Source organism: Vicinamibacterales bacterium (assembly GCA_035699745.1).
Lineage (GTDB): Bacteria > Acidobacteriota > Vicinamibacteria > Vicinamibacterales > 2-12-FULL-66-21 > JAICSD01.
On record DASSPH010000069.1, the window covers coordinates 287,409 to 340,340 of the forward strand.

The window sequence follows — 52,932 nt, forward strand, 5'->3', positions numbered from 1 at the left end:
GGAAGCGCGTCCCTTCGGCGGTCGCGACGTTGCCGGCGATCAGCTCGACGCCGCCGAACCGCTTGCGCACCGCGGTCATCGCCCGGTCCATCACGCGCGAGTGGCCGTGGGCGATGTCGATGACCAGCACGTCGACGCCCGCCTTGATCAACTCGGCGGCGCGCTCCAGATAGTCGCCGGTGGCGCCAATCGCCGCGCCGACCCGCAGCCGCCCCTGGCTGTCGCGCGTGGCGAACGGAAGCCGGCGCTGCTTGGTCAGATCGCGCGCCGTGACGAGGCCGAGCAGCGTGCCATCGGCTGCGACGAGCGGCAGCTTCTTGACCTTGCGCTCGACCATCACGCGCTCGGCGTCGTGCGGCGCGATCGGCCCCTGGTGCACCACCAGGCGCTCGATCGGCGTCATCCGATCGGCGACGCGCAGGTCGGCGCCATGGACGAACCGCAGATCGCGTTCCGTCAGCAGCCCCTTCAGCTTGCGCTCGCCGTCGACGACGACGAGCGTTCCGACGCGCGAGCGGGACATGACCCGCGCCGCCTCCGTGACGGAGGCGGACGGCGAGATGCTGTACGGATCGCCGATGACGCCGTGCTGGGTCCGCTTGACGATCTCCACCTCGCGCACCTGCGGCTGGATGTCGCCGGGCCGGAAGCCGCGATCGATGATGCCGATGCCCCCCTCTTCGGCCTGGACGATCGCCATCGGCGCGCGCGTCACCGTGTCCATGTTGGCGGAGACGATCGGCCGCCGCAGCGTGAGGTGCTGCGACACCCGGCACGACAGATCGATCGCCGCCGGATCGCGCCGCGCAATCACGCTCAACTGCGGTGTCAGCAGGAAGTCGTCGAACGTGCAGCCGTGCACGAGCGCGGCGACGGCGCGCGCCCGGCCGGCGTCAATCGACGGAAACGCCTCGTTCGACATACCGGACGATCCTACTCCGGCGCCGGGGCGGCATAATAGACGGCGTGCAAGCGTATGTCGGCGCGGTCGGTCTGATCCTCCTGCTGTACCAGCTTCCGCCGGTTCCGCCGCTGCCTCAGCCGCCGTTCGCGGAATGGCTGGCCGGCGTCCGCGCCGAGGCGATCGCCCGCGGCATCCGCGAGGCGACCGTCGACGCGGCGTTGACCGGGCTCGAGCCGGTCGCCACTGTCATTCAGCGCGATCGCACGCAGGCGGAGATCGTGCAGACGCTCGACCAGTATCTGAAGCAGCGGGTCACCCCCAAAGTGGTGCGGACCGCGCAAGCGATGCATCGCACGCATGGCGCCGTCCTGCAGAAGGCATCGGAGAAGTACGGCGTCCCGCCCGGCATTCTGGTCGCGGTCTGGGGGCTCGAGTCGAACTTCGGCCGCTTCAGCGGCGTGCGTCCGACCATCGCGACGCTGGCCACGCTCGCCTACGACCCGCGGCGCTCGGCGCTCTTCCGCAAGGAGCTGTTCGACGCGCTCACCATTCTCGACAGCGGCGACGTCGAGCCGGAAGCGCTCAAAGGCTCGTGGGCGGGGGCGCTCGGCCAGCCGCAGTTCATGCCGTCGAGCTTCCTGCTCTATGCCGTCGACTTCGACGGCGACGGCCGCCGCGACATCTGGAAATCGACGCCGGACGTGTTCGGGTCGATCGCCAACTACCTCGGCGCGCACGGATGGGAGAAGGGTCAGACGTGGGGCCGCGAAGTCACCATCCCCGATTCGCTGATCACGCGTCTGCCGGAAGTGGCGCCGATGCAGACGTCCGGCTGCCTCGCGCGCCGGCAGATGACCACGCCGCTGCCGCTGGCAGAGTGGAGCAAGCTGGGCGTGCGTACGGCGGCGGGACGCGCGCTGCCGTCCGCCGGCGTCGACGCCTCGCTGGTGATGGGCGACAAGCGCCACTTCCTCGTGTATCCGAATTACCAGGCGCTGCTCGAATACAACTGCGTCAACGCCTACGGCCTCAGCGTCGGGCTGCTGGGCGATCGCGCCGCCGCGCCGGGCCGCGCAACCGCGCCCGGGCCCGCCAGATCGGTAAAAGCGGCCCCGAAGCGCGTCCCGCGCCGGTGAAGGACGCGAGACGATGACCGTGACGCCGCTGATCGAGCTCGAGACGCGGCTGCGCGAGCGGCTCGCCGGCACCCTCCCCGGGCTCGAGGCCCAGCGCCGCTTCATGCCGACGCCGCCGCGCACCGGCTGGAAGCCGGGGGAGTTTCCCTCCGACGCGCGGATTGCCGCAGGTCTGCTGCTGCTCTACCCCGGCGAGCGGGGCGCGTCCATCGCGCTGACCGTTCGCGCGAGCGGGCTGCGCCGCCACGCCGGACAGGTCAGCCTTCCGGGCGGCGCGACCGATCCGGGCGAAACCCTCACGCAGGCCGCGCTGCGCGAAGCGCACGAAGAGATCGGCATCGACCCGGCGGCGGTCCGCATTCTCGGCGAACTGACGCCGGTGCACGTGCTCGTCAGCGGCTTCACCCTGCACCCCGTCGTCGGCCTCTCGCACGCGCGCCCGTCGTTCCGGCCCGCGGCGCACGAGGTGCAAGCGATCGTCGAAGTCTCGGTGGACGATCTCAAGGACGCGTCGCGCATCCGCCAGGGAACCCGCACGCGCGAAGGGGTCGCGATCGAGTATCCCTACTTCGATCTGATGGGGCATCAGGTGTGGGGCGCGACGGCGATGATCCTCGGCGAATTCATCTGCCTGCTCTGAACTCAATAGACGAACGGGATCAGCTTCTTCACCCGCTTCTTGTAGGCGCGGTACTCGGGATAGGCCTGGAGCAGCAGGCGGTCTTCGATGTGCATCCGGGTGAAGGCCCCGGCCGTCACCGTCTCCGCCCATCCCAGCACCGGCCACGAGAAGTGATCCATTGCGCCGAGCCAGATGAAATGGATCAGCGCGGCGTAGATGGGATGACGCAGATAGGCGTACGGCCCCGTGGTGACGGGACCTGCGGGATCGGACCCGGCGCGGCGGCGAAACCAGAAGAAGGCCGCGATCATCACCGCCATCAGCGCCGCCTGCAGCAGGCGCAGCGGCCAGCGCGACGCAATCAGTGCGTCGTAGACGGCGAGCCCGATCACGCCGGCCACCATCGCGGCGAGGCTCAGCGCCGACAACGCACGCAGCACACCGGAGAGCCTATCGCAGCAGGCCGACGGGATCCACGCGCAGCGCGCGCCGCGCCGGAACGTAGCACGCGGCCAGCGCGACGGCGGCCACGGCCGCGGCCGTCAGCATGAACGCGGACGGATCGGTCGGCTGAATGCCGTAGAGCATTCCGCCGATGACGGCGGCAGCGGCCCGTGCCGCAACCAGACCGACGGCAATGCCGATGGCGGCGAGCACGAGCGCTTGCCGGAGCACCAGCGCCATCACCGCGGTTCCACGCGCGCCCAGGGCCAGGCGAATCGCGAACTCCTGGCGCCGCTCGCTCACCGACCACGCCATCATCGCGTAGATCCCGATCAGCGCCAGGGCGACCGCCAGCGCGCCGAAGCCGGTGACCAGCGTCGACAGGAACCGCGGCTTCGAAAGCGAGCGCTGCAGGTGCTGATCCATCGTGCGCAATCCGCCGAGCGGCAGCGCCGGATCGAGCTCGGCGACGGCGCGCCGGATCGACGGCGCGATCGCCATCGGATCCGTCTCCGTCCGCACCACGAACGCCATGAACGGGAAAGAACGCTGCGAGCCGGGCTGATAGACCTCGGGACGCGGTTCCGTGGACGGACCCAGGTGCCGGATGTCTCCCACCACGCCGACGACCCGCGCCCACTCGGTGTCGGACGAGAACCGCAGGCGCCGGCCGACCGGATCCTGTCCGGGCCAGGCGGCGCGCGCGAGCTGCTCGTTGATGACCACGACGGGCTCGGCCTGCCGGGTATCGGTGGCGCGCACATCCCGTCCGGCCTTCAGCGGGATCCCCATCGCCGCGAAGTAGCCCGGCGTCACGACCTGGTACCCGGCGCGCGGCTCGCTGCCCGCAGCCGGCGCCGGCACTCCCTCAGGCAGATAGGAGGTGCCGAAGTCGTCGCCGCCGATCGGCAGCGTCACCGCGGCGCCGACCGCGCGCACGCCGGGCACGCGTGTCAGCCGCGCCTGCAGTGCCTCGTAGAACTGCACCTGCCTGGCCTGGTACTCAGCGCGGTCGCCGGTGAGGGTGACGTCGAATGTGAGCAGGTTGCGGGTGTCGAGCCCGACGTCCACCCGGGTCAAATGCAGGAAGCTGCGCACGAACAGGACGGAGCCGACGAGCAGGACGACGGCGAGCGCGATCTCGGCGGCGACGAGCACGTCGCGCGCGCGTCCGGCGCGGCGCGTGCCGGATGCCCGCGCGCTGCCTTCGCTGAGCGCGCCCGACAGCGCGTCGCGCGACAATTGCAGTGCCGGAACGGCCCCGAACGCCAGGCCGCAGACGATCGAAGTGCCGAGCGCGAACACCAGCACGCGCGCGTCGAGCGGCAGCGGCTGATCGCCGATGAAGTCCGCGGGAGCGGCCGCGGCGAGCGCCGCGGATGCCCACCACGCGAGCACCAGACCGGCGGCGGCGCCGGCGAACGAGAGCACCGTCGCCTCGGTGAGCAGCTGCCTGGCCAGGCGTCCGCGAGTCGCGCCCAGCGCGCGGCGCAGCGCGAGATCGCGGCGGCGTGCCGCGCCGCGCCCGAGCAGCAGGCCGGCGACGTTGGCGCACGCGATCGCCAGCACCAGGGTGACCACGCCCGCGAGCACGAAGAGCGGGCGCTCGACCGGACCGAAGAACTGTTCGCGGATGGTGCGCAGCTTCGCGGTGCGGCCGCCGTCCTCGGGATGCTCGCTCGAGATCCGCGCCCCGACCGCCGCCAGTTCAGCGTTCGCCTGCGCCGGCGTCACCCCCGGCTTCAGCCGCGCCACGGCGCGGAGATAGCCTGCGTTGCGGCTCGCCGTCATGTCGCGATCTTCGTCGACGGCATTGCGCGGAATGTCCCCCGCGCCGGCCGGCACCCACAGCTCCGGACCGGGCGACGCTCCCGCGCGCGCGGTGATCGACGGCCAGAAGAAATCGGGGCGCATCACCGCGACGACCACGCGAGGGCGGCCGTTCAGCACGATCGTCCGCCCCACGATCGCCCGGTCCCCGCCGAACCGCCGCTTCCAGAGCGCGTGCGACAGCACGGCCGCCGCCGGATCGGCGGCGCCGGCGTGAAACGGCTCCCCGAGCAGCGGCCGCGCCCCGAGGACGTCGAAGAAACTGGACGATACGCTCGACGCCGCGATCCGCTCCGGATCTCCCCAGCCGGTGAGCGTGTAACTGAGGTGGCTGATGCCGGCGAAGCCGCTGAAGCTCGTCGTCTGGCGCCGCAGGTCGAGCATGCGGCCCGGTCCGAGGTTGTCCGTGTTCCCCTGATGCTGGTTCCAGACGAACACGAGGCGATCGCCGTCGGCGTAGGGCAGCGGCCGAAGCAGCGCGATGTTCAGCACGCTGAAGATCGCCGTGTTGGCACCGATGCCGAGCGCGAGCGTCAGCACGGCGACCGCGGTGAAGCCTGGCGCGCGCCGCAACCCGCGCAGCGCGTAGGCCGCGTCCTGCCGGAAATCCGTCCACATGCCGGTCCGCCTCTGTTGCCGCGCCGCCTGGTCGTCGATCGACCGGACCTGCCGCGTAATGGACTCGACGCTGCCGAAGCGGCGCCGCGCTTCCGCGCGGGCGGCATCCGGCGGAAGTCCGCGGGCGATCAGATCGCGCTCGTGCATCTCGAGGTGACACGCGATCTCGTCGTCTGCGTCGGCGCCGGTGTCGCGCCAGATGCCGCGCTCGGGGCGCCCGGAGGTGCTCATACCGCCTTGGACGGACGCCGCGCCTGCAGCGCCCGCGTCACCGCGACGGAAAAGCGATCCCAGCGCGACAGCTCGGCGCGGAGCTGCTGCCGTCCGCGCTCGGTCAGGGTGTACAACCGGACACGCCGGTTGGTATCCGACGTCGTCCACTGGGACGACACCAGCTCGCGCGCCTGCAGCCGGTGCAGCGCCGGGTACAGCGAGCCCTCTTCGACGAGAAGCTCATCCTCGGTCACCTGCTCGATCCAGCGGGCGATGCCGTAGCCGTGCAAAGGCCCCCAGCTCAGTGATTTGAGGATCAGCGTGGCGAGCGTCCCCTGCAGGAGATCGACGGTCGTGCTGCGGTCGGACATGCCTGCCATCATATACCTATGATGATATGTGTCGAGGCGCGGGCCACGTGGCAACCGGCTTGCTGTTTCGGCGCTCGTGATACACGACCTCTGGTACAAGAACGCGATCGTCTATTGCCTGAACGTCGAGACGTTCATCGACTCGAACGGCGACGGCATCGGCGACTTCGTCGGCCTCACCGACAAGCTGGCCTATCTCGCCGGGCTGGGCGTGACGTGCATCTGGCTGATGCCGTTCTACGGCTCGCCGAATCGCGACGACGGCTACGATGTGTCGGACTACTACGGCGTCCATCCGCGTACCGGCACGTTCGGCGACGTCGTCGAGTTCATGAACCGGGCGCGGCAGCTCGGGCTGCGGGTGATCGTCGATCTCGTCGTCAATCACACCTCCGTCGAGCATCCCTGGTTCAAGGCGGCGCGCCGCGACCCGGCGTCCCCCTACCGGCAGTACTACGTCTGGTCGAAGCGGCGGCCGCCCAACTGGAACAAGGGCATGGTGTTCCCCGGCGTCCAGAAGGCGACGTGGACGCGCGATCGGGTGGCGCGCGAGTACTACTTCCACCGGTTCTACGAATTCCAGGCCGACCTGAACACGCATCATCCGCCGGTCAAGGACGAGATCATGCGGATCATGGGATTCTGGCTGCAGCTCGGCGTGTCGGGGTTCCGCATGGATGCGGTGCCGTTCCTCATCGAGCGCAAGGGGGCGCACGTGCGTCCGTCGCGCGACTACGAGCTGCTGCACGAGATGCGCGACTTCCTGCAGTGGCGGCGGCGCGACGCGATCATGCTCGCCGAAGCGAACGTGCCGCCGAACCAGAGCATGCAGTACTTCGGCGACGCCGGCGATCGGCTGCAGATGATGCTGAACTTCTGGGTCAACCAGCGCATCTTCTATACGCTGGCCTGCGGCGATGCGCGGCCGCTGCGCAAGGCGCTCCTCGACACCTACCGGCGTCCGCACGCGTCGCAGTGGGGGGTGTTCCTGCGCGCCCACGACGAGCTCGATCTCGGCCGGCTCACGGCGCGCCAGCGCGAGGCGTGCTTCGCCGCGTTCGCGCCCGAGCCGCACATGTTGTTGTACGACCGCGGCATCCGCCGGCGGCTGGCGCCGATGCTGAACAACGATCGGCGGCGCATCGAGCTGGCGAACAGCCTGCTCTTCACGCTGCCCGGGACGCCGGTGATCCGCTACGGGGACGAGATCGGCATGGGGGACGATCTGAGCCTGCCGGAGCGCTACTCGGTGCGCACGCCGATGCAGTGGTCGGCGCAGCGGCACGGCGGCTTCACCACCGGGCGACGGCCGATCCGTCCGGTCATCGACGATCCGGTCTTCGGCTACACGCAGGTCAACGTCGCCGACCAGCGCCGCGATCCGAACTCGCTGCTGAACTGGACCGAGCGCGTCATCCGCACGCGCAAGGAATGCGCGGAGATCGGCTGGGGCAACTGGAAGCTGATCCCGCGGCTGCCCGATCACGTCCTCGGCATGCAGTACGAGTGGGACCACCGCTGCACGCTGGTGCTGCACAACTTCAGCGACACGCCGACGACGGTGCGGGTGCGGCCCGACGGCCTGCCGGCCTGCCCGCTGATCAACATGCTGTCGCAGGAGCGCAGCGAACCGGACGGGCGCGGCCGCCACACGATCGATCTGGAGCCGTACGGCTACCGCTGGCTGCGCATGGGCGACAGCGAGCGTCCGCTCACAGCCGGGCAACCTCGCCGGACGTGACCTCGCGCCAGCGTCCCGGCTGCAGGGTCCCCAGCTCGATCGGCCCGTACGCCACGCGCAGCAGCCGGCTGACGGAAAAAGGGGACTGTCCCCGTTTTTCGCACTGAAATTCTGAGTACATATGCTCGATTAGCCGTCGTATTTCACGGTTCTTGCCCTCGGTGAGTTCGACGATCAGGTGGGTCTCGCGCCGCGAGCGCTTGATGACCCGGGCGGACGCCGCCTTCAAGCCGCCGCGGCCGCGGACCATCGCGGCACAGTGCTCGTCCCCCAGCTCCCCCCGGACGGTGACCACGTAGCGCCGCACCAGCCCGCTCGCCGGATTCGTGAGCCGCTCGGCGAGCTGCGTATCGGTCGTGAGCAGCAGCAGACCGCTGGACGCGAGATCGAGGCGGCCGACGGCCGCGAGACCCGCCGCGTCGGCCCCGAGCAGGTCGAACACCGTGGGACGCCCCTCCGGATCGCGCCGCGTCGTGACGTACCCCCGCGGCTTGTGCAGCGCAATCGTCCGCCAGGCCGGTGCGACGACGCGACGCCGATCGACCTCGATCGCGTCCCGCTCCGGGGACACCGCGGCGAGCGGATCCGTCACGGTGCGTCCGTTCACCTGCACCCGGCCGCCGCGGACCAGCAGCCGCGCGTCCCGCCGCGACGCCAGGCGGAGCTTCGACAGCGCGCGCTCCAGCGCGACGCGCCCGGGTTTGTAGCGCGAGGCTGCCATACAATCAGGCGATGTCCATTCTCTCCCGCGTCACGCTGACCGTCGTGCTCTCCTCGGTGTTCGCGGCGGGATGCAGCCGCGAGCCCGCACCGGCCGCCCCGCAGGCGGGCGCCCCACCGGCCGCCCCGCAGACCCAGTCCGCCGCCGCGCCGAATACGCTTCCGCCGCCATCCGTGCCGCTGTCGTCGCTGCCCCGGATCGATCCGGCCGCCGTGCTGGAAACCACCACGCGCCTCTCGGCGGACAAGTTCCAGGGACGCGCGCCCGGCACCGTCGGCGAAGAGCTCACCGTCGCCTACCTGCAGATGCGGTTCCAGCAGCTCGGTCTCGCGCCGGGCAACCCGGACGGCACGTACATCCAGAAAGTGCCCCTCGTCGGCATCACCGGCAGCGAAACGAAGCCGCTCACCCTGGTCAAGGGCGCCAAGACGACAACGCTCAGATGGAAGGACGATGTGGTCGCGTGGTCGAGACATGTCGCGCCTGCCGCCTCGGTCGCCGACTCCGACGTGATCTTCGTCGGTTATGGAGTGGAGGCGCCGGAATACAACTGGAACGACTTCAAGGACGTCGACGTCAAGGGCAAGACCATCGTCGTGCTGGTGAACGACCCGGCGGTGCCGGATCCGGCGAACGCCTCGGCGCTCGACCCGAAGACCTTCGGCGGCAAGGCGATGACCTACTACGGACGCTGGACCTACAAGTTCGAGCAGGGGGCGCGCAGGGGCGCGGCGGCAATCCTCATCGTGCACGAGACCGAACCCGCCGGGTATCCATTCAGCGTCGTGCAGGGAAATCTGAACGAGCGGTTCGACCTCATCGCTCCCGACAAGAACATGAGCCGGGCGAGCATCGAGGGCTGGATCACGCTGGATGCGGCGAAGAAGCTCTTCGCGCTGGGCGGACAGGATTTCGACGCGCTGAAGCAGCAGGCGATCACCCGCGGGTTCAAGCCCGTGCCGCTCGGCGTGAAGGCGTCGATGGCGGTCGCGAACAAGCTGCGCACGATCGACTCGCGCAACGTGGTCGCCAGGCTGGAGGGCAGCGATCCCGCTCTGAAGGACGAGTACGTGGTCTACACCTCGCACTGGGATCATCTCGGCGTCGGCGCGCCGGTGGACGGCGACAACATCTATAACGGCGCGCTGGACAACGCCACCGGCGTAGCGACCGTGCTCGAGATCGCCAGGGCGCTGAAGAGCGCGCAGCCGCAGCCGAAGCGATCGATCCTCTTCCTGATGGTGACCGCGGAGGAGAAGGGGCTGCTCGGATCGGAGTACTACTCGCTCAACCCGCTGTATCCGCTGGCCAGAACCGCCGCGGCAATCAACATCGACGGCATCAATCAGTGGGGCCGGACCAGGGACATCTCGGTGATCGGCCTCGGCAACTCGGATCTGGACGACTATCTCCGGCAGGCGGCACAGGAACAGGGGCGGACGATCACGCCGGATCCGGAGCCGGAGAAAGGCTTCTACTACCGCTCCGACCACTTCAACTTCGCCAAGCAGGGCGTGCCGGCGCTCGACCCCGACTCGGGCGTCGAGTACATCGGCAAGTCGGCGGAGTGGGGGCGAAAGAAGCGCGACGAGTACACCGAAAAGGACTATCACGCGCCATCGGATGAAGTGAAGCCGGACTGGGATCTCAGCGGCGCCGCCGAAGACGCGCAGCTCCTGATGGCGGTGGGCTACCGCGTCGCCAACGCCGATCGGCTGCCGGAGTGGAAGCCGGGCAACGAGTTCAAGGCGAAGCGGGACGCGATGCTGAAGAAATAGACGGCGCGTAAACCCGGGGGCGAAGTATACCGTCTAACGGTATACTTCGCCATGGCAGGCCTTCCCTCTCCCCTCACCACTCCGGTTTTCCAGATTCTGCTGTCGCTCGCCGACGCGGACCGTCACGGCTACGCCGTCATCCAGGACGTCGCCGCACGGACGCAGGGAGAAGTGCGCCTGACCGCCAGCACGTTGTACGCGGCAATCAAGCGGCTGCTCGAGGCGCGGCTGATTCAGGAGGTCGAAGCGCCCGCCGGGACCGGCGGCGCGCCGCGGCGATGCTACCGGCTCACGCGGGAGGGGCGCCGCGCCGCGCGCGAAGAGGCCGAACGGATGGCGCGCGCCGTGGCGATGGCGCGCGACAAGCGCCTGCTGCCGAGAAAGGCATGATCCGCGTCTATCGGCTCCTCGTCCGTCTCCTGCTGCCCGGCGTCGCCGCGCGGCACGCGGACGACATGGCCGAGACCGCGGCGCGGCTCGCGGCGGATGCGCGCGCCGCCGGCAGCGTCGCGCTCGCGCGGTACTGGCTCAGCGAGTGGCGCGCGCTGGCGCGCCTGGCCTGGTCGGAGCGCTCCCCACGAACGGCCGGATTCATGCCGTCCCATCTCGCGCGCGACGTCCGCTACAGCCTGCGCCTGTTGGTCCGCACGCCGGGCGTCAGCGGCGTGGCGCTGCTCACGATCGCGCTCGGCATCGGCGCCAACACGGCGATCTTCAGCATCATCAACGGCGTCCTGCTCCGTCCGCTGCCGCTAGCGGATCCGGACCGGCTGTTGGTCGTGCAGCACGCGTCGATGTCGGACCGCACGCAACTGGGGTCCCTGTCGCCAGGCAACTTCTTCGACGTGCAGCGCGCGTCACGGCTGCTGCAGCCGATGGCCGGCTGCTCTGGCGCGACCGTCACGCTGACGGGCCGCGGCGATCCGGAACGGCTGCAGGGTATCGTCAGCAGCGGCAGCGTCCTCGAGGTCACCGGCGTGCAACCGGCGATCGGACGCATCTTCACCGGCGCCGATCAGACCGCCGGATCGCCTCGCGTGGCGGTGATCAGCCATCGTCTCTGGCAGCGGCTGTTCGCCGGCAGCAAGGACGCGCTCGGGCAGGCGCTGACGCTGGGGGGAGTTCCCGTGACGGTGATCGGCGTGATGCCGGCGGCCTTTGCGTTCCCGGACCCGACCGTGGACTTCTGGGCCCCGGAACTGCTGACGCCGCCGCAGCGCGCGTCGCGCACCGAGTACTACCTCACCATTCTCGGGCGGCTCGCGCCGGGCGCGACGGCGGGCGCGGCGCGCGCGGAGCTCGACACCATCATGGCGGGGCTGCGGTCCGCCTTTCCGCAGGCCAACGGCGGCGTCGTGCTCGAGGCCACGCCGCTCTCCGAGGCGCTGGTCAGCGACGTGACGCAGCTGCTCTGGGTGCTGATGGCGAGCGTGGGCTGCGTGCTGCTCATCGCCTGCGCGAACCTGGCGAACCTGCTGCTCGCCAAGGCGGCCGGCCGCGGACGCGAGATCGCGATCCGTCAGGCGATCGGCGCCGATCGCGGGCGCGTGATCCGGCAGCTGCTCGTGGAGAGCCTGGTGCTCGGCCTCGCCGGCGGCGCCGCGGGCATCGCGATCGGCTCGGTATTCCTCGACGCGCTCGTCGCCTGGCTGCCCGCCGGCATCCCGCGCATCGCCGAAGCATCAATCGACCTGCGCGTGCTCCTCTTCACGGTCGTCGTCTCCGTCGCCACCGGGCTCGTCTTCGGCATCACGCCGGCCGTGCAGCTCGCGCGCAAGGCTCCGGCGTCGGCGCTGCGGGAGGATCCGCGCACGGCGACCGGACGCGGACCGCTGCGCGCGGTCCTCGTCGCCGCCGAACTCGCGCTCGCGCTGGTCCTCCTCGCGGGCGCCGGACTTCTCATCCGCAGCTTCGCGCTGATGCAGCGCGTCGATCCCGGTTTCTCGACCGACCGGCTGCTGACGTTCCAGGTGCGCATGGAAGGTCCGTCGTACGCGCAGGCGCCGGCGCGCATCGCGTTCGTCAACGCCGTGGTCGAACGGCTGAAGACGCTGCCCGGCGTGATCGACGCGGCCGCCGGCAGCAACGCGCCGATCGCGGGCCGCGGCACGGGGGCGTGGCTCAACATCCTCGCGCGCCCGTGGCCCGCCGGCACGACCCCGCCCGGCGTTCCTTATCGCGTGATCACGCCCGGCTACTTCAAGGCGATGCAGATTCCGCTGCTGCGCGGCCGCCTGCTCACCGAGTCGGACGGGCTGACGGGAACGCCGTCGGTCGTCATCAGCGAGTCGGTCGCCAGACGCTTCTGGGGGCCGGACGCGGGAGATCCAATCGGCGCCGAGATCTACATGGGCGCGCCGGACAACAAGCTGTTCGAACGGGCAACGATCGTCGGGATCGTGAAGGACGTGAAGCTGGCCGGGCTCGGCAGTCCGCTGACCGACGCGGTGTACGGCTTGAACACGCTGATGCCGTGGTGGCGCAGCTTCACGTTTGCCGTACGGACGTCAGGCGACCCGGCGGCGCTGGCCCCTGCCGCGCGGCAGATCGTCCGCACGGCGGATCCACGCCTCGCGATCACCGCGCTGCAAGCCATGACCGACATCGTGAACACGTCACTGGCGCCGGCGCGCGCGTCGATGCGGCTGCTGACGCTGTTCGCCGCCGTCGCCGTCCTCATGGCGGCGGTCGGTGTGTTCGGGGTGATGTCTTACACCGTGAACCTGCGCGCCCGCGAGATGGGGATCCGGATGGCGCTCGGCGCGCGTCCCTCGGAGGTGCGCCGCATGGTCGTCGTGGACGGGATGCGCCACGCGCTCATCGGCGTCGCGCTCGGCGTCGGCGGCGCGGTCTGGGTGACGCGTGCAATGGCGTCGCTGCTCTACGAGGTGAAGCCGGGCGATCCGGCGACGCTCGCCGCGGCGGCCGGACTGCTGATCGTGACCGCCGCGATCGCCTGCTATCTGCCGGCCCGGCGCGCCACCCGGGTGGATCCGCTGATCGTGCTGCGCACCGAATGAGCCCCTCCGGATAGCCTCCAAGCCTGTCCAAAGAGTCATACGAAGTTCGTCGCTGTGCGGTCCGTTTTGTGACGCCAGCCACAATCCCGCACACCCCAGCACACTCGCGCACACCCCCTAAGTACCTCATGGGCAAGAAGTTCCCATTTTGGCTCAGCCGGGCACCGGCATTGCTCTGCCAGGAGCCGGAGGTCGTGTCATGACGCGACACATTTTTGCCGCGGCGTTCGGAGCCCTGTTGGTCGCCCTGCCGGTCCGGGAAGCGTTGCGTGCTGACGCGGCCCTCTACACGGTGGAGGACCTGGGGCAGTTGGATGGCCAGGCGCCGACCGTGACCGGAATGAATGCCTCGGGGCAGCTTTCCGGTTACGTGACCGGTCCCTCGGGCTATCCTCGCGCGGTCCGCTACACCGCCGAGACGGGATGGCAGTACGTCCCCGGCGTGAGCAGCTTCTACAGCCAGGCCATGGGCATCAACGACAACGGTGACCTGGTCGGCTATCACTACAACGGGACGTCGTTCCGCGCCTTCCGCTACGTCGAAGGCCCCGGCGCGACGTTCATCGATCCGCTCCCCGGCGGCACGATGACGCTCGGCCGCGCCATCGACAACAACGGCAACGTCATCGGGCAGGCTGACTCGGCAGACGGGCCGCTCGGGTTCCGCTCGGCTCCCGGACTGCCGGCGGTCGCGCTGCCGACACTCGGCGGCGCCGCAATCGCCTGCGGCGTGAACGCCGCGGGACAGGTCGCCGGCTACGGCGCCAACGCCGTCGGCCAGCAGCACCCGTTCCGGATCGAAGCCGACAACTCCGTGACCGACATCACCCCGCTGGACGGCGCTGCCGGCACCGGCATGGCGTGCGCCATCGATGCGTCCGGCCGCGTCGGCGGGACCTCGACCACCGGCGGAACCTTCCGCGCGTTCGTGTTCGATTCCGGATCCGCGGTCAACGTCGACGCGTTCCCCGCCTCCGCGCAGAGCACCGTCGAGGCAGTCGCCGCCGGCGTCGCCGTCGGCTGGTTTCTCTCGCTCGAGGACGGCGCGGCCCACGCGTTCGTGAATACCGCCGACGGCTCGGCGGATCTCAACACGCTCATCGCCCCCGGCTCCGGCTGGCAGCTCGATCAGGCGTTCGCGGTGAACGCCGGCGGCAGCATCGCCGGCCTCGGACGCCTGAACGGACAGCCCCGCGTGTTCCGCCTGACCCGCGTCCAGACCAGCGACACCACGGCGCCGGTGATCGCAGCGCTCTCCGCCTCGCCGTCGACGATCGAGCCGCCGGACAACCGGATGGTGACCGTGGCGATCTCGCCAACCGTCACTGACGACCGCGATCCCTCGCCGGTGTGCGCCGTGACCGGGATCGACGGCCATGGCGCGCCGGCCACCGACTTCAGCGTCGTCGGACCGCTGACCGGCTGGGTGCGGGCGCGCGGCGGCGCCACGTATACCTTCGCGGTGTCGTGCAGCGACGCGGCGGGCAACGCAGCCACCGGCACGGTGGACGTGGCCGTGCCGCCCGACACCAGCGCCCCCGTCATCACGAGCCTGTCGGCGAACCCGTCCACGATCTGGCCGCCGAACGGCGCCGGTGTGGCGGTCACGGTGAGCGTGACGGCGACCGATAACGTTGACGCGTCTCCCTCATGCGCCCTGTCCGGGATCTCGGTCGTTCCGTCCAGCACGGGGGACTTCGGCATCACGGGCCCGCTGACCGCGAAGGTCCGCGCCGTCGGCGGCCGCACCTATACGCTGACGGTGACCTGCCGCGACACGGCCGGAAACCAGTCGTCCGGCGCGGTGGCAGTGGTCGTGCCCCCTGACACGAAGGCGCCCGTAATCCAGAGCATCGTCGCGACGCCTGGGACGATCTGGCCGCCGAACGGCAAGATGGTCAACGTGAACGTGATGGTGGACGCGACAGACGACGTCGATGCGCTGCCGCAGTGCGCGCTGAAGTCCGTGGTGGTCAACGGCGGCGTCGCCAGCGACGGCGTCGTCACCGGCACGTTCACCGCCAGCGTGCGCGCCGAGAAGGATTACAGCTACACGCTCAAGGTGGCCTGCCGCGACGCGGCGGGCAACACGTCGTTCGGCTCGACGACGGTCCTGGTCGTGAACAAGGACGAAGCGGCGGCGAGAAGGCTCCCGGCCAAGGCGGTGATGGCGCTGCTGAAGAAGGCGGCGATCAAGAAAGCCGCGGCGAACGCGAAGCGCTACTTCTCGCGCGGCTCTTCGAGGTAGGTATAGCCCTGGAGGCCTTCCTCGTAGAACTCGAGTAGGCGTCCGGACTCTTCGTAGGTCACGCGCCCCTCGCGGACGGCGACCTCCACGTCGTGCCGCAGCTTGCGGACGAGCACCTCCGCGTCGAACTCGACGTAGTCGAGGACTTCGCGGACGGTGTCTCCCTTGATGACGGCGTCGAGCACGACGTTGCCGGCGTCGTCCAGGCTGACGTGCACGGCGTGCGTATCGCCGAACAGGTTGTGGAGGTCCCCCAGGATCTCCTGGTACGCGCCCACCAGGAACACGCCGAGATAGTAGGGCTCGCCGTTCACGGTGTGCAGCGGCAGCGTCTTCTTCACGTCGCGGCGGTCGATGAACGAGTCGATCTTGCCGTCCGAATCGCAGGTGATGTCCCCCAGCACGGCGTGGTGGCTGGGGGGGCGATTCAGGTTGTGAATCGGCATCACCGGGAAGAGCTGCTTGATCGCCCAGCTGTCGGGAATCGACTGGAACAGCGAGAAGTTGCAGAAATAGGTGTCCGCCATGGCGTCGTCCAGCGCCTGGAGATCCTCGGGGACGTCGTCCATCTGCGCGACCAGCTTCTTCAACTTGACCAGGATGGCCCAGTAGAGGTTCTCGGCCTGGCAGCGCTGCTCGAGCGGCAGGTAGCCGCCGGTGAACAGGTTCATCGCCATGTCGAGCGCCTGCTGCGCGTCGTGGTAGCTTTCGAGGGCGTTGCGCACCGACAGCCCCTGGAACGTCTCGAGCAGATCGATGACCGGCTGCTCGGCCTCGTCCGGGGAGATGTGCTCGGGGATCTTCTCCTCGCCGAACGCCGAGACGCCGAGGACGTTGAAGATCAGCACGCTGTGGTAGGCGACGATCGCCCGCCCGCTCTCGGAAACGATCGTCGGGTGCTTGACGCCGGCGTCGTCACACACCGTCTGGATGTGATAGACGACGTCGTTGGCGTATTCCTCGAGGGTGTAGTTGACGCTCGACTCGAAGTTCGTCTGCGACCCGTCGTAGTCCACGCCGAGGCCGCCGCCCACGTCCAGATATTCCAGCCCGGCGCCGGCCTTCACCAGCTCGGTATAGATGCGGGCCGCCTCGTTCAGCGCCCCCTTGACGATGCGGATGTTGGGGATCTGGCTTCCGAGGTGGAAGTGCAGGAGCTTGAAGCAGTCCTGCATTCCGTGGCTCTTGAGCTCCTCGAGGCCGCGGAGCACCTCCGCGACCGTCAGGCCGAATTTCGAGCGGTAGCCCCCTGACCCCTGCCAGCGGCCGCTGCCGCGGGCGGCGAGCTTCACGCGCATGCCGATCTGGGGGCGGACGCCGACGCGCTCCGCGTACTTCAGGATCAGGCCGAGCTCGGTGTACTTCTCGACCACCGGGATGATGTTGCGGCCCACCTTCTGGGCCAGCATCGCCATCTCGATGTATTCGGCGTCCTTGAAGCCGTTGCAGATGATGGGGGTGTTGTTGTGCGCCTGCGCCATCACCGCGAGCAGCTCCGGCTTCGAGCCTGCCTCGAGGCCGAATCCGTACTCGCGGCCGAACTCCAGCACCTCTTCGACGACCTGGCGCTGCTGGTTGACCTTGATCGGGTAGACGCAGACGTAGCGCCCCTCGTAGGAGTGCTGGTTGATGGCCGCCCTGAAGGCGTTGTGGATGTCCCCGAGGCGGTGCCGCAGGATGTCGCGGAACCGGATCAGCACCGGCAAGCCGATGCCGCGAAGCTGGAGGTGGTCGGTGAGCTGCTTCAGGTCGATGGCGCGGGCGCGGTCCTTGGTCGGATGGACGAGGACGTGGCCGTCGCTCGAGATCGAGAAGTAGCCCTTCCCCCAGCGATCCAGCTCGTAGAGCTCGGTGGCGTCGCTGACGGTGAAGATTTCACCCGCTTGCCAGGTACGCGAGCGGGTCGTGGGGCTGCTCACTTCGTTGATGATGATACACAGAAAATTTCAAAGTTCATCCGCGCTTTTCGTCATCGCGCTGCCAGAATCGCAACGCCGCGGCGCGCGCGCCGGCGGATCTTCGAGGAAACGCGGCGGCACCGCGCTTGCGGTCAGGTTCGACACACCGCAATGTCTTCGGTTCTGTTCGTCAGTCTGGATGGCGACCTGCGTGCCGTGGCGTCTCACGTCCTGCGCAAGGCGGGATGGCAGGTGACGGCCGTCGCGCACGGCGGCCATGCGCTGCTCGCGTGCGCCGGCGGGCGGAGGTTCGACGTGCTGGTCGTCGACGAGAGGACCCATGCGGACTCCGCCGCCGCCCTCGAGCGGCAGCTGCGGCGCGACTGTCCGGACATTCAAACCGTCTGCGTTCGGGACCGGCGCGCCGCCGCGGCGGACGGCCGGGTCGAGATCCTCCGCCCGTTCACGGCGGACGATCTCATCGGCGCGGTGCGCTCGGCGGCGACTGCCAGTCCCTCGGCGTGACCGCGGGTCAGATCGTTCTGCGGCGGGCGACCAGCCGGTAGATCACCAGCAGCAGGATCGCGCCGGCGATCGACATCAGCCAGCCGGCTGACTCGTTCGGGCCGTAGAACCCCATCGCGCGGCCGATGAACCCGCCGAGCAGAGCGCCGGCGATGCCCAGCAGCATCGTCACGATGAAGCCGCCGGGGTCGCGGCCCGGTGTCACGAGCTTCGCAATTATCCCCACGACCAACCCAAAGACTATCCAGGACAGAATGCCCATCGGCTCGCCTCCTTACTCCTGACGCAGGAGAGCAAGCTACTCGCCAACGACGGCTCTGCCGTGGCGCGGTCAGAAGAGTTTCGGCCGGATGAGGCCCTCGTGCTGCAGCAGCCACTGCTTGCGCTCGAGACCGCCGCCGTAGCCGGTCAGGCTGCCGTCCGAACCGATGACCCGGTGACAGGGCACGATGACGGCAACGGGGTTCGCGCCATTGGCGGCGCCTACCGCGCGGACGGCGGTGACGCTGCCGATCCGCCGCGCCAGCTCCGCATAAGAGATGCTGGTGCCGGCCGGGATCCGCCGAAGCGCCTGCCAGACCTGCTTCTGGAAGGATGTCCCGTTCAGCTCGACGGGCACGCCGTCCAGCACGCCCAGGTCCCCCTCGAAATAGCGCCGCAGAACGGCCGCCGTGGAAAGCGGCTGCCGCGAACGGAGCTCGCCGGGATACCAGCGCTCGAACGTGCGGTCGATTTCGGGGCCGTCCGGCCCGAAGTGCAGGAGGCAGACGCGGCCGGCGCGCTCCGCGGCGGTCAGCGGGCCGATCGGGGAGTCCACGGTCTGAATCTGAATCATGACGGGCGATCTACTTCACGACGACGGAGGCGCGGGCACGCCTGCCGTCGGCGTCGCGGACCTCAATCTGATGCGTCCCCACGGCAAGCGGCCACGCGAGTGCCCGCTCCGACGAGGACGTTCCGATCATCGCACCATCGACGAGCCACGTCACGGTCGTCGGCCGCTCGGTGGTGGCGCGCAGCGGGAGCGCCTGGAACTCCCGCCGCAGGGTCGGATCGATGCTGTAAATCGCTCCGGCGGGCGGATTGGCGATCTGCAGGGCCGCGATCCGTCTGGTGGCGGCGGCGGGAGCGTCGGTACCGCCGTCCACCCGGGCGCGGAACGCGCCGGATCCGTCCGCCGAGGCGCGCGGGGAGGCGGAGGCCCAGGCGCGGTACTCGGGCGGGTAGATGGTCAGAAGCTCGCCGTCGCTCGCGTGATGCCACGAGCACGGCACCGGGTCGGAGCCCTTGACGCTCCATTCGGCCGACCGGGACGGACACCAGGCATTCGCGCGCTGACCGGAAAGCATGCAGATGTTCGTCCGCTCGAGTCCCTGCGGCGCCGGAAGGATGGCGTGAGCCGTGGCCGACTCGCGCCCCTTCGCCGCCGCCAGCATGACCTGGTGAAAGATCGGCCCCGCTCCCGTGACGCCCGACGAATTGCGCAGCGGCGTCCGATCGAAGTTGCCGACCCACACGCCGATGGTGACGTCCCTGGTGTAGCCGATCGTCCAGTTGTCGTGATACGCCTGCGAGGTCCCCGTCTTCGCGGCGACGGCGAACGGAAAATCGAGGTCGCTTCCGCGCCCGAAGGCGTCCTCCCGCGCGCGCGGGTCGCTCAGGATATCGGTAATCAGGAACGCCGTCTCGGGTGAGACGAGCGTCCGCTGATCTCCAGACTGACGGCCTGAGCTGCGTTCAGCCTCCGTCTCCCCGGTCCGCCGCGAGCCCTCCTCACGGAGAAACGCCGGCCGCGTCCATACGCCGCCGCGTGCAAACGAGGCGTAGGCGGCGACCAGCTCGTCCAGCCTCACCTCGGCGTTGCCCAGCGTCAACCCGAGACCGTAGTAACCCGGCGCGCGATCGAAGGTCGACAGTCCCGCCCGGGACAGGAATCGCAGCAGCGCGCTCACGCCCATCTCGGAGGCGAGCGCCACCGCGGGCACGTTCTGCGAGCCGGCCAGCGCCCGCCGCGCCAGCATCGGGCCGTGATAGCGGCCGTCGTAGTTCCGCGGGCTGTAGAGCACGCCCGGTTCCGCGGTGGCAAAGTGCGTCGCCAGATCCGGGAGCACGGACGCCGGTCCGTACCCGTGCTCGAACGCGAGCGCATACGTGAACGGCTTCAGCGCCGACCCGGGTTGACGCGGCACCAGCGGACCGTTGATCGATCCACCACCTTCGACATCGCCATAATTGCCGGAGCCCTCCCACGCCAGCCACTCGCCGCTGGCGTTGTCGAGCACGATGACAGCAGCATTGGCAGCGCCGTGCGCCCGCAGCGCCGGCCGGGCCTGCTCGACGATGCGCTCGACCTCGCGCTGCAGATCGAGATCCAGCGTGGTCTGGACGCGGGTCGCGGCCGGCCCGGCGGCGGATCGGACCATCTCCACGAAGTGCGGCGCGTTGAACGTGGCCTGCCGCGGCCGCAGCGCGATCCGTTCCTCGCGCGCTTCGATCAAACGTTCCGGGCTGAGCGTCCCGGCCGCCGCCATGCGGTGGAGCACGGTCTGCTGCCGCCGGCGCGCCGACGCGAAGTTCCGCCAGGGGTTGAATGCCGTCGGCCGCTGCGGCAGCGCCGCGAGGAACCCGGCTTGTGCCGGAGTCAGCATCGAGGCGTCGACGCCGAAGTAGATCTGACTCGCCCGGCCCGCGCCGGCCGCCTGATTTCCATAGGACGCGAGGTTCAGGTAGAGGGCGAGGATTTCGCGCTTGGTGAGGCGATGCTCGAGCCGCAGCGCGATCACCAGCTCGCGCAGCTTGGCGCGAAGGCCGCGCGGACGCACCCCTTCGCGGCGCTGCAGCAGCAGCTTCGCCGCCTGCTGGGTGATCGTCGAGCCCCCCTCGACAACCTGCCGCTCGGCGAGGTTCTGCCGCAGCGCGCGCAGCATCGCCACCGGATCGACGCCGATATGCGAATAGAACCGGCGATCTTCGGCGGCGAGGGTCGCATCCACCAGCACCGCCGGCAGCGCGTCCGCCGAAAGCGGATCGACTCGCGACCCGGACGAGGTCAACGCCTCGTAAAGCACGCGGCCATGGCGGTCGACGACGACGGTCGATGGTGTGTCGACGCCGTCCAGCAGCCCGGCTGGCAGCGCCCCGCAACGCAGCCAGACACCCGTGCCGATCGCGGCCACGGTCGCGGCCGTCACCCACTTCGACCGGATTCGGCGCCGCAGGTACGTCAGCAGCCCGGTCACACGGATCACTTCTTCACTTCGATCACCGTGGTCGCCGTGCGTCCGAACACCTCGGGCTCGTACATCTCCTCGGCGTGGCTCGGCGCGGTGCGGAACGTGCCGGCTGTCGTGGCGCGCGCGATGTAGCTGAACACGTGGCGCCCTTCGCTCAGCCGCGTGGCGAACAGCCGGACGCGATCGTCGAAGCGCTCGACGTGATCGAAGCCGCCGCGCTGCCACCAGGCGGTCCAGTCGCCGGGCTGCGCCGCCTCGTTCTGCGCCTGGGCGAGCGACTGCGCGGAGGTCGCGAACCAAGATTCGACCGGCTCGAATCCCGCGGGCAGCGGATCGGTGACCGCGACGAACCGGCGCTCCTTCGTCAGGTTGAGCGTCAGCGTGATGCGCACCAGGTCCCCCGCTTGGTAGGCGGTGGACGCCGGCCGCGTGCCCTTCTCGACGTAAGGTGCGTAGCTCCGTTCGATGCGGATGCCCTGATCCAGTCCCTGCTGGAACAGCCGGTCGACGGCGTAGCGGAGCCGCGCGGAGTAGAACAAGGTTCCCGTGCCGGTGCGCGTGAACGTCAGCGGCTGCTCGGCGCCCGCGGGTGCGCCGGCGAGCAGCCTGGCCATCGGTATCTCCGTCGCACGGGATTCGGCCGACCGTCCCTGGAACTGCGCCGTGGCCAGCGCAGCGGATCCGAGCCGCACGGCCGCAGTGAAGTCGGGCGCCGCCGCCTCGAAGCGGCGGTAGTAGGCGACGAGCGCCTCGAGCGCGATGGCGTTCTCCTGCGTGTTGCCCCAGCGCCCGTCCTTGCGCGCGCGCAGCAGCCAGTTCACCAGCCCCCGGTACGGCGCGTCCGGCACATCGGCCCCCACCAGCGAGCGCAGCGCGATCGCCGTCGAGCGCACGTTCGAGTTCCAGAACCAGAGCAGATATGGATCGTTCAGCTCCTCGACGTGTGCGGTGGCAGCCTCCGGCAGGATCGCGTTGCCGATGCGGCGCCGCAGATCCGCGGAGCGGAGGCCCGTCCCTTCGCCGGCCGCGACGAGCGCGTCGTTCAGGTAGGCGAGCGCGAACACCGGCATCCGCTCCCGGTAGCCGTAAAGGCGCGTGAGGTTGGCATCCTGGTTTCGGCCGCCTTCGACCAGCACCTTCACCGCGAACGTCTGCCACGCGGTGTAGGAGGGCCACCAGCTCTCGTTGACCGGCGGCTTCTGCGCCAGCTCTCCCTCGAGGTAGGCGTACGCCCGCTCGCGCACGCGCGCGTCCACGGTGTACTTGAGATCGCCGGCCACTTTGAACACGTGCAGCAGATACGCGGTGAGGTACGGCGACGTGCTCCAGCACGCGCCCGGCCAGTAGGCGAATCCGCCGTTGTCGCACTGGAACCGCTCCAGCTCGCGAAGCGCCGACTGCACGGTCGGCCGCAGCTGCGCGGCGTCGATGCCCGGCAGCTTGAACGCGCCGCCGAGATCCGCCGAGAGCAGCAGCGCGAGCGTCCGGGAGCCGCGCTGCTCGGCGCATCCATAGGGATACTCGACCAGGTAGCGCGCCCCTTCGCCGAGGCCGACGAGCGCGGTGGACGCGAGATCGATCTGCAGGCCGCCGAACGTCGGCACGATGCCGGCGGGAGGCCGCAGCACCTCGGACGCGGTCGGCGACGCCTCACCCGCTTCGCCGATGGCCGACACCGTTTCCGGCGAGACGAGGATCTCGACCGGGATCACGTCCTGAAACGCGTCGGTCTCGCCATTCAGCCGGACGGTCATCCGCACGCGCGCGCGGCCGATGGCGCGGCCCGCCGCCTCGAAGCGCGCCTCGACCGAGCCTCCCGCCGGCACCTCGATGGTCTGCGGACCGGCGGCCGCGAACTGCAGCACCTGCGGATCGAGGCTCTCGACGGTGACCGTGGCCGGGCCGGCAGCCGTCAGCTGGCTCGTCACGACGGCGCCGAACGAGGCCTTGTCGCCGACCGCGAGGAATCGCGGAAAGGCGGCCTTCAACGTGACCGGCTTGTTGATGCGAATCTCGCTGTCGCCGAACCCGAAGCGCGAACCGCGGTCCCCCGCCACGGCCATGATGCGGTAGGTGGTGAGCGATTCCGGCAGCTTGACCTCCACGCTGGCGCGCCCGCTCGCATTCGTGGTGATCGACCCGACCCAGAACGCGAGCACGCGGAAATCCTGGCGCGCATCGGCAGCGAGCGCGTCGCCGCCGCCACCCCCGTCCGTATCCCCTTTGGGCGTGATGACGCGGCGCGAAATGATCTTCTGGCGCCCGTCTTCGGTGAGCACCTGCAGGGCCTTGTGCACGTAGACCGACCCGAGCACGTCGGGCGTGCGATAGGCGGTCAGCGACAGAACGCCGTAGTCCACCGCCCAGAGCGTCACTTCGCTCGCCGTGCCGCGTCCGTCGCGATCCTTCACGTCGATGGTGACGGTCGCATTGTTCGCCGGGCGGAACTCGGTGCGGTTCGCCGCCACCGCGACGGTGAGCCGCTTGCTCGTGTCTTCGACCGCGAGCTGCACGTACCCCAGCTTGAATGCCGGCTTGCCCGGATCGGACGGATCGTCGATCTTCGCGTCCGACGCACGCTCCGCCTGCGTCGCCGCCGCGCCGCCGGCGGGGACGCTGCGGCCCTTCACGAGGAGGACCGAGACATACACGTTCGGAATGTCCCCCTCTCCGATCGGCACGTCGATCGACTCCTGCGTCGACGTCAGGGTGAACTGCCGGTGCGAGCGCACCCCCTCGCGCTCGGTCGTCACCAGCGCGCTCGCCCGTTCCCACGGCGACTGGATCATGATCCGCGCGGTGTCTCCCGGCCTGTAGCGGCTGCGATCGGCGACGAGATCGATGCGATTGTGATCGTAGCGCTGCCACGCCGTGTAGCCGCGGCCGAGCGAATAGAACGCCTCGCGCGTCACCGCGTGACGGCCGTCGGTGTCGCCGGCGCGCGCCTCGAGCACGAAGTAGCCGCCACCGGGAAGCTCGACGCGCAGCGGGACGGGGTCGGCCGCGGAGGTCATCGTCCACGAACCTGCGGGAAGCTCGACGCGCTGCGTCTCCCAGCCGTAGAAGCCGCTCCCTTCGGCGCGCCGCACGCTCTGCCACTGAATCTGCGTCAGCTTCACCGCGATCGGCACGCCCGCGACGGGCTTGCCATCCAGCCCCACGGCAACGAGCTGGGTCTCGAGTCCGTTCCGCTGTTCGTTGAACAGCGGGATCTTGCGGATGCCGATGTACCACGGCGCCGGATGCACCACCAGGCTGGCGCGGTTGGCGATGTGCTGGCGCGAGACGTCTTCGACGTCTCCCTCGAGCGTGTAGCTGTATGGCACGCCAGCCTTGAGATCGGTCTGCAGCGTCAGCGCGAGCTGCCCGTTGCCGGCGAGCGTCCCGGTGTCCGAGGCCGTCTCCGCACGGCCGCGCGGAATCTCCGAGGCGCTCCACCCCACGAACGTCCACCGCTCGCTCGGAAACGCCTCCTCGATGGTCGACGGGGCCGAGAACACCGGCGCGCGCGTGAACCGCCACAGCGTGGGCCGGTTCATCATCGGCGCGCCGAACAGGTACCGCGCGGCGACGACGGCGTTCAACGGATCGCCGGCGATGCGCGACTGGCCGGCGAGGGTGACGTCGACGCGGAAGTCGGGCCGGCGGTATGCGGCGACGAGGAAGCCGCCGGAGACCGTCTGCTTCCACTCCCGGTGATCGAACTCCCCTTCTTCGGACGGCGGCTGCGCCGGGTCCTTCTTGACGCGATCGCGATCGAGAATCGCCCGCACCGAGTAGCTGCCGAGCGACCCGTCCGCCGGCACCGTCATCGTCCATTCCGCCGTGCTCCAGCCGGTCAAAGGGACCGTCCGTTCGTCGATCACCTTGTCGCGCGCGTCGCGCACCGCGACGAACACGGCCGTGCCCTCGGGCAGCAGGCGGATGCCGCCCGGCGCGTTGCTCCGCAGGATGGCCTTGAAGTGCACCTCTTCGCCCGGCTTGTAGACGCCGCGATCGGTGAAGACGGTGCCGCGCAGGAGCGGGTCCGCTTCGTCCAGATCGAAGGGGGATCCGAACTCCCAGGGCAGGATCCCGTCGTGCCAGTCGCTCGCCGTGTAGGCGACGTCGCCATCCTTCTCCGCCGTCACCACGAAGGCGAGCTGCGACCAGTCGCGCGGGTTGCGCAGCCGCGTCTGCGGGGCGAGCGCCGTGCCGTCCGCCCCGGTGGTACCGGTCCACGCCACCTGTCCGCCGGTCGTCACGATCGACACCCGCGCGCCGGGCACCGGCGCCGCATCGTTCAGGCGCGTCACCCAGATCAAGGTGTTCTGCGGGCTGTCCTTGACGCTGATCCCCAGGTTGGTGACCTGCACCAGGCTGGCGCGCACCAGCGGCCGGTTGTCGCGGGTCCGCGCCGCGCGCGCGCGATCGATCGGTGTCCCTTCCTGGACGGCGGTCCACACCAGTCCGTGCCCCGACGGGCTCAACACGCGTGACAGGTCGAGGCCGTGTGATTGAATCCGGTCCGGGGTGACGGACAGCCGGCGCGGCGTGCCCGGCGCCGGCGGCGTGACGCGGAAGCTCGACGACTGGAGATCCATCAGCGTCGGCATCAGCTGCGATGGCTCGATTCGCGCCGCCCACTGCAGCACGTTCTGGAAGTTGCGGGCGTAGAACGGCAGCTGCGGGCCACCGCCGTGCTCCCAGACGCCGTGGCCGTCGCCGAAGCTGGTAAAGGCGCGCTGATGCCAGGTTTCGACCAGCCCCGCCCAGGTGTACCCGAGCGTTTGCCCGTCGCTCGATTTCAGGTCCGCCGGGAGGGTCAGCAGCAGCGTCGATGCCGGAGGCTGCGCCGGAAAGCCGGCGTCCTCCAGCGAAAGCTCGCTCGACTCGTCCAGCTCCCAGCTTTCCCGCTGCCGCGGCCTGGCCTTGGTGAGCGCGCGCTCGCGGCGCGGATCCGTGACATCGGTGGCGCCGAGCGCCGCAGCGAACGCCGCCGCCTTCACCGGACCGCGGAACTCGACCGGGTTGGCGTTGTCCGGATCGCACGCGCTCTGGCAATAGACGCGGTAGACGAAGAACGCCGGTTCGACCTGGACGGTGTAGTTCTGCGGACGTCCGGACACCGCGAGCCCGGCGGCCGACGGCACCCGGCCGTCGACCTCGAGCCGGACCCAGCTCTCGGGCGGCACCTCCGCCGCGGCGCGCAGCACCACCATGTCGGCGGACGGCTTGAATCGCCGCTTGTCCCAGTCGGCCGCGATCTCGAGAGGGACGAGCGAGGTCGCGTTCGCCGCGTCGCGCGCACGCTGGACCTTCGCGGTGAACGCGTCCATCGCGCCGGGATCGATCGTGCGCAACCGCGTCTGCGCCGGCGCGGCGATGACCGGCGGCGTGAACAGATGGCTCTGGAACGACGCGCGCACGTGCGGCAGCACGTCCGCCGGCTTCACCGGCTGGTTGAAGCGCAGGACGAAGAGCGGGGCGGCGTCGTAGCGGCCGCCGGGACGGTACCACTCGGTGCGCAGCAGGCGCGCGGTCGGCGTCGTGAAGCTGAATCGGTACGGCGCCGCCAGCGTCCGTCCGCTCAAGGCCGCTGCCGTCGCCGCGATCGTCACGTCGTAGCGCGTGGCCAGCGGCAGCCGCCTGGCCGGCGTGAAGATCAGGACCGTCGCACCCGACCACCGGAACGTACCGGCAACCGCCGGGCTGATGCGGAAGAACGGCGGCCGCAGCGTCAGCGGCACCTGGCCGAGCGCCGCCATCGGCTCGGAGAAGACCACGCGGATCTCGCTGGCCTCTTCGATCGACGCCGCTTCGCCGGTCGGCCCGGCGCTCACGACCCGCAGCGGGGCGCGCGCCTGCGCCGCGGCGGACCACGGCAGCAGGACGACGAAAGACGGAAGAAGGAAGAAGAGGGAGAAGACGAAAGGCGCCAAACGCGTCGCGCGGATCATAGGCGTGGTCCGGATGATACTCGCTACATATGACACCGCTGCCGGCCGGACGGCCGGTCGGTCAGCTCTGAGGATGGAAGATCGCGCGCAGGAGGCGCGGCACCAGCCGCATCCGCGGCACCGGCGGCGCCGCCGGGGGCTGCCGGTTGCCGCGCCGATCGACCCCGCCGGGGATCATCGCCTGCTCGTCCTGCAGCTCCGGGTCGTGGCCGATCAACCGGGCCTGCTCGCGGATCGTCGGCACCACGCGGCGGTCACCCACGGGAAACAGCCGGCAGAAATCGTCGACGACTTCGTTCGCGTCGAGCCCCACCGCCTTGGCGTAGTCGCGCACGAAGGCGCGCGCGAACACGCCCTTGGGCCAGCGCGAGAAGTCGTTCCGCTCGAACCCCTGCCAGAGTTCGATACTGACGTTGGTCAGGGCGGCGATGGTTTCGAGGGAGATGCCGCGCCGTTCGCGTTCCCGGCGCAGGCGAGGACCGAATGTATCCCGTTCGGACATGGCGGCGGCTTGTGCATCGCAAAACCCGAGCCGCACACCGGTTCGCGTTTTCGCGCCAAACCCGCTCGATCGCGGGGCGCGCCCGAACGTTCCTGTAATCGGCGTTACGATGTTGGAACACTCCGCCGTGGCCAAGTGCCTCAGTTTTCATGCAGCGTACCGGTGCCGGCGCTCCGGCGCCTGCTGCACCGCCGGCTGGAACATTCCCTTCGACCCGGCGGAGCTCCGCACGGTCGGCGCGCTGAAGCTCGCCGCCGGCCGCATTCACGCCGCCGGCGGATCGGCGGCGGCCGTGCTGACGGACGGCCGCTGCTCGTTTCTCGGACGGGAAGCCGGCGGCGCGCACGTGTGCGAGATTCACCGGGCCGGCGGCCACGCCGCCCTGCCCCTCCCCTGCCGCATGTTCCCGCGGGTCGTCCTGCACGACTCGCGCGGCACGTTCATCTCGCTCTCGCACTTCTGCCCGACCGCCGCCGCGCTGCTCTTCGAGTCGGACGACGAGGTCACCATCGTCGACGCGCCGGCGCCGCTGGCCGGCTGTGAGCCGCTCGACGGGCTGAACGCGCGCGACGTCTGGCCGCCGCTCCTCCGTCCCGGCGTGATGATGGATCTGGACAGCTACGACCTGTGGGAGCGGTTCGCGATTGCCATCCTCACGCACGACGGCGTGCCGGCGCGCGGCGCGCTCGACGCCCTCGACCGGGCCACCGGACGCATCGCCGCGTGGCGTCCCGGCGGCGACACGACGCTGGAAGAGACGATCCAGGATGCGATCGCGTCCGCGGCCCCGCCGGTGTCATCGCTCCCCGGCTTCGAGCCGGCGGTGAAGCGCTGGCTCGCGGCACGCGCCTTCGGATCGTGGATTGCGTATCAGGGGGACGGATTGCGCACGATAGTCCGCTACCTCCGTGCGTGCCATCACACGTTCGAGATCGAGGTCGCGCGAGACCACGATCCGCTGGCGGCCATCCGCCGCGCCGACCAGCTGATCGTGCACGAGGCCTCTTCACAGCAACTCGCGAATCTGCTGAATGTCAGTCCTTGACCGGTTCCTGCGCTACGTCGCGATAGACACCCGCGCCGACGACTCGTCCGCCTCCTCGCCGAGCACGCCGGGACAGCTCGTCCTGCAGGAGCTTCTCGCCGGCGAGTTGCGCGCGATCGGTCTCACCGACGTGACGCTCGACGCGCACGGCTACCTGATGGCGGGCGTCCCGGCGACCGCCGGTCCGGACCTGCCGGCGATTGGCTTCATCGCTCACGTCGACACGTCGCCCGAAATGGACGGCGCGAACGTCAGGCCGATCGTTCACGCCGCGTGGGACGGCCGGGCCATCGTGCTGCCCGACGATCCGACCGCGGTGCTCCGCGCCGAGGACGACCCCGCGCTGGCGGCCTGCGTCGGCCATGACATCGTGACCGCCTCGGGGACGACGCTGCTGGGGGCGGATGACAAGGCCGGAGTGGCGATCGCGGTTGCCGCCGCCGAGTACCTGCTCGCGCACCCGGAGATGCCTCACGGCCCGATTCGCCTCGCCTTCACGCCGGACGAGGAAATCGGCCGGGGCGCGGATCGCTTCGACCTCGCGCGGTTCGGCGCCGTCTGCGCCTACACCATCGACGGCGGAGGGGCCGGCGAGCTGGAGCACGAGAGCTTCTCCGCCGACGTCATGCGCGTCACGTTCCATGGGTTCAACACCCACCCGGGCTACGCGCGCGGCACGATGATCAACGCGATCAAGGCGGCGTCGCGCTTCGTGGATCGCCTGCCGCGCGAGCGGCTGTCGCCGGAAACGACGGACGGATACGACGGCTACGTCCATCCGTACCAGATGGACGCCTCGGTCGATCGCACCACCGTCCGCGTGCTGCTGCGCGACTTCGAGCGCGCGGCGCTGCGCCGGCAGCAGGCGCTGGTCGAGGAGATCGCGCGCGCCGCCGCCGCCGGGACCGGCGCGCGGATCGAGATCGACGTGCAGGAGCAGTACCGCAACATGCGCGAGGTGCTCGATCGCCATCCGCTGGTGGTCGAGCGGGCGCGCGAAGCGATCCGGCGCATCGGGCTGGCGCCGATCGAGAAGCCGATCCGCGGCGGCACCGACGGCTCGCGCCTGTCGTTCATGGGGCTGCCGACGCCGAACCTGTTCGCCGGCGAGCACAACTTCCATTCCCGGCTCGAGTGGACCTCCCGCCAGGAGCTGGAGCTCGGGGTGCGCGCCGTCGTCGAGCTGGCCAGGCTGTGGGCGGCGCCCTGAGCGGCGGGGCGGCCGCGGCGGGGACTTGACACGATCGACCTACTAAGTACTAAATAGTTAGTAGATGCGCACCCCGACCCCGACGCTGACCCCGCAGGAGCTCGCCATCATGAAAGTGGTCTGGCGGCTCGAAAGCGCCACCGTGCGCGACATCTACGAGCAGCTGCGCGAGAACCGCGACGTGGCCTACACCACCGTGCTGACGATGATGAAGATCCTCGAGCAGAAGGGCTACGTGAAGAAGACGCGCGCCGACCGCGCCTTCCTCTACCGCCCGGCGCGGCCGCGCCAGCAGGTGCTCGGCGGCATGGTCCGCGAGTTCATCGACCGGGTCTTCGACGGGGCGTCGCGGCCGATGCTCCTGCACCTGGTGAAAGAGACGAAGCTGAGCGACAAGGAGCGCCGCGCGCTGCTGCGCGCCATCGAGGAGGTGGAGGAATGATGGTCGCCGCCAACTTCATTGCCTACGTCGCGCAGGTCGCGCTGGTTGTCTTCGTGTGCGCGGGGTTGCCGCGGGTGCTCGGTCTTCGCGCCGCGGGCGTGCATTACGCGTTCTGGCGCCTGGTGCTGCTCGTCTGCCTGGCGCTGCCCCTCGTCCAGCCCTGGCGGCCGCACGAGATGACTTTCGTCCCCGACGGGGCGGGAGCGGCGGGCGTCGCAACCGCGCCGGTGAACTTTTCCGGGGTCCCGGACGCGCCGCCTCCGCCGCCGCCCTTCGACTGGGGTTTCCCACTTCAGATCGTCATCCTGGCGGGCATCGGCATGCGGCTGGGATGGATGGCGATCGGCGTTGCCCGGCTCGAAGCGCTGCGGCGCCGCAGCGGAACGCCTGCGCTCGGCTTCGACGATCTGCAGGAGGCGATCGGCATCCGGGCGCCGATTCTCTGGTCGCCGCACGTGCGGCATCCGGTGACGTTCGGACTGCTGCGGCCCGTCGTGCTGCTGCCGATCGCGCTGAAGTCCGTCGACCACGCCGCCCAGCGTGCCGTCGTCGCGCACGAGCTGCATCACGTCAAGCGCCGCGACTGGGCGTGGGTCATCGGCGAGGAGATCGTCCGCTCGATCTTCTGGTTCCATCCGGCGATGTGGTGGCTGATCTCGCGCGTCCAGCTCGCGCGCGAGACCGTCGTCGACGAGCTGTCGATTCTGGTCACCAACGCGCGGCGCACCTATCTGGATACGCTCCTGGCGTTCGCCGACGACACCGGCCTGCGCTCGTCAGCCGCGTTCTCGGCGCGCCGTCATCTGTTCCATCGGGTCATGCTGCTGTCAAAGGAGGGTGGAATGTCTTCGAGCCGCATCGCCGTCGTCTCGGGCGCGCTGGTCGTCGCGCTCGGCGCCGGCACGCTGGGCGCCGTCAGGGCGTTTCCGCTGCATGGACCGGGGGCGCCGATCGCCGGCGACCCGCAGGTGCAGAGGCCGCCGCGCGATCCGCTGTCGCCCGCCACGTATCACCGCCAGGCGGTCGAATACTGGGAGAAGGCGGAAAAGGACAGTTCGCTGACGCCCGACCAGCGGCTGGACCTGATCCAGAAGGGGATCGCCGCCGAGGATCGCGCGCTGGCGCTGAATCCCGACTACGTCGAGGCGATGATCTACAAGAACATCCTGCTGCGAATGCAGGCGCTGATGGTCAGCGACGCGGACGAACAGCGGCGCCTGATCGAGGAAGCGAACGCGCTGCGCGCCCGCGCGATCGAGCTGCGCAAGGCGCAGGGGCTGCCGGAAGGCGGCTGGGCCGGCGGTCCTCCTCCCCCGCCGCCGCCTCCGCCGCCGTCCGCCCCCTCGTTCATGAGCGACGAGTACAAGCTGGCGCTGGAGACTTACAAACCGCTGCGCATCGGCGGTGAGCTCAAGCCGCCGATGAAAATCAAGGACGTGAAGCCGCTCTATCCGCCGATCGCCCAGTCAGCGCGCGTCCAGGGTGTCGTGATCGTGGAGGCCATCATCGATCCGGCCGGCCATGTGGCGGCATCGCGCGTGCTGCGGTCGATTCCTCTGCTGGACGAGGCGGCGCTCGCCGCGGTCGGCCAGTGGGAGTTCACCCCGACGCTGCTGAACGGCCAGCCGAGCGCGGTCATGATGACCGTGACCGTCAACTTCACGCTGCAGTAAGCGCCGGGATCAGTTCACGCGGAACGGGAGCAGCGCCTTCGCCTGATCGGCGCCGCGCGAGGCGACGATCTCGAACACGTAGTCGCCGCGGGCGATCGAGCCGACCGACAGATCGAGCTCGTATCCGCCGGTGGTCGTCTTCAGCGGCATCGTCGCCAGCTTGGCGCCGCGGCGGCTGAGGAGCGTCACCGTGACGGTCGCGTCGGCGGCGCCGGTGCCGAACACGCCGAACCGCGCGACGATGCGATCGGTGCGTTCGAATTGACGTCCGGCAAACGGCGCCGGATCGGGCGTCGACTGGATCGTGCGGAGCTCGAGCGGCGTCCGCGCGCGGAACAGCATCGGCGTTCCGATCGACAGCGCCGACGCGGCGAAGTTCGGCACTTCGAGCACGGTATCGTAGCGGCTGGCGGTCGTGGCGTCGGCTTCCTCGACCGTGCGGCGGATCTTCACGCTGCCCGGCGCGGCGTCGAACGACACCCGGCCGTTGCGCAGCGGACCGTCGAAGTAGACGTGGCCGTCTTCGGCGCTGGCGCGGATCGACACGCCGGCGCCGGCCCCGTCCCGGGGCGTCCAGGCGACGGTCACGCGCGGCCTGCCTTCCGGCCCCGGCGCGGCGCCGGCCCACAGATCGCCGGCGATCTCCATGTGCGGCACGTCGACCAGCTTCGACAGCTCGCGCGAGATCTCGGGCGGCGGCTCGTTCGCCGCGGCGGTCTTGCGCGCCGCATCCATCTCGTTCAACGACGGCGCGTAGTATCCGGTGCGCGACTTCACTTCGACCCCCGGCCGTCTCACGCGCACCGAGATCTTGTGGAACTTGCCGTCGGCGGGATTCTTGGACGAGGCGTAGCCGAGCAGGTAGAAGGCGCGCGCGTTCCGCACCACCTCGCGCAGCGCGGCGGCCGGGGAGTTGTTCGAATACTGCTTGCCGCCGGTCTGCTCCGCCAGGCTGTGGAGCACGTCCGAGGTGCGCGTGTTCATCTCGAGGCCGCGCGGATCGAACGCATAGATCGTCGTGTTGTTGGCGTTGGCGAGGCGGATCGCGGCGTCGAGCCAGCTGAACGTGTCGGTCGGCGCCGTGCCCACCCGCCCGATCGTCTGCGAGACGAACAGGATCGCCTTGCGCCCTTCCTTGATCGACCCGAGGTATGCGATCGTGGACTCGAGCGCCGTGGCCGTGACCTGCGAGCGCAGCATCTCGATGTCGCGGGCGCGGTACATCTGCGCTTCCTCGACGGCGCTGCGCGGCGGCAGGTAGACGCCCTGGCGGCCGCGCAGCCGGTTCACCTGCTCGGCCAGCGCGCGGCGGTCGCGGGTGAAGGAAATGGCGTCGGCCGGCGTGAGCTGATCCATCAACGCGACGAGGTCGGTCGGCCCGAACGCGTACTGCACGAAGTCGCTGAGCGCGGCGCGGGCGCGGATCGCCGGCGCCATCTGGCCGATGTGGTACTCGTCCCAGAAGATGACGAACACGCGGATGTCGTCCCGCGCCGCCTCCGCGGCGGCGTGGTATTTCGATCGGATCGGCAGCGACGTGTCGTCGTCCGGCGCCGCGCCGGTGGCTTCAATCAGCTTGAGCGTGTCGATCGACTGCTCGACGCCGTCCTCGCGCAGCTCGAAGTCGTCCTTCGTCAGATCGGTGATCGGCTGCCCCTTGCGATCGAGCACGGTGACGTCGACGCGGACCTGATTGGTGCCGCCGCGGAACACCGGCGGCTGCGCCGGACGATCGGTTTGCGGTGCGGGGGCTTGCGCGGACGGCGGCGGCGCGGACGACGGCGGCGCGGCCGGTTGCTGCGGCTGCTGCGCGGACGGCGTCGTGATGAGTGCCGCGGCCGCCATGGCCGCCAGCCAAGCCGCTCTCGTCATAGATCAAAGGTCGCGACGACCGGGCCGTGATCGCTCGTGCCGAACTCGCGCTGGACGACGCACGATTCGACGCGGTCGAAGACGGATTGGCTGGCGAGGACGTAGTCCAGCCGCCAGCCGATGTTGCGCTCCTTCATATTGCGCCAGGGGGCCCACCAGGTGAACAACTGATCGTTGGAGGGCTCCAGCGCCCGGCCCGTGTCCACGAGGCCATTCCCGATTATGCGCTCGAGCAGGGCCCTTTCCTCGGGAAGTTGCCCGATCGCCCGGGGCTTGCGCTCCTTGGGATGAACGTCGATGTCGGCGCGGGCGATGTTCAGGTCGCCGCAGAGCACCGCGGGGCGGCCGGCCGCCTGCAGCGCGGCGGAAAACTCGTCGAGCGCCTCCATGAACCGCATCTTGGCGGGAAAGTCCTTGCCGCCGTTCGGCGCGTAGATCGACGCCACCGTCAGGTCCGCGATCTCGGCGGTGACGATCCGGCTTTCATAATCGAACTCCGGGTGACGGAAGGCGGGACGGTCGGGGGAGAAGCCTTTGCGGACGTGCAGGGCGACGCCGGAGTACCCCTTCGTTCCGTGCCAGTAGCACCAGTACCCCTCCATCTCGCACAAGGCGGCGGGCACCTGATCCGAAACGGCCTTAATCTCCTGAAGGCAGACCACATCCGGCCGTTCGCGTTCCACCCATTCCTGCACCTGAGCCTGCCGGGCACGGATGCCGTTGACGTTCCATGTGCCGATCTTCATTGGGGTTATCCGAATTGTACGTCCCGGCGGCATCCAACTTGCGACTTCCTGCCTCGACAGGAGGAAGAGAAGTGATGAAAGCTCAACTGTTCGCCTGCGGACTGGCGCTGATGCTCGCGCTGCCCGCGACCGCGTCAGCGCAGCCGCGCATGCCGCACGAGGGGGCCAGCGCCGTCGGCGGCGAAGTCGGCATCTTCCTGCCGCGGGAGGATGCGCTGAAGATGGGACCCGTACTGGAGGGCTTCTTCGAGCACTACCTCACCGCCCGCGAGAGCCTGCGGGTCGGGATCGGCTGGATGAATCCGAAATGGGAGCCGGAGGACAGCGACTCGCTGCGGCAGGTCCGCATCGGCGCCGATCTGGTGCACAACTGGGAAGGGGGGGCCGTGCACCCGTACGTCGGCGCGGGACTGGGCGCGTACTTCCTGCAGTTCCGCGACAACGGCCAGAATCTCGGCGACAGCGAGACGAAGTTCGGCGGCAATATTTTCGGCGGCGTGGAGTACTTCACCTCGGACACGTTTGCGGTGAAGGGGGAGGCGCGCTATCACATCGTGCCGAAGATCGACACGTTCAATCTCAACCCATCAGGACTGTCGCTGACGTTCGGCGTGAAGACGTACTTCTGACGGGGGCGTCAGGCGGCGAGCGTCGGGAATGTTCTTCCCGTTCTCGTGTGTGTCAATCTGGCAGGTGGCTTCGCGCTCGTCGACGAGCGTGATCACCGTGCCGTCGTAGGTCTCGTAGACGCCTGCCACGCACCCGCACGGCAGCACGTGGCTGGTGAGCCCGCGGAGTATTCGCACGTCGTGTTTAGACTCCGCGGGCTCGCCGGCGGTTTAATCCCCGATGCCAAGTGAGGTTTTGTCCTACATCGCCTACGCGGCTGCCGGCGCGGCCGCGGCGCTGTTCGGGCTGCGTCTCTTCTGGCGCACGCTTGGCTACTACAAGGTGAAGAAGGCGGGACCTCGGCCGCTGTTCGGCGTGCGCCATCGTCTCTGGCGGGATCCGGGCGCGGTCGAATCGCTGGATCTGATCGCCGGTCCGGGCGGCCCGTCCCAGGCGCCGGCGGCGCCGTATCGCTTCATCGAAGAGCACTCGAGCGGCACGCAGCCCTGCGTCTCGGTGCGCGATGCGAATGGACGGCGCTGGCGCGTGAAGTGGGGGCCCGAAGTGCCGTGCGAGACGTTCGCCGTGCGGCTGGCGTGGGCGTGCGGCTACTTCGCCGAGGTGACGCATCGCGTCGCCGCCGGGCGCGTCGAGGAGGCGCGCGCGCTCACCCGCGCGGCGTCCTGCCTGGACGAACACGGCGCGTTCGTCGACGCGCGCTTCGAGCTCGACGATCCGGAAGTGCTGAAGCTGTTCGAGGAACACAGCTGGTCGTGGACGGACAATCCGTTCCTCGGCACGCGCGAGCTGGCCGGACTGAAGATCCTGCTGATGCTGATCTCGAACTGGGACAACAAGGATCAGCGCGACGTCGCGCGCGGATCGAACACCGCGATCTACGTGACCCGCGTGTCGCGCTGGCGCCGCGAAGCGCAGTACCTGATTGTCGACTGGGGCGGGTCGATGGGCCGGTGGGGCAACACCGTCGTCACGCGCGGGCGCTGGGATGCGGCGGGCTTCGCGGCGCAGACGCCGAGCTTCGTCACGGGAGTGACCAGCGGCTACGTGCAGTTCGGTTATACCGGCCAGCGGACCGGCGACGCGCGCGCCAACATCACGCCGGAGGATGCGCGGTGGCTGTGCCGCTACCTCGGACGCGTCACCGACGCGCAGCTGCGCGCCGCGCTGCGCGCCAGCGGGGCGACGCCGGAAGAGGAGGAGTCATTCACCGCCTCGCTGCGCTCGCGCATCGAGCAGCTGCGCGCCGTGTGAAAGCGGCAAGCGGCGTGCGGAAGGCGCCGAGCGGAACCGTTCCGCGATCTGTGTGAACTCGGTGCGAGCGTGACAGCGCCGCGCCCGAGATCAGTGACGGGGTTTGGCCCGCGCCGTCGCGGGAGCGGTCCACGGATCCTCGGGCCAGGGATGCCGCGGGTAGCGTCCGCGCAGCTCCTTGCGGACGTCCTGATACGTCGTGTTCCAGAAGCTGCGCAGGTCGCGCGTGGTCTGCACGGCGCGGCCGTTCGGCGCGAGCAATTCGAAGATGACGGGTTCCTGGCGCGGGCCGAGGCGCGGCGATTCGGCGAGACCGAACAGTTCCTGCAGCTTGACGGCGGCGGAGACCGTGCCGTCTTCGTGGTAGGTCAGACGGGCGGTGCGGCCGCTCGGCACCGGGATCGTCTCCGGCGCGCTGTGCTCCAGGACACGCGCGTGCGGCCACTCGAGCGCGGCCCGCAGATCGATCTCGTCGAGACTGCGCCGGCCGGCGGCAGCGGTGCGCACGAGCGACGTCACGTCGGGATCGAGCGCCGCGAAACGCAGCCGGCGGAGGAGCTGCTCGTCGCGCTCGCTCAGTCCGCGCGCCAGATACGCCCCGGCGAGCAGCCGCGCCGCTTCTTCGGGATCGGGCAGTGACGGGCGCTCGGCGATCGGGATGGCACCGTAGCAGGTGCGCTCGACCGCCCGCACACGTCCGGACTCGATCGCGTGCTCCAGCCGGATGTCCGATGGCTCGAGCCACCCAGGATCGATCGCGCTCGCGATCCGGATCGTCGCCTCCGCCGTCTCACCGCGGCGTCCCGCCTGAACGTCGACGGCGACGATGAACGGCGCGTCGCCGACGCCGCTCTCGCGTCCCAGCACGCCGCCATGGCCGGAGGCGAGGAGGAAGCGCGGCGATCCGCGCTCGCGGCGCCTCGCGACCCGATCGGGGTATCCGCAGAACACGGCGCGCAGGAACGTGTCTTCGTCTTCGCTGACGGGAGACAGGCCCGAGTCGCGCGCGACATCGGCGAGGCGCCTCGCCACCTCGCGCACGTGCGGCGGCACGAACCGATCGTCGCCCACCGCCGTCAGCAGGTCGCTCGACGTTGTCGCCGGGTGCCGCGGCATCGCATGGCGTTCCGACAGCAGCGCGCAGGCCAGCGCGACGTCGCGGCGCCCGCCGCCCTCGAGCAGCATCCGCGACAGCCGCGGGTGGAGCGGAATGCGTTTCATCCGCGCCCCGAGCGGCGTCACCGTGCCGTCGCGTACGGCGCCGAGCTGCGTCAACAGCGCGACGGCGGCTTCGATGCGGTCGCCGCCCGGCGGGTCGAACCACTCGAACGTGAACGGACTGCCGCCCCACGCGAGAATGTCGAGCACCGCATCCGAGAGATCGACGCGATGAATCTCCGCTTCGCGGTGCGGCCGCAGCCGATCGGCGGGGTCCCACAACCGCCGGACACGGCCCGGACCGATGCGTCCGGCCCGCCCGGCGCGCTGATCGGCGGCGTCCGCGGTGATCCGCTCCAGCTCCAGCGAATCGATGCCCCGATCCGCGTCGTACCGCGCAATCTTCTGCCAGCCGCTGTCGACGACCGCCGTGACGTCCGGCACCGTGAGCGACGTCTCCGCGATGTTGGTCGCAAGAACGATGCGGCGGCCGCCGCGCGGCGACATCACCCGGTCCTGTTCGTCGGCCGTCAGCGAGCCGTGCAACGGCAGCACCTCGACACCCGAACCGGCCGCGGGGCGGACCTCGTTCATCGCGCGCGCGATCTCCCCCGCGCCGGGAAGGAAGCACAACACGCTTCCGCCGCCCTGCAGAAGCGCGGGCGCGGCCGCGGCGATCGCCTGGCCGGGGCGGTACTCGATGTCGAGCGGATACCCGCGGCCGGGCACGTCGATGCGCGGACAGTCGCCGAGGAAGGCGGCGACCGCGCCGCCGTCGAGAGTCGCCGACATGACGACGATCCGCAGGTCGTCGCGCGCGCGCCACGCCTGTTTCGCCAGCGCGAGACCGAGGTCGGCGTGAATGCTGCGCTCGTGAAACTCGTCGATGACGATGGTGGCGACGCCGGCGAGCAGGGGATCCTGCTGGAGGCGGGCCGTGAGGATGCCTTCGGTCGCCAGGATCACCCGCGTCCCGGCGGTGAACCTGCGCTCGAAACGCACGTGCCAGCCGACCTCACGGCCGAGCATCCATCCGCGCTCGTCGGCGATCCGCCGCGCGATCGCCCGCGCGGCCATCCGGCGCGGCTGCAGGACGAGCACGACGCCGTCGGCGGCCAGCGCCGGCGGGACGCGCGTGGTCTTCCCGGCGCCGGGGGCGGCAGAGAGGACGAGAGCGCGCCGCGATCGCACGGCGTCGAGAATCGCCGGCAGGTGTGCATCGATCGGCAGCGCGTCCACGCTGCCTATTCTGACCGGAGTGCCGCCGCCGGATCGATCCGCAGCGCGCGGCGGATCGGCAGGATGTGTGCGCCGAGCGCGACCACCGTCAGCATGACGGCCGCCGCTCCGAACGTCAGCGGGTCGAGCGGGCTGACGCCGAACACGAGCGTGCCCAGGGACCGCGTCGCGAGCGCAGCCGCGGCCATGCCTGCCGCCACGCCGGCCGCGACCAGTCTCGCGCCGCCCGCCAGCACGAGCGCCAGCACGTCTCGCCGTTGGGCGCCGAGCGCCACCCGGACGCCCACTTCCCGCGTCCGCTGCGCCACGCCGTGGGAGACGACGCCGTACAGACCGATGGCCGCGAGAAAGACCGCGACCGCGGCGAACGCGGCCAGCAGACGCATGACGAACTGCCGCTCGGCGGAGGATTTCGCCACCAGCTCCGGCAGCGTCGCGACGTCGTAGATCGGCACGGATGGATCGAGCGAGCGGAACACGGCGCGGACGGGCGCGACGAGCGTTGCCGGGTCCAGCGTGGCGGACTTCACCAGCGCCACCAGGAATGAGTCCGTGAACTGCGTCTGCGGCGTGTACATCGCGGGCGCGGGAGACGCGGTGAGATCGTCGTGATGCACGTCTGCCACGACGCCCACGACGGTCCGCCAGGGTCCGCGCTCGGAATTGCCCATGCGGACCTGCGCGCCGAGCGGGCTGTCGCCCCCCCAGACCTGCCTGGCGGTCGACTCCGAGATCACCAGCACCGGCTGCGCGGCGGCGGTGTCGGCCTCCGTGAACGTCCGGCCGGCCAGGACCGGAATGCCCATCAACCCCCAGTAGTCCGGCGTGACGCCGTAGCGCTCGATGCACGGGTCGTCGACCGGATTGGGCTTCATGCGTCCGCTTGCATGGAAGCCGCGGCAGTCGCCGTTGCCGCCGAAGGGCACCTGCCCCGCGAGCGTGACGGCGTCCACGCCAGGCAGCGCGCGCAGCTGCTGGAGCGCCCGCTCCTGGAACGCGACGACGGCGGAGTCTTCCGCGTAGGCCTGGCCGACCAGCGAGAATGACAGCGCCAGGATGCGATCGGGGTTGAAGCCCGGATTCGTCTGCACCACCGCGCGGACGGTGCGCAGCATCAGCCCGGCGCCGGCGAGCAGCACCAGCGCCAGGACGAGGTCCGCGACCACGAGGACCGCTTGCGCGCGAGATCGGCCGCCGACGCTGCCGCGCGAGTCCACCGCCAGCGTCCGCGGGGCACTCGCCCGGCCCTCGCGCCACGCCGGGACCAGTCCGAAAATCAGGCTGGTCAGAATCGTGAGGCCGGCAGTGAACGCGAGCACGCGTGCGTCGATGGCGATATGCGACATCCGCGGCAGCGTCACCGGCGCGAGCGCCGCCACAGCCTCGAGCGATGCGGCGGCAAGCAGCACGCCGGCAACCGCGCCGCCGCCGGCGAGCAGCAGGCTCTCGGTGAGCAGCTGGCGGACGATCCGGCCGCGGCTGGCGCCGAGCACGGCGCGCAGCGCCAGCTCTCGCCGGCGCGTGACCGCCCGCGCCAGCAGCAGATTGGCCACGTTCGCACACGCGATCAGCAGCACGAATCCCACGGCTGCGAGCAGCACCAGCAGCGCGCCGCGAACGTTGCCGGTCAGCGCATCACGCAGCGGGACGACGGCAATGGATCCCGCCTCGTACTCGGAGGGATGCTCGCGCCGCATCTGCTCGCGGATCGCGTTCATCTCGACGCTCGCGTCGGCGAGCGAGACACCGCGCCTCACCCGCGCGAAGCCGCGCAGGTGCTGGCACCTTCGGCACGAAGAGTCGCCGCCGAGGGCATAGCCGATCGGCGCCCACAACTCCGCGGAGGTGTTGTAGAACCGCTCTGCGTCGAGCGGCTCGAACCCGGCCGGCATCACCCCGACGACGCGAAACGCGCGGTCGTTCATCGTGATGGTGCGGCCGACGATCGACGGGTCGGCGTTGAATCGGCGCCGCCAGAGCGCGTCGCTCAGCAGCACCACGCGCCAGTGTTCGGGACGATCGTCGTCGGCGGTGAACCCTCGCCCGAGCGCCGGACGGACCCCCATCATGTCGAAGTAGTTGGCGCTGACGCGGACGGCAGGAAGCCGTTCGGCTTCGCCGTTGGTGACGAGCGTCGGCAGCCACGCCCGCATCATCGCGAAGCTCTCGATGGCGCGGCTGCGCTCGCGCCAGTCGAGCACGGTCGCGAAGCCGACGCTCGACGCCTGGCCGTCCGCCGTGCGATCGCCGATGGCGACGAGCCGTTCCGGCTCGGGATACGGCAGCGGCCGCAGCAGGACCGCGTCGACGACGCTGAACATGGCGGTGTTGGCGCCGATGCCGATGGCAAGCGTCAGCAGCGCGGCGAGCGTGAACCCCGGCGTTCGCCGCAGCATCCGGCTGCCGTAGCGCACGTCCTGGACGAACGTGTCGACGGGCGGCAGCCCGCGTTGATCGCGCCACGCCTCGGCGATCGGGGCGTCGGCGCCGAGATCGAGGCGGGCGGCGCGCCGGGCGGCGGCGGGATCGAGGCCGCGGGCGCGATGCTGTGCCTCGAGCATCTCGAGATGGAACGACAGCTCCGTCGAGAGCTCGTCGTCGCCGCGGCCGCGCCCGAGGGCGCCGGCGAGGCGCGCCAGGAGCTCGCGCAGCGTCACGGCGCATCCTCCTGGCCGCCGAGCACGCGCGCCATGATCCCGGCCATGCGCTGCCAGTCCTCCGCTTCGCGCTGGAGCTGCCTGCGGCCGGTGCGGGTCAGCGAATAGAAGCGGGCGCGTCGGTTGTTCTCGGAGGTGCCCCACTTCGACGCGATCCAGCCGCGCTGCTCGAGCCGCAGCAGCGCGGGATACAGCGTCCCCTGGTTGAGCTGCAGCGCGCTGTCGGACACCTGCAGCAGCCGCTGCGCGATGCCGTAGCCGTGCAGCGGCCCCAGGGAGTCCAGGGTCTTCAGCACCATGAGATCGAGCGTGCCCTGCAGAACGTCGGCCTTGCTCATGTTGAATGCCAACAGGAGCCTACCCCTTCTCGTGTTGAACGTCAACAGGACCGGCCGTCGCGATCCTCGACCCTCGACCCTCGCCCCTCGAACCTCGCCCCTCGACCCTCGAACCTCGCCCCTCGACCCTCGAACTCCATCCCAGCAGCGGCCGTCTAAAGCTCAAAATGGAACGCCTCCTTCAAGACGCCCGCTTCGCCGTCCGCCTGCTCTGGAAAGACCGCGGCTTCGCCGCGACCGCCGTCCTCACGCTCGCCGTCTGCATCGGCGCCAACACCGCGATCTTTGCCGTGGTCAACGCCGTGCTGCTGCAGCCGCTGCCGGTCCGCGACGCCGGGCAGCTCGTCCACATGTACAACGCCTATCCCGGCGCCGGCCTCGCCGACGGCCGCGGCTCGAACGGCGTCCCCGACTACTACGATCGGCTGCGCGAAACCGACGTGTTTCAGGAACAGGCCCTGTACAACACCCGCGGCGTGACGCTGAGCGGGCAGGGAGAGGCGCAGCGCATCCGCTCGATGCTGGCGACGCCGTCGCTGCTTCGCCTGCTGAAGGTCGAGCCGGTCCGCGGCCGCATCTTCACCGAGGAGGAAGGAGAGGTCGGCAAGACCGGCAAGGTAATCCTGACGTACGCGGCCTGGCAGCAGTGGTTCGGCGGCCAGGACAGCGCGATTGGCAGCGACCTTCGCCTCAACGGCCAGCCCCACACCGTCGTCGGCGTCCTGCCGCGGGGCTTCAGCTTCCTCGATCCGGACGTGCGCGTCTGGACGCCGGTGGCGTTCAGCGCCGAGGAGAAGTCCGACGAGCGCCGCCACAGCAACAACTGGTCGTACGTCGCGCGGCTCAAACCGGGCGCGACGGTCGAGCAGGCGAGGCAGCAGATCGACGCGTTGAACAAGCGCAACCTCGATCGGTTCCCCAATTTCAAGGAAGTTCTGATCAACGCCGGCTTCCACACGGTAGTGGTGCCGCTGCAGGCACACCTGGTCCGGGACGTGCGCAGCACGCTGTATCTGCTGTGGGGCGGCGTCGTCTTCGTGCTGCTGGTCGGCGCGGTGAACGTCACGAACCTGATGCTGGTCAGATCGAGCGCGCGCATGAAGGAGCTGGCCACGCGGCATGCGCTCGGGGCGGGGTTCGGCCGGATCACGCGGCAGCTCCTCACCGAAACACTGCTGCTGGCTCTCGCCGGCGGCGTGGCGGGGCTCGCCCTCGGCTACGGCGGGGTCCGGGCGCTGACGGTGCTCAGCCTCGATCAGACACCCCAGGGAACCGCGGTGTCGATCGACGCCGCGGTCGTGGCGTTCACGTCCGCGCTGGCGCTCTTGCTCACATTGATCATTGGCGTCGTCCCCGTCCTGGGATTGCGGCAGCTCAATCTCAGTCAGGCGTTCCGCGAAGAGGGGCGCTCGGGCACCGCGGCGAGAGGGTCGCGCCTCGTCCGCCGCACGCTCGTGGCCGCGCAGGTCGCGTTCGCGTTCATGCTGCTCATCGGCGCCGGGCTGCTGCTCGCCAGCTTCCAGCGCGTGCTCGCCATCCAGCCCGGGTTCGACGCCTCGCACCTCATGACCGGCGTCGTCAGTCCGCCCACGGTCCGCTACAAGGGAGACGACGAGGTCCGCGCTTTCTGGAACCGCCTGATGGACGCCGTCCGCGTTCTGCCTGGCGTGCAGGCCGCCGGCATCACCTCCAGTATCCCGCTCTCGGGCGATACGAACGACAGCGTGATCCTGGCGGAGGGGTATGTGATGGCGAAGGGGGAGTCGCTGATCTCGCCGTTCAACGCCTCGGTCTCCCCCGGCTTCTTCGAAGCGATGGCGATCCCGCTGAAGCGCGGCCGGTTCTTCAGCCCTTCGGACGACGAGCGGGCGCCGCGCGTGGTCATCGTCGACGAGCGGCTCGCGCGCCGCTTCTGGAAGGATCAGGATCCGGTCGGCCGCCGGATGTGGCAGCCCGACTCCGCGGAGGAATTGAACAGCGGACCAGGGCCGAAGAGCCGCTACTACACCGTCGTCGGCGTCGTCGGCAGCGTGCGCATGACCGGACTGACCGAGAAGGAGCCGGTCGGCATGTACTACTTCCCGTTCGCCCAGAACGTCGGGCGCGGCATGACGATGGCGGTCCGCACGGCGGGCGAGCCGTCGGCCGTCGTCGGCGCGATCCGCGAACAGGTGCGCGCGATCGATCCGGAGCTGCCGTTCTTCGGCATCCGGACGATGACCGAGCTCGTCGACGAGTCGCTGGTCAGCCGGAAGACGCCGATGCTGCTGGCGACGCTGTTCGGCGGCATCGCGCTGTTCCTGGCGGCGATCGGGATCTATGGCGTGCTGGCGTACCAGGTGGCGCAGCGCCGCAAGGAGATCGGCATCCGGCTCGCGCTCGGCAGCGACGCGCGCCGCATTTTCGGACTGATCGTCTCCGAGGGGCTGTGGCTGCTGGCGATCGGCGTGGGCGCCGGGCTCGCCGGCGCGTTCGCGATCCGGACGGCGATGGCGACGCAGCTGTTCGGCGTCCAGCCGATGGATCCGCTCGTGCTCGCCGCGGTGGCGGCGCTGCTCGCGATCGTGGCCTTCGTCGCCTGCGCGGTGCCGGCGAGGCGGGCGTCGCGGATCGATCCGCTGATCGCCCTCAACGACTAGCGCCACGGATCGCACGGACGACACGGAGCCTGATTCGGTTTCTTCCGTGGTTCTCCGTGAACTCCGTGGCTGCCTCGTGACGGCGAAGGCAGCCGGGTAGAATGCGGGGGTGGGGCTCGAAACCGTGTTCCTCGACGCCGGCGGCGTGCTGCTCTATCCGAACTGGTGGCGCGTGTCCGAGGCGCTCGCTGCCGAGGGGGTCACCGTGCCCGCGGAAGCGCTGATCCGAGCCGATCCGCCGGCGCGCCGGGAACTGGACGATCACGGCGTGATCGGCGGCACCACGGACGCGACGCGCGGCTGGTTGTTCTTCGATCTGGTCCTGGCGCACGCCGGGATCAGCCGGTCCGAGTCGACCGCGGCGGCGCTCGCGGAGCTGCACAAGTACCACACCGCCAGCAACCTCTGGGAATACGTGCCCGAGTACGTGGTGCCGGTGCTCGAGGGCCTGCGGGCGCGCGGGCTGCGGCTCGTCGTCGTGTCGAACGCGAACGGCACGCTGCTGCGGCACATGGACCGGCTGGATCTGACGCGGCGTTTCGATTGCGTGCTGGATTCAGCGGACGAAGGGGTGGAGAAGCCGGACCCGCGGTTCTTCGAGATCGCGCTGGCGCGAAGCGGCGCGACCAAGGCCACCACGATCCACGTCGGCGATCTCTATCACGTCGACGTGATCGGCGCCAGGAACGCCGGGCTGCGCGGCGTGCTGCTGGACGAAGCGGACCTCCGTCCCGACGCAGACTGCCCGCGCGTCGGGTCCCTGCCCGAGCTGGCCCTGCGGATCGCGGCGGGGGAATTCGACTGAGTCCGCTTGCCGCTTACTGAGCGGTGGTCTTCTCGATCCGCGCCCAGGCGTCCTTCAACGTGACCGTCCGATTGAACACCGGGGCTCCCGGGCGCGAGTCGGGGTCGACGCAGAAGTAGCCGATGCGCTCGAACTGATATCGGGTGCCGGCGGCGGCGGCCGCGGCGCCGGGTTCGACCTTGGCGCTCCCTACCACTTCCAGTGAGCCCGGATTCAGCGCCGTTCTGAAGTCCTCGAGCCGTCCCGGCTCTTCGACGCTGAACAACCGATCGTAAAGGCGGACCTCGGCGTCGACGGCGTGGGCCGCGGAGACCCAGTGGAGCGTCGACTTCACCTTGCGGCCGTCAGGCGCGTCGCCGCCGCGGGTGGCCGGATCGTACGTGCAGCGCAGCGCGGTGATTTCGCCGGTCGCCGGATCCCTGTCGACGCCGGTGCAGGTGATGTAGTAGGCACAGCGCAGCCGCACTTCCCGTCCGGGTGCGAGGCGGAAGAACTTCTTCGGCGGATCTTCCCTGAAATCGTCGCGTTCGATGAACAGCTCGCGCGAGAACGGCACCTTGCGCGTGCCGGCGTCCGGATCCTCAGGGTTGTTGATCACGTCGACGTGCTCGACCTGCCCTTCGGGGTAGTTCTCGAGGATCACCCGAAGCGGACGGAGCACGCCCATCACGCGCGGCGCCCGCCTGTTCAAGTCCTCGCGCACCGCATGCTCGAGCTGCGCGACGTCGATCACGTTCTCCCGCTTGGCCACGCCGATGCGATCGCAGAAGGCGCGAATCGCCTCGGGGGTGTAGCCGCGCCGCCGCATCCCGACGATCGTCGGCATCCGCGGATCGTCCCAGCCGGCGACGTGCCGCTCTTCGACCAGCTCGAGGAGCTTGCGCTTGCTCATCACCGTGTAGCTCAGATTCAGGCGCGCGAACTCGATCTGGCGCGGCTTCGCCGGCACCGGCAGGGTGTCGACGAGCCAGTCGTAGAGCGGACGATGATCCTCGAACTCGAGCGTGCAGAGCGAGTGCGTGATGTGCTCGAGCGCGTCGGACGGCGGATGCGCGAAGTCGTACATCGGATAGATGCACCACGCGTCGCCGGTGCGATGATGGTGCGCCCGCTTGATCCGATAGAGGATGGGGTCGCGCATGTTGATGTTGCCGGACGCCATGTCGATGCGCGCGCGGAGCACGTGGGCGCCGTCCTCGAACTCTCCGGCGCGCATGCGCGCGAAGAGATCGAGATTCTCCTCGACCGGGCGGTTGCGGAACGGGCTGTCGGTGCCCGGCTCGGTGAGGGTGCCGCGGTTCCGGCGGAGGTCGTCGGCCGACTGGCTGTCGACGTACGCCTTCCCCGCCTTGATCAACTCGACGGCGTACTCGTAGAGCTGCTCGAAGTAATCCGACGCGAAGTGCAGGCCGGACCACTCGAACCCGAGCCAGCGGACGTCCTCCTCGATGGACTCCACGTATTCGACGTCCTCGGTCACCGGGTTGGTGTCGTCGAAGCGCAGGTTGCAGGTCCCGCCGAAGTCGCGGGCGATGCCGAAGTTCAGGCAGATCGACTTGGCGTGGCCGATGTGGAGATAGCCGTTCGGTTCCGGCGGGAAGCGGGTGGCCACACGGCCGCCGTTGCGTCCGGCGCTCAGATCCTCGGTAACGATGGCGCGAATGAAGTCGAGCAAACTATTGATTATAGTGCACGCCATGCGCGGACCTCTGGCCGCCGCTCTGCTCGCCGCCGCGCTGGCCGGCGCCGGCGCGGCCGGGCAGCCGCGCTCGGGCCTCGACCCGGCGGAGTTCGACCGCGCGGTGGCGCCCCAGGACGATCTGTTCCGTCATGTCAACGGCGCGTGGCTGAAGCGCACCGTCATCCCCGGGGACCGCGTCACCTACGGGGCGTTCGCCGAGATCGTCGACCAGACCGATCAGACCCTCCGCGGTCTCATCGAACGGATCGCGGCGCGGCCGAACCGCCCGCGCGGCTCGCCGGCGCAGCAGATCGGCGATCTCTACGCGAGCATGATGAACGTCGACGAGATCGAGCGGCGGGGTGCGTCCGCGATCCGGCCGCAGCTCCAGCGTCTCGACGCCATGCGCACGGCGCGCGACGTTGCCGCCGAAGCGGGCTATCTCTCGTCGATCGCCGCGGGCGGTCCGTTCGGCGGCCTCGTCGGGCTCGATCCGCTGAATCGCGGCGCGGTCGTCGTCCGCGTCACCCAGGGCGGCATTCTGCTGCCCGACCGGGACTATTACCTGAAGGACGACGCGTCGCTGGCGGCGATCCGCGCCGCCTACGCCGCATATCTCACCCGCGTCTTCGAGCTGGCCGGCCGGGCGGCGCCAGGCGAAGACGCACGCGCGGTGCTCGCGTTCGAGACGGCACTGGCGCGCGTCTCGTGGACGGAGGCGGAGAGCCGGAACGCCGCCCTGACCTACACGCGATTCACGCTCCGCCAGCTCGCGTCCGAGATGCCGGGCTTCGACTGGGCCGCCTGGGCCCGCCCGCAGGGGATCGATCGTTCGCCGGCCGTCATCCTGGCGCAGCCGTCGTTCTTCAAGGCGTTCGCCGCTCTCATTCCCCGGACGCCGATCGCAACGCTCAGGGCGTGGCTGCTCGCGCGCTACGTCACCGCGGCGGCACCGTATCTGAATCGCGCCTTCGAGGACGCGCGGTACGACTTCTTCGGCGTGACGCTCACCGGCCAGGAACGGCCGCGCGAGCGGTGGAAGCGCGGCGTCAGCCTGGTGAACGCGTTCCTCGGCGACGCGCTCGGCAGGCTCTACGTCGAGCGGCAGTTTCCCGATCCGACGCGCGCACGCGTGCAGAAGATCCTCGCCAGCGTCGTCGACGCCTATCGCGCAGCTCTGAAGGAATCGGACTGGCTGAGCCCGTCCGCGAGGCGTGAGGCGCTCGACAAGCTGTCCTCGCTGTCCACCGGCGTCGGCTATCCGGCCCAGTGGCGGAGCTATCGCGGGCTGGAGATCGCCGCGGACGACCTCCTCGGCAACTGGCAGCGCGCGCTGACCTTCGACAACCAGTATCGTCTGGGCAACGTCGGAGGCAGCGCCGGCGGCGAATGGCTGATGCCGCCGCAGACGGTGAACGCGTACTACACGCCGGCGGCCAACGAGATCGTGCTGCCCGCCGCCATTTTCCAGCCGCCGCTCTTCGATGCCGCGGCGGACGAGGCCGTGAACTACGGCGCGGTCGGCGCGCTCATCGCACACGAGATCGGGCACGCCTTCGACGATCGCGGGCGGCGGTACGACGCCAGCGGCGCCGTCCGCGACTGGTGGACCGCCGCGGACGCGCAGCGCTTCGAGGAGCGCGCCGCCGCCCTGGCGGCGCAACTGGACCGGTATGAGGCCCTGCCTGGCGTCCGCGTGAGCGGGGCATTGGCCGCCGCCGAGAGCCTTGCCGACCTGGGCGGATTGTCGGTGGCGCTCCGCGCCTACCGGATGTCGCTCGGCAACCGCCGGGCCCCGGTGATCGACGGGCTGGCGGGGGAACAGCGGTTCTTCATGGGGTGGGCCCGGATGTGGCGCTCGAAGGAGCGGGACGCCTATCTGCGATCCACGGCGCAGACGAACGCGTATCTACCCCCGATGCTGCGCGCCAACGCTGCGGTCAGCAACATCGACGGCTTTTTCGACGCTTTCGGTGTCAAAGCGGAGAACCGGCTGTACAGGGCGCCCGCCGAGCGCATCAGGATCTGGTGATGTCCTGTGGCAGGACTTCCGATACAGCCATTCTGACCCTGGCGCCTGGAGTCGGCGCCGCGACCACGATCTTCAGCGTGATTCAGAATGTCCTGCGGATCAGAACTGGCGCAGGACGAACGCCGGATCCACCTGCGCCGCCCTCCGTGCGGGGAGGAATACGGCGGCCGCGGCGGACAGGAAGAGAATGCCAGACGCCGCGGCGAACGCGAGTGGATCACCCGGTCCCACGCCGTATAACACCGCGGCGAACAATTGCCCCGCGATCAGCGCCACGACCATGCCCGCCGCCATGCCGATCGCCACCGGGCGGAGGCTGTCGCGAAGCAAGAGCGCCAGCACGTCGGCGCGGCTGGCGCCAACCGCGACCCGCACGCCGATTTCCCGCGTGCGCTGACCGGTGACGAACGCGGTGACGCCGTAGATGCCGACGGCGGCGAGGGCGAGGGCAAGCACGGCAAGTCCGCCGGCCAGCGACGCGAGGATCTGCGGCTCCTCGAGTTGTTCGCGCAAGCCGGTGGCGGCGAGATTGACGTCGAGCCACAGCCCCGGATCGAGCGGCCGCAGCGCGTCGCGGATTGCCGGCACCGCACCTTCGGGAGCCGCTCGCGTCCTGATCACGAGGCGCGCCGATTCGTAGCTTCCGAGCGGCCGGTAGAACGCCGCCGCGCTGCGCTCCCGGAGATCCGTCGTGATCGCGTCCGCCACGACCCCGACGACCGTCGCGTTCGAACCGTCGAACGGCGCGAACGACTGCCCGACTGGATCCTGCCCCGGCCAGAAATCGCGCGCCAGCGTTTCGCTGATCATCACCACCGGCGCATGTCCGGCGGCCTCGCCGTCCGTGAACGTGCGCCCGCGGACGACGCGGATGCCGATCGTGGAAAAGTAGTCCGGAAGCACGTCGTTCGAATACACGCGAGAGCGAGTGCCGTTGCGATTCAGATTCGTCACCGCGCGCCCGCCCCCGTACGGCGAGTACGAGGCCAGCGATGCGGATGCCACGGCGGGAAGCGCGCGGACGCGCTCGAGGGCGGCGGACCAGTAGGCGCGGCTGCGGGACGCGTCGTAGCGCTCGCGCGTGAAATCCGGTGCGACCGCCGCCAGGCGGTAGGCGTCGAATCCGATGTCGACGTGCGCGGCGCGCACCGTTGCGCGGGTCAGCAGTGCGGCCACGACGATCAACACCAGCGACGCGGCGGCCTGCACGCCGATGAGGATCGAACGCGTCCGGCCCGGACGCGAACTCCCCTGGCGCGGCGCATCTCCCTTCAGGGCTGTGACGATGTCGCCGGCGGCGCCCTGCCGTGCCGGCGCCAGCCCCGCGCCGATGCCGGCGGCGATCGACACCACGGTGACGAAGAGGAAAACCCGCGCGTCGGGCGTCAAGTCGACCGTGGCCGGCAGCTTCACCACGGCGGCAAGCGCCGGGCTCAGCCACAGGGCCAGCAGCAGTCCCAGCAGCCCGGCGGCGATCCCGAGCGCCACGCTTTCGGTCACGAGCTGCCGGACGATCCGGCCGCGAGCGGCGCCGAGCGCGATGCGCAGCCCGATCTCCCGCCGGCGGGCGATCGCGCTCGCGAGCTGCAGATTGGCGACGTTGCCGCACGCCAGCAGCACGATCAGACCGAGGATGACGAACACGATCGTCAGCACCAGCACGAGCACGACGGGGCCGCCTTCGGGAACACGCGAGCCCGCCGGGTCCAGCCGCACGCCGGAGGTGAGGCCGAGCCCCGGCTCCGGCCTGGCGGCGGCCGCCGCCACGCTGCTCAACTCCGCCTCCGCCTGCTCTCTCGTCGCGCCGGCCGGAATGCGTCCGGTGACATTCACGCCGACCGCCGATGTGCGGGTGAGCGGCGAGCCGCCGTAGAGCACGCCATACGAGGCGAACGGCGCCCACAGCGCGGGCGCATGATCGCTGAATCCGGTGAACCACCTCGGCGTCACGCCGACAATCGTCACCGGCGCGCCGTTCAGCCAGATCGTCCTGCCGGCGACGTTCGGGTCTTCGCCGAGCGTGCGGCGCCAGAAGCCGTAGCTCGCGACCGCCACCGCGGCAGCGCCGGGCGCATCGTCGTTCGGCTGCAGGATGCGGCCGCGAAACGGCCGCGCGCCGAACACGCGCAGAAACCCTTCCCCGACGAACGCGACCGGCACGGACTCCCCGCCGTCCTGCCCCGCCGGCCGCGCCAGGCTCAGGCGCGCGCGATCGCCGAGCGTCGCCTCGAGCGGCATCCGCGCGTGCTCGCGGAGCGTCAGGTAGTCCGCGTACGGCCACGCCGTCGACGTGCCCTGCTCGAACGCGCGCATGACGCGGACGGTGGAATCGGGATCGCTGACGCCGGTCGGACGCAGCAGCGACGCGTTCAGCAGCGCAAAGACCGAGGTGCTCACCGCGATCGCCAGCGCCAAGCCGACGACGGTGATGGCGACGGCGCCGGGATTGCGGCGATACACGCGGAGCCCGTGCAGCAGATCCTGCATCGCGTCCGCGGCGAGCCGGCGGCCCGATACGTTCCACGCCCAGAGGCTGATCACGTCGCGGTAATAGCGCCGGCGCGCGTGCGGCAGGCCGCCGTGGTCGACGCGCTCGGCGAAGATTTCCTCGAGATCCGCCGTGACATCGGATCGGCGGCTGCCGAGCGGACGAAGACGCAGCAGCCAGCGGGCGAGTCGCGGGGGTCGCGGATGAGGCGGCGTCACGACCGCCGCCCTTCGGCGATGGCATTCCAGATCCGCTCGCGGACGCGGTGCAGATCGCGCGCGGTCTTCAGGCCGAGCGGCGTCACGCGGAAGAGCCGCTTCGGCTTGCCGCCGCGGCGCGCTGTCGCTTCCCCCATCGACGACTGCACGAAGCCCTTGTCTTCGAGCCGGGCGAGCGCCGCATAGATCGCGCCCATCGACGTCGAGCGGCCGGTCGCCTCTTCGACGTAGCGCTGCACCGGAACCGCGTACGTGCGATCGCCCAGCGCCCGCACCGCCAGGAGGGTGAACTCCTCGAACTCGCCCAGATGCTCGCCTTTCATCGGATCTCCGCCTGCCGCCAATATATCGCGTTTGTAGAGATAATTGCGAACCGGTTTGTACCTACGATGGGCTTCCGGGCGATGTTCCCTGGCCCTTCGGCACGAGTAAGCTGGACGGGCATGAATGGCTCATCTCGACTCGCCGCCTCTCTGCTGCTCGCCGCCGCCACCGTGGCTGCGTCGTGCGGACGTCCCGCCACTTCACAGCCGGCGGGAGGGCCCGCGGTGACCCTCGCGCTCGTCAATGGCCGCGTGTGGACGGGCCAGCGCGATCAACCGGACGCCGAAGCGATCGCGATCGCCGGCGAGCGCATCGCGGCCGTTGGCAGCAGCGCCGCGATCCGTGCCATGTCCGGCACCGCGAGGACGGTCGACCTCGGCGGGCGCTTCGTCGTGCCCGGCTTCACCGACACGCACGTGCACTTCCTGGACGGCGGGTTCCGCCTCGCGTCGGTGCAGCTGCGCGACGCGCGAACGCGCGAGGAGTTCGCCGCGCGGATCAAGGCCTTTGCCGCCACCGTGCCGGCCGGGACCTGGATCACGGGCGGGGACTGGGATCACACGCTGTGGGGCGGCGAGCTGCCGCGGCGCGACTGGATCGACGCGGCCACTCCGGACCATCCGGTGTGGGTCAACCGCCTCGATGGCCACATGGCGCTCGCCAATACGGCGGCGCTGCGCGCGGCGGGGATCGCGGACACCGTCGCCGAGGTCGCGGGCGGAGAGATCGTCCGCGACGCGT

38 protein-coding genes (1 of these 38 cut by a window edge) are annotated in these 52,932 nt (G+C 70.0%); 18 read left to right on the plus strand and 20 right to left on the minus strand.

What is annotated here, in order from left to right:
* On the minus strand, positions 1-922 hold the 5' portion of the coding sequence (locus VFK57_16600; GenBank protein ID HET7697336.1) for an IMP dehydrogenase. It extends 608 nt beyond the left edge of the window; only the first 922 of its 1,530 coding nucleotides appear in the window; the start codon lies at positions 920-922; its stop codon lies beyond the left edge, outside the window.
* Positions 923-966: 44 nt separating this feature from the next.
* On the opposite strand from VFK57_16600, the gene VFK57_16605 reads away from it, so the two are divergent.
* Positions 967-2,040 carry a lytic murein transglycosylase gene (locus VFK57_16605; protein ID HET7697337.1) on the plus strand — a complete coding sequence of 358 codons (1,074 nt, stop codon included), beginning with the start codon at positions 967-969 and terminating at the stop codon, positions 2,038-2,040.
* A 13-nt stretch (positions 2,041-2,053) separates the two neighbouring features.
* Positions 2,054-2,680 carry a CoA pyrophosphatase gene (locus VFK57_16610; GenBank protein ID HET7697338.1) on the plus strand — a complete coding sequence of 209 codons (627 nt, stop codon included), beginning with the start codon at positions 2,054-2,056 and terminating at the stop codon, positions 2,678-2,680.
* Positions 2,681-2,682: 2 nt separating this feature from the next.
* Here VFK57_16610 and VFK57_16615 read toward each other — a convergent pair whose 3' ends face one another.
* From VFK57_16615 to VFK57_16625, 3 genes are read right to left on the minus strand one after another with little or no spacing between them, the layout of a single operon-like run.
* Positions 2,683-3,102, minus strand: coding sequence for a hypothetical protein (locus VFK57_16615; protein HET7697339.1), 420 nt, complete (start codon positions 3,100-3,102; stop codon positions 2,683-2,685).
* Positions 3,103-3,112: 10 nt separating this feature from the next.
* A complete protein-coding gene (locus tag VFK57_16620; GenBank protein HET7697340.1) occupies positions 3,113-5,785 on the minus strand; it encodes an ABC transporter permease in 2,673 nt (890 codons plus the stop codon).
* On the minus strand, positions 5,782-6,147 hold the full coding sequence (locus VFK57_16625; protein HET7697341.1) for a PadR family transcriptional regulator: 366 nt from the start codon (positions 6,145-6,147) through the stop codon (positions 5,782-5,784). The genes VFK57_16620 and VFK57_16625 overlap by 4 nt, the downstream gene beginning before the upstream one ends.
* Before the next feature lie 67 nt (positions 6,148-6,214).
* Here VFK57_16625 and VFK57_16630 point away from each other — a divergent pair, with 67 nt between their 5' ends.
* Positions 6,215-7,879 (plus strand): alpha-amylase family protein, encoded by a 1,665-nt coding sequence (locus tag VFK57_16630; protein HET7697342.1) that lies wholly within the window; start codon positions 6,215-6,217, stop codon positions 7,877-7,879.
* On the opposite strand, the gene VFK57_16635 is transcribed toward VFK57_16630, so the two are convergent.
* Positions 7,851-8,600 (minus strand): pseudouridine synthase, encoded by a 750-nt coding sequence (locus VFK57_16635; GenBank protein ID HET7697343.1) that lies wholly within the window; start codon positions 8,598-8,600, stop codon positions 7,851-7,853. The two genes, VFK57_16630 and VFK57_16635, sit on opposite strands and share 29 nt — an antisense overlap.
* 11 nt (positions 8,601-8,611) lie before the next feature.
* Between VFK57_16635 and VFK57_16640 the strand changes: the two genes are divergently transcribed.
* The 4 genes from VFK57_16640 (at position 8,612) to VFK57_16655 (ending at position 15,646) form a co-directional block, all read left to right on the plus strand.
* Positions 8,612-10,378 (plus strand): M28 family metallopeptidase, encoded by a 1,767-nt coding sequence (locus VFK57_16640; GenBank protein HET7697344.1) that lies wholly within the window; start codon positions 8,612-8,614, stop codon positions 10,376-10,378.
* A 51-nt stretch (positions 10,379-10,429) separates the two neighbouring features.
* Positions 10,430-10,768: a helix-turn-helix transcriptional regulator gene (locus tag VFK57_16645; GenBank protein HET7697345.1), complete on the plus strand. Its 339-nt coding sequence runs from the start codon at positions 10,430-10,432 to the stop codon at positions 10,766-10,768.
* Entirely contained in the window at positions 10,765-13,398 is a 2,634-nt protein-coding gene (locus VFK57_16650) for an ABC transporter permease (GenBank protein ID HET7697346.1), read from the plus strand. The genes VFK57_16645 and VFK57_16650 overlap by 4 nt, the downstream gene beginning before the upstream one ends.
* A gap of 199 nt (positions 13,399-13,597) precedes the next feature.
* Positions 13,598-15,646 (plus strand): hypothetical protein, encoded by a 2,049-nt coding sequence (locus VFK57_16655; GenBank protein ID HET7697347.1) that lies wholly within the window; start codon positions 13,598-13,600, stop codon positions 15,644-15,646.
* Here the strand turns inward: VFK57_16655 and speA are convergent.
* Positions 15,619-17,565: a biosynthetic arginine decarboxylase gene (speA, locus tag VFK57_16660; protein ID HET7697348.1), complete on the minus strand. Its 1,947-nt coding sequence runs from the start codon at positions 17,563-17,565 to the stop codon at positions 15,619-15,621. The genes VFK57_16655 and speA overlap by 28 nt on opposite strands.
* 150 nt (positions 17,566-17,715) lie before the next feature.
* Between speA and VFK57_16665 the strand changes: the two genes are divergently transcribed.
* Positions 17,716-18,069, plus strand: a complete 354-nt coding sequence (locus tag VFK57_16665) for a hypothetical protein (GenBank protein HET7697349.1) — start codon at positions 17,716-17,718, stop codon at positions 18,067-18,069.
* 7 nt (positions 18,070-18,076) lie between these two features.
* Here the strand turns inward: VFK57_16665 and VFK57_16670 are convergent, their stop codons facing one another.
* From VFK57_16670 to VFK57_16690, 5 genes are all read right to left on the minus strand, one after another.
* Positions 18,077-18,331 carry a GlsB/YeaQ/YmgE family stress response membrane protein gene (locus tag VFK57_16670; protein HET7697350.1) on the minus strand — a complete coding sequence of 85 codons (255 nt, stop codon included), beginning with the start codon at positions 18,329-18,331 and terminating at the stop codon, positions 18,077-18,079.
* A gap of 69 nt (positions 18,332-18,400) precedes the next feature.
* Entirely contained in the window at positions 18,401-18,904 is a 504-nt protein-coding gene (locus tag VFK57_16675; protein HET7697351.1) for a methylated-DNA--[protein]-cysteine S-methyltransferase, read from the minus strand.
* A 10-nt stretch (positions 18,905-18,914) separates the two neighbouring features.
* On the minus strand, positions 18,915-21,317 hold the full coding sequence (pbpC, locus tag VFK57_16680; protein HET7697352.1) for a penicillin-binding protein 1C: 2,403 nt from the start codon (positions 21,315-21,317) through the stop codon (positions 18,915-18,917).
* Positions 21,314-27,223, minus strand: a complete 5,910-nt coding sequence (locus VFK57_16685) for an MG2 domain-containing protein (GenBank protein HET7697353.1) — start codon at positions 27,221-27,223, stop codon at positions 21,314-21,316. The genes pbpC and VFK57_16685 overlap by 4 nt, the downstream gene beginning before the upstream one ends.
* Positions 27,224-27,302: 79 nt before the next feature.
* Positions 27,303-27,878, minus strand: a complete 576-nt coding sequence (locus VFK57_16690) for a helix-turn-helix transcriptional regulator (protein HET7697354.1) — start codon at positions 27,876-27,878, stop codon at positions 27,303-27,305.
* On the opposite strand from VFK57_16690, the gene VFK57_16695 reads away from it, so the two are divergent.
* The 4 genes from VFK57_16695 (at position 27,871) to VFK57_16710 (ending at position 32,113) form a co-directional block, all read left to right on the plus strand.
* Positions 27,871-28,788: a hypothetical protein gene (locus VFK57_16695; GenBank protein HET7697355.1), complete on the plus strand. Its 918-nt coding sequence runs from the start codon at positions 27,871-27,873 to the stop codon at positions 28,786-28,788. The genes VFK57_16690 and VFK57_16695 overlap by 8 nt on opposite strands.
* A complete protein-coding gene (gene pepT, locus VFK57_16700) occupies positions 28,775-29,998 on the plus strand; it encodes a peptidase T (protein HET7697356.1) in 1,224 nt (407 codons plus the stop codon). The genes VFK57_16695 and pepT overlap by 14 nt, the downstream gene beginning before the upstream one ends.
* A 64-nt stretch (positions 29,999-30,062) precedes the next feature.
* Positions 30,063-30,440, plus strand: coding sequence for a BlaI/MecI/CopY family transcriptional regulator (locus VFK57_16705; GenBank protein ID HET7697357.1), 378 nt, complete (start codon positions 30,063-30,065; stop codon positions 30,438-30,440).
* Positions 30,440-32,113: a M56 family metallopeptidase gene (locus VFK57_16710; GenBank protein HET7697358.1), complete on the plus strand. Its 1,674-nt coding sequence runs from the start codon at positions 30,440-30,442 to the stop codon at positions 32,111-32,113. Before VFK57_16705 ends, VFK57_16710 begins: the two co-directional genes overlap by 1 nt.
* A 9-nt stretch (positions 32,114-32,122) precedes the next feature.
* On the opposite strand, the gene VFK57_16715 is transcribed toward VFK57_16710, so the two are convergent.
* Positions 32,123-33,985, minus strand: a complete 1,863-nt coding sequence (locus VFK57_16715; GenBank protein ID HET7697359.1) for a VWA domain-containing protein — start codon at positions 33,983-33,985, stop codon at positions 32,123-32,125.
* Positions 33,982-34,731, minus strand: a complete 750-nt coding sequence (locus tag VFK57_16720) for an exodeoxyribonuclease III (protein HET7697360.1) — start codon at positions 34,729-34,731, stop codon at positions 33,982-33,984. Before VFK57_16720 ends, VFK57_16715 begins: the two co-directional genes overlap by 4 nt.
* 74 nt (positions 34,732-34,805) lie before the next feature.
* On the opposite strand from VFK57_16720, the gene VFK57_16725 reads away from it, so the two are divergent.
* A complete protein-coding gene (locus VFK57_16725) occupies positions 34,806-35,360 on the plus strand; it encodes an outer membrane beta-barrel protein (protein HET7697361.1) in 555 nt (184 codons plus the stop codon).
* Here the strand turns inward: VFK57_16725 and VFK57_16730 are convergent.
* A complete protein-coding gene (locus VFK57_16730) occupies positions 35,319-35,537 on the minus strand; it encodes a hypothetical protein (GenBank protein HET7697362.1) in 219 nt (72 codons plus the stop codon). The genes VFK57_16725 and VFK57_16730 overlap by 42 nt on opposite strands.
* Before the next feature lie 43 nt (positions 35,538-35,580).
* Between VFK57_16730 and VFK57_16735 the strand changes: the two genes are divergently transcribed.
* On the plus strand, positions 35,581-36,612 hold the full coding sequence (locus VFK57_16735; protein HET7697363.1) for a hypothetical protein: 1,032 nt from the start codon (positions 35,581-35,583) through the stop codon (positions 36,610-36,612).
* Positions 36,613-36,702: 90 nt separating this feature from the next.
* On the opposite strand, the gene hrpB is transcribed toward VFK57_16735, so the two are convergent.
* From hrpB to VFK57_16750, 3 genes are read right to left on the minus strand one after another with little or no spacing between them, the layout of a single operon-like run.
* Positions 36,703-39,009, minus strand: coding sequence for an ATP-dependent helicase HrpB (hrpB, locus tag VFK57_16740; protein ID HET7697364.1), 2,307 nt, complete (start codon positions 39,007-39,009; stop codon positions 36,703-36,705).
* A gap of 5 nt (positions 39,010-39,014) precedes the next feature.
* A complete protein-coding gene (locus VFK57_16745; protein HET7697365.1) occupies positions 39,015-41,666 on the minus strand; it encodes an ABC transporter permease in 2,652 nt (883 codons plus the stop codon).
* Positions 41,663-42,004 (minus strand): PadR family transcriptional regulator, encoded by a 342-nt coding sequence (locus VFK57_16750; GenBank protein ID HET7697366.1) that lies wholly within the window; start codon positions 42,002-42,004, stop codon positions 41,663-41,665. Before VFK57_16750 ends, VFK57_16745 begins: the two co-directional genes overlap by 4 nt.
* 167 nt (positions 42,005-42,171) lie before the next feature.
* Here VFK57_16750 and VFK57_16755 point away from each other — a divergent pair, with 167 nt between their 5' ends.
* Positions 42,172-44,643, plus strand: coding sequence for an ABC transporter permease (locus VFK57_16755; protein ID HET7697367.1), 2,472 nt, complete (start codon positions 42,172-42,174; stop codon positions 44,641-44,643).
* Between the two features lie 109 nt (positions 44,644-44,752).
* A complete protein-coding gene (locus VFK57_16760) occupies positions 44,753-45,448 on the plus strand; it encodes an HAD-IA family hydrolase (GenBank protein ID HET7697368.1) in 696 nt (231 codons plus the stop codon).
* Between the two features lie 13 nt (positions 45,449-45,461).
* Here VFK57_16760 and VFK57_16765 read toward each other — a convergent pair whose 3' ends face one another.
* Positions 45,462-47,123 carry a glutamine--tRNA ligase/YqeY domain fusion protein gene (locus VFK57_16765; GenBank protein HET7697369.1) on the minus strand — a complete coding sequence of 554 codons (1,662 nt, stop codon included), beginning with the start codon at positions 47,121-47,123 and terminating at the stop codon, positions 45,462-45,464.
* Positions 47,124-47,145: 22 nt separating this feature from the next.
* Here VFK57_16765 and VFK57_16770 point away from each other — a divergent pair, with 22 nt between their 5' ends.
* Complete coding sequence (locus VFK57_16770; protein HET7697370.1) at positions 47,146-49,161, plus strand: M13 family metallopeptidase; 2,016 nt, start codon at positions 47,146-47,148, stop codon at positions 49,159-49,161.
* A gap of 99 nt (positions 49,162-49,260) precedes the next feature.
* Here VFK57_16770 and VFK57_16775 read toward each other — a convergent pair whose 3' ends face one another.
* Positions 49,261-51,867 carry an ADOP family duplicated permease gene (locus VFK57_16775; protein ID HET7697371.1) on the minus strand — a complete coding sequence of 869 codons (2,607 nt, stop codon included), beginning with the start codon at positions 51,865-51,867 and terminating at the stop codon, positions 49,261-49,263.
* Positions 51,864-52,190 carry a PadR family transcriptional regulator gene (locus VFK57_16780; protein HET7697372.1) on the minus strand — a complete coding sequence of 109 codons (327 nt, stop codon included), beginning with the start codon at positions 52,188-52,190 and terminating at the stop codon, positions 51,864-51,866. Before VFK57_16780 ends, VFK57_16775 begins: the two co-directional genes overlap by 4 nt.
* Before the next feature lie 225 nt (positions 52,191-52,415).
* Here VFK57_16780 and VFK57_16785 point away from each other — a divergent pair.
* Positions 52,416-52,932: amidohydrolase family protein (locus tag VFK57_16785; protein HET7697373.1), on the plus strand; the 517-nt coding region annotated here is incomplete at its 3' end.

Excerpts from the sequence above, each read along its gene's own strand:
- VFK57_16610 (HET7697338.1), top strand. The coding sequence starts at position 2,054 with ATGACCGTGACGCCGCTGATCGAGCTCGAGACGCGGCTGCGCGAGCGG.
- VFK57_16620 (HET7697340.1), bottom strand. The coding sequence starts at position 5,785 with ATGAGCACCTCCGGGCGCCCCGAGCGCGGCATCTGGCGCGACACCGGC.
- VFK57_16625 (HET7697341.1), bottom strand. The coding sequence starts at position 6,147 with ATGGCAGGCATGTCCGACCGCAGCACGACCGTCGATCTCCTGCAGGGG.
- VFK57_16635 (HET7697343.1), bottom strand. The coding sequence starts at position 8,600 with ATGGCAGCCTCGCGCTACAAACCCGGGCGCGTCGCGCTGGAGCGCGCG.
- VFK57_16640 (HET7697344.1), top strand. The coding sequence starts at position 8,612 with ATGTCCATTCTCTCCCGCGTCACGCTGACCGTCGTGCTCTCCTCGGTG.
- VFK57_16645 (HET7697345.1), top strand. The coding sequence starts at position 10,430 with ATGGCAGGCCTTCCCTCTCCCCTCACCACTCCGGTTTTCCAGATTCTG.
- VFK57_16650 (HET7697346.1), top strand. The coding sequence starts at position 10,765 with ATGATCCGCGTCTATCGGCTCCTCGTCCGTCTCCTGCTGCCCGGCGTC.
- VFK57_16655 (HET7697347.1), top strand. The coding sequence starts at position 13,598 with ATGACGCGACACATTTTTGCCGCGGCGTTCGGAGCCCTGTTGGTCGCC.
- VFK57_16665 (HET7697349.1), top strand. The coding sequence starts at position 17,716 with ATGTCTTCGGTTCTGTTCGTCAGTCTGGATGGCGACCTGCGTGCCGTG.
- VFK57_16670 (HET7697350.1), bottom strand. The coding sequence starts at position 18,331 with ATGGGCATTCTGTCCTGGATAGTCTTTGGGTTGGTCGTGGGGATAATT.
- VFK57_16675 (HET7697351.1), bottom strand. The coding sequence starts at position 18,904 with ATGATTCAGATTCAGACCGTGGACTCCCCGATCGGCCCGCTGACCGCC.
- pepT (HET7697356.1), top strand. The coding sequence starts at position 28,775 with ATGTCAGTCCTTGACCGGTTCCTGCGCTACGTCGCGATAGACACCCGC.
- VFK57_16705 (HET7697357.1), top strand. The coding sequence starts at position 30,063 with ATGCGCACCCCGACCCCGACGCTGACCCCGCAGGAGCTCGCCATCATG.
- VFK57_16710 (HET7697358.1), top strand. The coding sequence starts at position 30,440 with ATGGTCGCCGCCAACTTCATTGCCTACGTCGCGCAGGTCGCGCTGGTT.
- VFK57_16715 (HET7697359.1), bottom strand. The coding sequence starts at position 33,985 with ATGACGAGAGCGGCTTGGCTGGCGGCCATGGCGGCCGCGGCACTCATC.
- VFK57_16720 (HET7697360.1), bottom strand. The coding sequence starts at position 34,731 with ATGAAGATCGGCACATGGAACGTCAACGGCATCCGTGCCCGGCAGGCT.
- VFK57_16725 (HET7697361.1), top strand. The coding sequence starts at position 34,806 with ATGAAAGCTCAACTGTTCGCCTGCGGACTGGCGCTGATGCTCGCGCTG.
- VFK57_16735 (HET7697363.1), top strand. The coding sequence starts at position 35,581 with ATGCCAAGTGAGGTTTTGTCCTACATCGCCTACGCGGCTGCCGGCGCG.
- VFK57_16750 (HET7697366.1), bottom strand. The coding sequence starts at position 42,004 with ATGAGCAAGGCCGACGTTCTGCAGGGCACGCTCGATCTCATGGTGCTG.
- VFK57_16755 (HET7697367.1), top strand. The coding sequence starts at position 42,172 with ATGGAACGCCTCCTTCAAGACGCCCGCTTCGCCGTCCGCCTGCTCTGG.
- VFK57_16770 (HET7697370.1), top strand. The coding sequence starts at position 47,146 with ATGCGCGGACCTCTGGCCGCCGCTCTGCTCGCCGCCGCGCTGGCCGGC.
- VFK57_16780 (HET7697372.1), bottom strand. The coding sequence starts at position 52,190 with ATGAAAGGCGAGCATCTGGGCGAGTTCGAGGAGTTCACCCTCCTGGCG.